The organism is Psychrobacter okhotskensis (assembly GCF_965638355.1).
Taxonomy (GTDB): domain Bacteria; phylum Pseudomonadota; class Gammaproteobacteria; order Pseudomonadales; family Moraxellaceae; genus Psychrobacter; species Psychrobacter okhotskensis.
The window spans coordinates 3,114,258-3,171,928 of sequence record NZ_OZ281822.1 but is presented as its reverse complement, the minus strand read 5'-3'; the positions used below and the strand labels follow the sequence as shown (position 1 = coordinate 3,171,928).

The 57,671-nt window shown below is 43.0% G+C and carries 54 protein-coding genes, 1 tRNA gene and 1 pseudogene (2 of these 56 cut by a window edge); 31 read left to right on the top strand and 25 right to left on the bottom strand.

What is annotated here, in order from left to right:
• The 4 genes from ACSUPM_RS13205 to ACSUPM_RS13190 form a co-directional block, all read right to left on the bottom strand.
• Positions 1 to 417, bottom strand: the 5' portion of a protein-coding gene (locus tag ACSUPM_RS13205; RefSeq protein ID WP_101211352.1) for a hypothetical protein. Its footprint begins 252 nt before the window's first position; the window shows 417 of its 669 coding nt (coding positions 1-417); it begins with the start codon at positions 415 to 417; its stop codon lies off the left edge, out of view.
• A 23-nt stretch (positions 418 to 440) separates the two neighbouring features.
• Positions 441 to 1,139, bottom strand: a complete 699-nt coding sequence (locus tag ACSUPM_RS13200) for a hypothetical protein (protein ID WP_101211351.1) — start codon at positions 1,137 to 1,139, stop codon at positions 441 to 443.
• Between the two features lie 108 nt (positions 1,140 to 1,247).
• Positions 1,248 to 1,949, bottom strand: a complete 702-nt coding sequence (locus ACSUPM_RS13195; RefSeq protein ID WP_101211350.1) for a hypothetical protein — start codon at positions 1,947 to 1,949, stop codon at positions 1,248 to 1,250.
• Between the two features lie 14 nt (positions 1,950 to 1,963).
• Positions 1,964 to 3,094 carry a tetratricopeptide repeat protein gene (locus ACSUPM_RS13190; RefSeq protein ID WP_201582782.1) on the bottom strand — a complete coding sequence of 377 codons (1,131 nt, stop codon included), beginning with the start codon at positions 3,092 to 3,094 and terminating at the stop codon, positions 1,964 to 1,966.
• 126 nt (positions 3,095 to 3,220) lie between these two features.
• Between ACSUPM_RS13190 and ACSUPM_RS13185 the strand changes: the two genes are divergently transcribed.
• From ACSUPM_RS13185 to ACSUPM_RS13165, 5 genes are read left to right on the top strand one after another with little or no spacing between them, the layout of a single operon-like run.
• On the top strand, positions 3,221 to 4,756 hold the full coding sequence (locus tag ACSUPM_RS13185) for a type I restriction-modification system subunit M (RefSeq protein WP_436880012.1): 1,536 nt from the start codon (positions 3,221 to 3,223) through the stop codon (positions 4,754 to 4,756).
• Positions 4,746 to 5,984, top strand: a complete 1,239-nt coding sequence (locus ACSUPM_RS13180; RefSeq protein WP_436880011.1) for a restriction endonuclease subunit S — start codon at positions 4,746 to 4,748, stop codon at positions 5,982 to 5,984. Before ACSUPM_RS13185 ends, ACSUPM_RS13180 begins: the two co-directional genes overlap by 11 nt.
• Positions 5,981 to 7,897: an ATP-dependent nuclease gene (locus ACSUPM_RS13175; RefSeq protein ID WP_436880010.1), complete on the top strand. Its 1,917-nt coding sequence runs from the start codon at positions 5,981 to 5,983 to the stop codon at positions 7,895 to 7,897. Before ACSUPM_RS13180 ends, ACSUPM_RS13175 begins: the two co-directional genes overlap by 4 nt.
• Positions 7,898 to 7,911: 14 nt before the next feature.
• Positions 7,912 to 11,238 (top strand): type I restriction endonuclease subunit R, encoded by a 3,327-nt coding sequence (locus ACSUPM_RS13170; RefSeq protein WP_436880009.1) that lies wholly within the window; start codon positions 7,912 to 7,914, stop codon positions 11,236 to 11,238.
• A gap of 28 nt (positions 11,239 to 11,266) precedes the next feature.
• Positions 11,267 to 12,115, top strand: a complete 849-nt coding sequence (locus ACSUPM_RS13165; RefSeq protein WP_436880008.1) for a M48 family metallopeptidase — start codon at positions 11,267 to 11,269, stop codon at positions 12,113 to 12,115.
• A 114-nt stretch (positions 12,116 to 12,229) separates the two neighbouring features.
• Here the strand turns inward: ACSUPM_RS13165 and ACSUPM_RS13160 are convergent, their stop codons facing one another.
• The 5 genes from ACSUPM_RS13160 to ACSUPM_RS13140 all read right to left on the bottom strand — a co-directional run bounded on the left by ACSUPM_RS13160 (position 12,230) and on the right by ACSUPM_RS13140 (position 15,796).
• The gene (locus tag ACSUPM_RS13160) at positions 12,230 to 12,613 is read right to left on the bottom strand and encodes a cytochrome b (RefSeq protein WP_227692073.1); all 384 of its coding nucleotides are present in this window, start codon (positions 12,611 to 12,613) and stop codon (positions 12,230 to 12,232) included.
• Positions 12,614 to 12,785: 172 nt separating this feature from the next.
• Entirely contained in the window at positions 12,786 to 13,058 is a 273-nt protein-coding gene (locus ACSUPM_RS13155) for a DUF2218 domain-containing protein (RefSeq protein ID WP_101210643.1), read from the bottom strand.
• A gap of 49 nt (positions 13,059 to 13,107) precedes the next feature.
• A complete protein-coding gene (locus ACSUPM_RS13150; RefSeq protein WP_101210644.1) occupies positions 13,108 to 13,911 on the bottom strand; it encodes an SDR family NAD(P)-dependent oxidoreductase in 804 nt (267 codons plus the stop codon).
• Between the two features lie 97 nt (positions 13,912 to 14,008).
• Positions 14,009 to 14,827, bottom strand: a complete 819-nt coding sequence (locus ACSUPM_RS13145; protein WP_201578558.1) for a DODA-type extradiol aromatic ring-opening family dioxygenase — start codon at positions 14,825 to 14,827, stop codon at positions 14,009 to 14,011.
• A gap of 21 nt (positions 14,828 to 14,848) precedes the next feature.
• Positions 14,849 to 15,796 carry a glutathione S-transferase family protein gene (locus ACSUPM_RS13140; protein ID WP_436880006.1) on the bottom strand — a complete coding sequence of 316 codons (948 nt, stop codon included), beginning with the start codon at positions 15,794 to 15,796 and terminating at the stop codon, positions 14,849 to 14,851.
• Between the two features lie 162 nt (positions 15,797 to 15,958).
• On the opposite strand from ACSUPM_RS13140, the gene ACSUPM_RS13135 reads away from it, so the two are divergent.
• Complete coding sequence (locus ACSUPM_RS13135) at positions 15,959 to 16,894, top strand: LysR family transcriptional regulator (protein ID WP_045452403.1); 936 nt, start codon at positions 15,959 to 15,961, stop codon at positions 16,892 to 16,894.
• A 135-nt stretch (positions 16,895 to 17,029) separates the two neighbouring features.
• Entirely contained in the window at positions 17,030 to 17,458 is a 429-nt protein-coding gene (locus ACSUPM_RS13130) for a hypothetical protein (protein WP_201578559.1), read from the top strand.
• A gap of 79 nt (positions 17,459 to 17,537) precedes the next feature.
• On the opposite strand, the gene ACSUPM_RS13125 is transcribed toward ACSUPM_RS13130, so the two are convergent.
• The 3 genes from ACSUPM_RS13125 to ACSUPM_RS13115 all read right to left on the bottom strand — a co-directional run bounded on the left by ACSUPM_RS13125 (position 17,538) and on the right by ACSUPM_RS13115 (position 19,619).
• The gene (locus tag ACSUPM_RS13125; protein ID WP_227692074.1) at positions 17,538 to 17,798 is read right to left on the bottom strand and encodes a helix-turn-helix transcriptional regulator; all 261 of its coding nucleotides are present in this window, start codon (positions 17,796 to 17,798) and stop codon (positions 17,538 to 17,540) included.
• Positions 17,799 to 17,966: 168 nt separating this feature from the next.
• On the bottom strand, positions 17,967 to 18,878 hold the full coding sequence (locus tag ACSUPM_RS13120) for a recombination directionality factor (RefSeq protein WP_436880005.1): 912 nt from the start codon (positions 18,876 to 18,878) through the stop codon (positions 17,967 to 17,969).
• Positions 18,879 to 19,001: 123 nt separating this feature from the next.
• Positions 19,002 to 19,619, bottom strand: coding sequence for a YqaJ viral recombinase family protein (locus ACSUPM_RS13115; protein WP_436880004.1), 618 nt, complete (start codon positions 19,617 to 19,619; stop codon positions 19,002 to 19,004).
• Between the two features lie 74 nt (positions 19,620 to 19,693).
• On the opposite strand from ACSUPM_RS13115, the pseudogene ACSUPM_RS13110 reads away from it, so the two are divergent.
• Positions 19,694 to 20,923: pseudogene (locus ACSUPM_RS13110) on the top strand (transposase); the annotation flags it as partial.
• An 87-nt stretch (positions 20,924 to 21,010) separates the two neighbouring features.
• Here ACSUPM_RS13110 and ACSUPM_RS13105 read toward each other — a convergent pair.
• Positions 21,011 to 21,101: transfer RNA gene (locus ACSUPM_RS13105), tRNA-Ser, on the bottom strand.
• Positions 21,102 to 21,350: 249 nt separating this feature from the next.
• Between ACSUPM_RS13105 and ACSUPM_RS13100 the strand changes: the two genes are divergently transcribed.
• The 3 genes from ACSUPM_RS13100 (at position 21,351) to ACSUPM_RS13090 (ending at position 23,169) form a co-directional block, all read left to right on the top strand.
• The gene (locus ACSUPM_RS13100) at positions 21,351 to 22,187 is read left to right on the top strand and encodes a DNA/RNA non-specific endonuclease (RefSeq protein WP_227502404.1); all 837 of its coding nucleotides are present in this window, start codon (positions 21,351 to 21,353) and stop codon (positions 22,185 to 22,187) included.
• A gap of 74 nt (positions 22,188 to 22,261) precedes the next feature.
• On the top strand, positions 22,262 to 22,525 hold the full coding sequence (locus ACSUPM_RS13095; RefSeq protein ID WP_025651455.1) for a hypothetical protein: 264 nt from the start codon (positions 22,262 to 22,264) through the stop codon (positions 22,523 to 22,525).
• Positions 22,526 to 22,785: 260 nt separating this feature from the next.
• Complete coding sequence (locus ACSUPM_RS13090; protein WP_025651454.1) at positions 22,786 to 23,169, top strand: DUF2147 domain-containing protein; 384 nt, start codon at positions 22,786 to 22,788, stop codon at positions 23,167 to 23,169.
• Between the two features lie 149 nt (positions 23,170 to 23,318).
• On the opposite strand, the gene ACSUPM_RS13085 is transcribed toward ACSUPM_RS13090, so the two are convergent.
• The 4 genes from ACSUPM_RS13085 to ACSUPM_RS13070 form a co-directional block, all read right to left on the bottom strand.
• Positions 23,319 to 24,581 (bottom strand): ammonium transporter, encoded by a 1,263-nt coding sequence (locus tag ACSUPM_RS13085; RefSeq protein ID WP_025651453.1) that lies wholly within the window; start codon positions 24,579 to 24,581, stop codon positions 23,319 to 23,321.
• Positions 24,582 to 24,658: 77 nt separating this feature from the next.
• Positions 24,659 to 24,997 carry a P-II family nitrogen regulator gene (locus ACSUPM_RS13080; RefSeq protein WP_010197981.1) on the bottom strand — a complete coding sequence of 113 codons (339 nt, stop codon included), beginning with the start codon at positions 24,995 to 24,997 and terminating at the stop codon, positions 24,659 to 24,661.
• A gap of 399 nt (positions 24,998 to 25,396) precedes the next feature.
• On the bottom strand, positions 25,397 to 26,251 hold the full coding sequence (locus ACSUPM_RS13075) for a universal stress protein (protein WP_025651452.1): 855 nt from the start codon (positions 26,249 to 26,251) through the stop codon (positions 25,397 to 25,399).
• Positions 26,252 to 26,413: 162 nt separating this feature from the next.
• Positions 26,414 to 27,913, bottom strand: coding sequence for a SulP family inorganic anion transporter (locus ACSUPM_RS13070; RefSeq protein WP_101211251.1), 1,500 nt, complete (start codon positions 27,911 to 27,913; stop codon positions 26,414 to 26,416).
• Between the two features lie 642 nt (positions 27,914 to 28,555).
• Here ACSUPM_RS13070 and murD point away from each other — a divergent pair.
• Together murD and ftsW are read left to right on the top strand one after the other, a co-directional pair.
• Positions 28,556 to 29,971, top strand: coding sequence for a UDP-N-acetylmuramoyl-L-alanine--D-glutamate ligase (gene murD, locus ACSUPM_RS13065; RefSeq protein ID WP_201566428.1), 1,416 nt, complete (start codon positions 28,556 to 28,558; stop codon positions 29,969 to 29,971).
• A 370-nt stretch (positions 29,972 to 30,341) separates the two neighbouring features.
• Complete coding sequence (gene ftsW / locus ACSUPM_RS13060; RefSeq protein WP_198551964.1) at positions 30,342 to 31,538, top strand: putative lipid II flippase FtsW; 1,197 nt, start codon at positions 30,342 to 30,344, stop codon at positions 31,536 to 31,538.
• A 98-nt stretch (positions 31,539 to 31,636) separates the two neighbouring features.
• On the opposite strand, the gene gluQRS is transcribed toward ftsW, so the two are convergent.
• From gluQRS to ACSUPM_RS13030, 6 genes are all read right to left on the bottom strand, one after another.
• On the bottom strand, positions 31,637 to 32,620 hold the full coding sequence (gluQRS, locus tag ACSUPM_RS13055; RefSeq protein WP_201566427.1) for a tRNA glutamyl-Q(34) synthetase GluQRS: 984 nt from the start codon (positions 32,618 to 32,620) through the stop codon (positions 31,637 to 31,639).
• Between the two features lie 388 nt (positions 32,621 to 33,008).
• Positions 33,009 to 33,449: an RNA polymerase-binding protein DksA gene (dksA, locus tag ACSUPM_RS13050; protein ID WP_173240364.1), complete on the bottom strand. Its 441-nt coding sequence runs from the start codon at positions 33,447 to 33,449 to the stop codon at positions 33,009 to 33,011.
• Between the two features lie 466 nt (positions 33,450 to 33,915).
• Positions 33,916 to 34,764 (bottom strand): metallophosphoesterase, encoded by an 849-nt coding sequence (locus tag ACSUPM_RS13045; RefSeq protein WP_201566425.1) that lies wholly within the window; start codon positions 34,762 to 34,764, stop codon positions 33,916 to 33,918.
• A 276-nt stretch (positions 34,765 to 35,040) separates the two neighbouring features.
• Complete coding sequence (locus tag ACSUPM_RS13040; protein WP_025651444.1) at positions 35,041 to 35,859, bottom strand: metal ABC transporter permease; 819 nt, start codon at positions 35,857 to 35,859, stop codon at positions 35,041 to 35,043.
• 76 nt (positions 35,860 to 35,935) lie between these two features.
• Positions 35,936 to 36,733 carry a metal ABC transporter ATP-binding protein gene (locus ACSUPM_RS13035; RefSeq protein ID WP_025651443.1) on the bottom strand — a complete coding sequence of 266 codons (798 nt, stop codon included), beginning with the start codon at positions 36,731 to 36,733 and terminating at the stop codon, positions 35,936 to 35,938.
• 107 nt (positions 36,734 to 36,840) lie between these two features.
• The gene (locus ACSUPM_RS13030; RefSeq protein ID WP_025651442.1) at positions 36,841 to 37,377 is read right to left on the bottom strand and encodes a Fur family transcriptional regulator; all 537 of its coding nucleotides are present in this window, start codon (positions 37,375 to 37,377) and stop codon (positions 36,841 to 36,843) included.
• Positions 37,378 to 37,495: 118 nt separating this feature from the next.
• Here ACSUPM_RS13030 and ACSUPM_RS13025 point away from each other — a divergent pair, with 118 nt between their 5' ends.
• The 13 genes from ACSUPM_RS13025 to ACSUPM_RS12965 all read left to right on the top strand — a co-directional run bounded on the left by ACSUPM_RS13025 (position 37,496) and on the right by ACSUPM_RS12965 (position 50,787).
• A complete protein-coding gene (locus ACSUPM_RS13025; protein WP_352287720.1) occupies positions 37,496 to 38,380 on the top strand; it encodes a metal ABC transporter solute-binding protein, Zn/Mn family in 885 nt (294 codons plus the stop codon).
• A gap of 291 nt (positions 38,381 to 38,671) precedes the next feature.
• The gene (locus ACSUPM_RS13020) at positions 38,672 to 39,070 is read left to right on the top strand and encodes an ATP synthase subunit I (RefSeq protein ID WP_436880003.1); all 399 of its coding nucleotides are present in this window, start codon (positions 38,672 to 38,674) and stop codon (positions 39,068 to 39,070) included.
• 726 nt (positions 39,071 to 39,796) lie between these two features.
• Entirely contained in the window at positions 39,797 to 40,663 is an 867-nt protein-coding gene (gene atpB, locus ACSUPM_RS13015; RefSeq protein ID WP_025651438.1) for a F0F1 ATP synthase subunit A, read from the top strand.
• A 35-nt stretch (positions 40,664 to 40,698) separates the two neighbouring features.
• Positions 40,699 to 40,947 (top strand): F0F1 ATP synthase subunit C, encoded by a 249-nt coding sequence (gene atpE / locus ACSUPM_RS13010; protein ID WP_025651437.1) that lies wholly within the window; start codon positions 40,699 to 40,701, stop codon positions 40,945 to 40,947.
• Between the two features lie 117 nt (positions 40,948 to 41,064).
• A complete protein-coding gene (locus ACSUPM_RS13005; RefSeq protein ID WP_025651436.1) occupies positions 41,065 to 41,535 on the top strand; it encodes a F0F1 ATP synthase subunit B in 471 nt (156 codons plus the stop codon).
• A gap of 13 nt (positions 41,536 to 41,548) precedes the next feature.
• Complete coding sequence (locus tag ACSUPM_RS13000; RefSeq protein ID WP_201582810.1) at positions 41,549 to 42,172, top strand: F0F1 ATP synthase subunit delta; 624 nt, start codon at positions 41,549 to 41,551, stop codon at positions 42,170 to 42,172.
• Between the two features lie 91 nt (positions 42,173 to 42,263).
• Positions 42,264 to 43,808 (top strand): F0F1 ATP synthase subunit alpha, encoded by a 1,545-nt coding sequence (gene atpA, locus ACSUPM_RS12995; RefSeq protein ID WP_201566423.1) that lies wholly within the window; start codon positions 42,264 to 42,266, stop codon positions 43,806 to 43,808.
• Positions 43,809 to 44,034: 226 nt separating this feature from the next.
• Entirely contained in the window at positions 44,035 to 44,916 is an 882-nt protein-coding gene (gene atpG, locus ACSUPM_RS12990) for a F0F1 ATP synthase subunit gamma (RefSeq protein ID WP_101211242.1), read from the top strand.
• A 38-nt stretch (positions 44,917 to 44,954) separates the two neighbouring features.
• The gene (gene atpD / locus ACSUPM_RS12985; protein ID WP_201617077.1) at positions 44,955 to 46,388 is read left to right on the top strand and encodes a F0F1 ATP synthase subunit beta; all 1,434 of its coding nucleotides are present in this window, start codon (positions 44,955 to 44,957) and stop codon (positions 46,386 to 46,388) included.
• A 93-nt stretch (positions 46,389 to 46,481) separates the two neighbouring features.
• Positions 46,482 to 46,898 (top strand): F0F1 ATP synthase subunit epsilon, encoded by a 417-nt coding sequence (locus tag ACSUPM_RS12980; RefSeq protein ID WP_021812807.1) that lies wholly within the window; start codon positions 46,482 to 46,484, stop codon positions 46,896 to 46,898.
• A 776-nt stretch (positions 46,899 to 47,674) separates the two neighbouring features.
• Positions 47,675 to 48,391, top strand: coding sequence for a response regulator (locus ACSUPM_RS12975; protein WP_021812806.1), 717 nt, complete (start codon positions 47,675 to 47,677; stop codon positions 48,389 to 48,391).
• Between the two features lie 367 nt (positions 48,392 to 48,758).
• Positions 48,759 to 50,447 carry an ATP-binding protein gene (locus ACSUPM_RS12970; RefSeq protein WP_436880002.1) on the top strand — a complete coding sequence of 563 codons (1,689 nt, stop codon included), beginning with the start codon at positions 48,759 to 48,761 and terminating at the stop codon, positions 50,445 to 50,447.
• 160 nt (positions 50,448 to 50,607) lie between these two features.
• A complete protein-coding gene (locus tag ACSUPM_RS12965; protein ID WP_025651493.1) occupies positions 50,608 to 50,787 on the top strand; it encodes a hypothetical protein in 180 nt (59 codons plus the stop codon).
• A gap of 45 nt (positions 50,788 to 50,832) precedes the next feature.
• Here ACSUPM_RS12965 and ACSUPM_RS12960 read toward each other — a convergent pair whose 3' ends face one another.
• Positions 50,833 to 52,350 carry an ATP-binding protein gene (locus ACSUPM_RS12960; protein ID WP_227674894.1) on the bottom strand — a complete coding sequence of 506 codons (1,518 nt, stop codon included), beginning with the start codon at positions 52,348 to 52,350 and terminating at the stop codon, positions 50,833 to 50,835.
• Between the two features lie 478 nt (positions 52,351 to 52,828).
• Between ACSUPM_RS12960 and rpsP the strand changes: the two genes are divergently transcribed.
• The 4 genes from rpsP (at position 52,829) to rplS (ending at position 55,351) form a co-directional block, all read left to right on the top strand.
• Entirely contained in the window at positions 52,829 to 53,098 is a 270-nt protein-coding gene (rpsP, locus tag ACSUPM_RS12955) for a 30S ribosomal protein S16 (RefSeq protein WP_021812802.1), read from the top strand.
• Between the two features lie 173 nt (positions 53,099 to 53,271).
• Positions 53,272 to 53,805: a ribosome maturation factor RimM gene (rimM, locus tag ACSUPM_RS12950; protein ID WP_101211238.1), complete on the top strand. Its 534-nt coding sequence runs from the start codon at positions 53,272 to 53,274 to the stop codon at positions 53,803 to 53,805.
• Positions 53,806 to 53,952: 147 nt separating this feature from the next.
• Entirely contained in the window at positions 53,953 to 54,723 is a 771-nt protein-coding gene (trmD, locus tag ACSUPM_RS12945; RefSeq protein ID WP_173240354.1) for a tRNA (guanosine(37)-N1)-methyltransferase TrmD, read from the top strand.
• Between the two features lie 199 nt (positions 54,724 to 54,922).
• Positions 54,923 to 55,351 (top strand): 50S ribosomal protein L19, encoded by a 429-nt coding sequence (gene rplS / locus ACSUPM_RS12940; protein WP_025651498.1) that lies wholly within the window; start codon positions 54,923 to 54,925, stop codon positions 55,349 to 55,351.
• Positions 55,352 to 55,629: 278 nt separating this feature from the next.
• Here rplS and ACSUPM_RS12935 read toward each other — a convergent pair whose 3' ends face one another.
• On the bottom strand, positions 55,630 to 56,187 hold the full coding sequence (locus ACSUPM_RS12935; RefSeq protein ID WP_101211236.1) for a DUF4442 domain-containing protein: 558 nt from the start codon (positions 56,185 to 56,187) through the stop codon (positions 55,630 to 55,632).
• Between the two features lie 553 nt (positions 56,188 to 56,740).
• On the opposite strand from ACSUPM_RS12935, the gene ACSUPM_RS12930 reads away from it, so the two are divergent.
• Positions 56,741 to 57,671 carry the 5' portion of a DUF3360 family protein gene (locus ACSUPM_RS12930; protein ID WP_173240041.1) on the top strand. 596 nt of this gene lie beyond the right edge of the window, so 931 of the gene's 1,527 nt are visible here — the first part of the coding sequence; it begins with the start codon at positions 56,741 to 56,743; the stop codon falls past the right edge of the window.

Sequence of the window (57,671 nt, the reverse complement as noted above, 5' to 3'; positions counted from 1 at the left end):
AAATTCACCCGAGTCACCGATAGCGGCTGTTGTAGGTAAGGCACTGAACGTTATGTCAATGTCTAGCGCTTCTTGATCAGGTGAGCCATGACTGGTCAGCGGATCTAAGCTGTAGTAGCGTGTGAGTGTTGCAGAAGTTAGAGGCTTGCTGTTGAGGGTCATTACGTTATCGTTCACCACAGTGAACGCTGTCTTATTATCGACCTTAACTTGGCCTTTTCGAGTTTGGGTGGTCGTTATTTTTGAGATCATACCTTCATTAGACAGTGCTATTATTTTAACGAAATTGCCAGTAATTAACTGAGATAATGGCGCAGAGATAGGATATTGCACGCTATCATTGAGTGGTTTTGTATGACCTTGTATAGTCGTGCCAGCAAGCAAAACAACCGCACAGCATAGTCTTAAGATTCTCATATATTCATCCTTATTTATACCTATCACAGACTGTTATAAATTATTCTCTTAACACCGTCTTCTAATGGGCTTGAATCTACTACTTTAGTACTTAATAAATCACCTTTAGCGTTGATGTTATAGCATTCAGACATAGTGCCATTGGCGTCATTCAATAGCAGATTTTCTGAAGCGTTTATACAAAACCAAGCGGTATCATTAGTAGCGCGTTTCAGCGACCAACTCTGAGTATATTTGCTGATTAACTTATCTTGACTGCTGTCGCTATAGACACTCTCAGTGATAAACTCGCTTGAGTCGCCTATAGTTGCCATTTTGGGCATATCAGAGGTTTGATTAGCTACCGAGTACTCCCCTAGATTGTTGGTAAAGCCATAGAACTTTACAGGGTTTAGGGTATAGTAATTGATTGATATTAGCTGCTGATCGATGATGCCATCTGATTTTATGGTATAAGCAGTTTCGGCACCTTGTGCCTGCTGGTTGTTGAATGTCATTTTCCCTTTGGGAACGACTTTTATCTCAAGCACTGTGTTTTGATTGTCATTGGCTTGTATCAGGGTATCAGTACGCGCTTTGGTATAGATATTGAGTAGGGCGGTCTCTACAGGATATTGCGTGACTATTTGGTTTGATTTATTTGGGGTTATCACATCGTTATTCATAGTAGTACAAGCACTTAGGCCTAGAGCTACCACTGCTATTAATGCTAATACTTTCATAAATTAACTCGCTAATAAGTTATAGGTTTTTATAATATTTATTTAGCTATGACGTATTTTTTTAATGCAAATACATTGTAGCTTGGTTAGTAGTAGAACCTTTTATCTTCATAATCTACTTATTACTTCTATAGTTTTAACACCAACTTCTGTTTTATAAGTTTCTATTATTTTACTATCTAAAATATCGCCATGTTCGTCAATTTCAAAACATTGAATTTTCTTTTTCTTAAAAGCTAAATTACCGTGTGCCAGTTCTTCCATACAAAACCATGCTGTATTCTGACTGGCTTTTGATAACGACCACTTTTCTGTATAAGATCTTATTTGGTTACTTTTGCTACTATCTGAATACACTATTGCAGCTACAGACTTACCAGAGCTACCTACATTCGCTACTCTAGGTAGGATAGCGCTTTGCGTAGCTACGCTATATTCTCCTGAGCTACTCGTATAGCCTTTAAATAGGAAAGGATTGAGAGTAAAGTAACTCATTCTGATATTTCTAGTTATCACTTCGTTATCTATGCTAGTACTAGAGATTGATTGTACGCTTTGAACCTGTTGATTTTCAAAATTAGACGCTGCTTTGGGTATTATTTTATAGTCAAATTCTAAAGATTTTTTATCAGAAAGTAGGCTGTATAGCGAGTCGCTATATTCTTTGGTAAAAATGTTTATCACAGCCGTCTCAACGGGGAACTGAGTTACATCTGAGTCGGGATTATTGATGGTCGAGCTACTTTTTATACCCGTTGTACAAGCGCTTAGAGCTAGGCTAGCTAGTAGACAGAATGCAATTGTTTTCATATGGTTTATTTCTATTATTGGGTTAATTCTAGATATTGCTTACAGCTGTAGCGATTGCCATTTTGACAGGCTTTACCGTACCATTTGATTGCTTCATCATCACTTTGAGCGACACCATCACCATTGAGGTATAACGACGCAAGCATTGCTTGAATTGAGTGGTCGTCCTTACCGCTCTCTACTATCTTGTTCAACCACTTAAAAGCTTGCGTATAATCCTGTTCGACATCGTTACCATGGTAGTACATCCATGCTAGACCTGTTTGTGCCAAGATATTTCTTTGATTTGCTGCTTTTGTATACCATTTTAGGGCTTCTTCATGATTTTTTTGTACGCCTTCACCTCTAGAGTACATTCTTCCCAGTTCCAGTTGAGCAGTATCATGACCTTGTTCAGCAGCTTTTTGATACCAGTATACCGACTGGTGATAATTCCTTTCAGTACCATAGCCATCATAGTACATAAAGCCTAGTGCATAGTAAGAGCGAACAGCATACTCATCGTTCGGATCTTCTCCATTAGCCATTTTCTGAAATAGTTTGAGCGCTTTTATCTGGCTTTCATGCTCGTTGTAGTGACTATGATAGTCATACGCAAGACTAAACAAAGCGGGAGGATAGTTTTGTTCTGCTGCTTTTGTAAGCCAGTATTTTGATTTTTCTAAATCCTCGGTGATTTTATCACTATGAGCGTATATTAACGCTAAGCCAAACTGCGCTTCGGCCACATCCTCTTTAATCGCTTTTTGATACCATTCAAAAGCTTTGGCATGATCTAGCGGGACATGTATACCATCATGATAAAAAAGGGCAACCTTAGACTGAGCGACAGCATTACCTTGGTTAGCTGCTTTTAAATACCAACTTAAAGCTTTTTTAGCATTTTTATCTACGTCTTTACCTTCATAATAGAAGTCGATAGGTTCATTATTAAAAATACGATAGTCTGGTTTTACGAGCGTCTGATAGTGCTTAGCAAGCTCAAGCTGAGACTGAACATCGCCTGATTCAGCTAATGCTTTAATAGACTCAAAATTTGCCGCTAATACTGACCAGCTGATACTCAGTGCTAGTATTGCTATTGCCATTTTTTGGATAAAATGTCGTATTAAAACCATGCTTTGCCTCAAAGTAAAAATAAACAAATGTTACACGAATTTGAAATAATCTCATAGTTAAATACCCATCAGTTTAAGATATCCATATCAGACCCTGCTATCATTACCGCACTATAAAAATTCATAACTTTCCAAAGTATTCAGGAACCATAAATGCCAACCAGCGCACCTAATAGTATTAACCAAATCAATCAAGACGACATCAATAAAGCCGTATGGAACGCCTGTGACACGTTTCGAGGGGTCATCAGCGCCGATACGTATAAAGACTTTATCCTGACCATGTTGTTCCTCAAGTATTTATCAGACGTCTACCGCGATGAGTACATCAAGCTGGTCGAACAGTTTGGCGACAACCCAGAGCTGATCCACGCCATGATGTCCAAGCAGCGCTTTGTCTTGCCTGAAGGCGCAAGCTTTTGGGACTTGTATGAGCAGCGTCATCAGCCGGGCAACGGTCAACGTATTGATGAGGCGCTACACGCTATCGAAGAAGCCAACGGCACTAAGCTCAAAAATGTCTTCCAAGACATCAGCTTTAACACTGATAAACTTGGTCAAGAAAAGCAAAAAAACGAGCTACTACGCCATTTGTTAGAAGACTTTGGCAAAGACATTCTCAATCTAAGTGCTGAGCGTGTCGGTAGCCTCGATGTGATTGGTAATGCGTATGAGTATTTAATCAAGCACTTTGCCGCCAGTAGTGGCGCGACGGCTGGTGAGTTCTATACACCGCCTGAAGTATCGAATTTACTAGCGACTATCCTTGAGCCTGTCGAAGGTGATGAGATATGTGATCCTGCCTGTGGTTCAGGCTCGCTACTCATTAAGTGCGGGGCGATGGTACGCAAAAACTCAAACTCTAAGAAGTATGCGCTATACGGTCAAGAAGCCATTGGCTCGACATGGGCACTGGCAAAAATGAATATGTTCCTACACGGTGAGGACAACCACCGTATTGAGTGGGGCGATACCATCCGCAATCCGCTGCTATTAGGTAGCGACGGCAAGAACTTATTACAGTTCGATGTGGTGACCGCCAACCCGCCGTTTTCACTAGATAAATGGGGTCATGACGATGCCAGTAGCGATCCCTATGGTCGCTTCCATCGAGGTGTACCGCCTAAGACTAAGGGCGACTATGCCTTTATCAGTCATATGATCGAAACGCTAAAGCCTGCGACTGGCAGAATGGGTGTAGTCGTGCCGCATGGGGTGCTGTTTCGTGCGTCAAGTGAAGGCAAAATCCGTCAGCAACTCATCGAAGAAAACCTGCTTGATACGGTGATTGGCTTACCCGAAAAGCTGTTCTTTGGCACGGGGATTCCAGCCGCTATTCTGCTGTTTAAAAAGAATAAGACCGATGACACGGTGTTATTTATCGATGCCAGCAATGAGTTCAAATCGGGTAAAAACCAAAACCAGCTGACTGAAGATAACATTGCTAAAATCATTGAAACCTATAAAGCACGGGAAAGCGTCGATAAATACGCCTATCTAGCCAGTTTTGATGAGATTAAAGAGAATGACTTTAACCTAAATATCCCGCGCTATGTCGATACCTTTGAAGAAGAGGCGGAGATTGATCTGGATGCGGTGCGTGCTGAGCGTCTTGAGTTAAAAGCTGAATTGGAAAGTTTAGAGATTGAGATGGCAGGGTTTCTAAAGGAGTTGGGTTATGGTGCATAGTGAAATTTCTAAACTTGAGCTTATACAAGCTAGAATCAGTTTTATTCCTAAAGGATGGCAACTCGATAAAGTTGGTGAAGCTTTAAATATAAAGAACAATTTCCGTAAGCCTATAAGCCAAGAAGTGCGCTCACTTATTCCTGGTCCTTATCCATACTACGGACCGACTAAAATTCAAGATCATATTGCTGATTATGAACAAGATGGTACATATGCGTTGATTGGTGAGGATGGAGATCACTTCCTTAAATATGAATCAATGCGTCAAACACAGTTTATTAGTGGGAAATGTACCGTTAATAACCATGCACATATTATTGAAAGTTCAAATACGTGCGATTCCGAATGGTTCTATTTATATTTTCAACACCGTAACATTACTAACTTTCTGTCAAGACAAGGCGCAGGACGCTTTAAATTAAATAAAGTTACTTTAGAAAAGTTACCTCTGTTGGTTCCACCTCTCCTAGAACAACGAAAAATTGTCAAAATCCTATCCACTTGGGATAAAGCGATTAGCACGACTGAGCGTTTGATTGACAATAGTACCCAGCAGAAAAAAGCGTTGATGCAGCAATTGCTGATAGGTAAAAAGCGGTTGCTTGATGGGTTGGGTCAGCGGTTTGAGGGTGAGTGGGAAGAGGTTAGTATAGGTTCTACTTCAAAATGTTTTTCAGGTGGAACACCTTCTAGAACAAAGGATGAGTATTACAACGGTAGCATTCCTTGGATTACTTCTGGAAAACTGAACGATAGATTTGTCGATTCTGTAAACGAATATATAACAGAACTAGGGCTTCAAAATTCTTCTGCAAAAATAGTTAAAAATGGAAGTATTCTTGTTGCTATGTATGGCGCGACAGCAGGTAAAGTAGCTTTGAATACGTTAGATAGTGCAACTGTAAATCAAGCAGTTTTAGCATTAGAGCCAAAAGAAAAATTCCATAACTTATTCTTGTTTTATTTACTTGAAGTTGAAATGTTGAAAGCATTGCTACTAGTTCAAGGTGGACAACCCAATTTAAGTGCCACTATTATTAAAGCTATAAAAATTAAAGTTCCAGCTCTCCTTGAACAACAAAAAATCGCTACGGTATTAACCAATGCCGATAAAGAAATTGAATTGCTTGAGCAGCAATTGGCTGATTTGCAGCAAGAGAAAAAGGCGTTGATGCAGGTATTGTTGACGGGTAAGGTTAGGGTGAGGGTTGATGGGGAAGATGTATGAAGTTAAGAATATGTAAAATTAGCCTGAAGAACTTTAAAACATTTGAAGATATTACGATACATCCAAATGCTAATTTCAATATTATTATTGGTGAAAATAGTGCTGGAAAATCTACTATTTTTGAAGCAATTCATCTTTGGGAAAAATGTTACCAAACCTATATTTTGAGTTCAAGAAAAGGATTTTATAAAGTTAAAAGGTCTACGAACCGATACGTGAACTACCAAGATTTAGATTTTCTACGCATAACTAAGGATGAAGATTTATTTTACGATCCAAGACATCCTGAACTTGGAAAATGTTCAGAGATTACTATTTCATTAACTAATAGTGATAATGAAGCACAGGTTTGGAATTTAGGCTTCAAAATAACTTGTCCAAGCTCTATAGAAAATGCTTTTTTTCGTGTCCAGCCTGTAGAAGAAAGGGAGTTCACTAGTTTTGCCAACGATTTCTGTGGCACTGGAAGATATTTAGATGAAGCTATATTTATTTATCAAACTAGACCTGTGTCGGGCGTACATCAATTTGAACCTTATTATAACGAGGCTCAAATTAAGAAAAAAATACAGAAAGGCTCTTCTCATGAAGTATTAAGAAATAAAATTATATCTAAAAGAAGATCTATTACTGGTTTAGAAGAAAGTATTTCTGAGATCACTGAGAAAATTGTTAAGTTTTCCCTACCTTCACCTACTAGAAGGGAAAAAGATGAATACGTTTGCTTAGATGTTTCTGTTGATGGCTCTAAACCTTATGACCTGCATTTGCAAGGTAGCGGCTTCTTACAAATAGTAGAGATATTAGCTACTGTCGAATTTATCGACGCTCCTCTAAAATTGCTACTAGTTGATGAGCCAGACTCGCACATTCATTCCAAGCTTCAAAAGAACCTTTTAGCTCATCTAAGATGTATTGATCATAATCAATTTTTCATAATTAGCCATAATGATCAGTTTGTTACAAACGCTGGTGAAAATGAAGTTTTCTTTTTAAGTGAAGACAATAAAAGTATAGGTGATTTGAGACCAATTAATAAAAGTAGCTTTGATATCATTAAGAAGTCTTTGGGTGGTGTAATACTATCACTTGAAAATTTAAACCAAGCTAAACACATAGCGTTTGTAGAGGGAGCTGATGATGAGGAATATCTTAAAGCTCTAAATAGCAAGCTTAGACAGATTAATCATGAAATAAACTGCTTATCAGAAGTTGCTTTTTTCCCGTTAAGAGGCAAAGATAACATCCTACAAAAAATAGAGTATAACAAGCGTACTCTATCTTCATTATTAAAAGGCAAAGAGTGGCATGTTATATTCGATAGAGATTTTTCTACTTTAGAGATTGATTCAAGACTCAAACAACTTATCCGTGGGAAAAATTGTAAACCGTATAGTCATGAAGGATATTGTATTGAGTCTGTTTTATTTTCAGATATAAATATATTCAAAAAACTAATATGTAAACTAGTCGAAAATTTTAAAGCAAAGGATGAAGTTGAAACTATTATAGATTACGTATTTGACAAGCTATCTGAAGAAAGCTGTAGCCTCAATTCTGATCTCAACAAAGAGATAGAAGTGAGTTTTAATGGACAAAAAAATAATAGACCTGAATTTAACAGTTTACAGTTTACCGATGTAATTCGTTCTTGGAATATCTCGGGTGGTAATTTTAAGCCGGAGATGGTTATGTCAAAATCTCTAATTAGTAAATTTGTGCGCGCCCTTGAAGACCAGATAGGTTTGTCATTTCTATGGAGACAATCTAATGATGCTGAAGAGATATCTTCAGCTCTATTATTTGAATATATAGATTTCATCCAAGATCTAGATGACTTATACCCTTCATTTGCACAATTATTCCTACAACTTGGTGTGATGAATAATATTGGTAGCTTAGAGAATTCATAAAAGAGACTTATAGAATGTTCAAAAACGATTCTAGCATCAATTTCGCCGAAGAGTTCAGCTCAAAAATCCCTGCCTTAACCTTGCTCACCGCGCTGGGTTATCAGTTTATCCCGCCTAGCCAATGTAACGCCATGCGTAGCAGTAAGCTGCTAGCTAATCAGGCGAATACAAATAAAGTTACCAACCAAGTAGTGTTATTGCCTATCATGCGTGCGTTTTTGGCGCAGCAAACCTTTATGTTTGAAGGCAAACCGCATCATCTATCAGACAGCGCCACTGATAAGATCATGCATGAGCTAAACCCAGCTATGAACTTAGGCTTGCAGCTCGCCAATGAAAAGCTCTATAACGCCATGCTGTACGGCGTAACGGTGACGGAGTTTATCGACGGTAAAAGAACCTCGCAAACCATTAGTTTGATAGATTGGAAACATATCGACAATAATGCTTTTCACTTTACCGAAGAGCTGGTGGTACAAAATAGTGAAGGTACGAACAGTCGTAAACCTGATATCGTCTGCTTTGTAAATGGTTTACCGCTGGCAGTGATTGAAGCCAAACGCCCTGATTCGAGTAGAGAGTGGCAATCGACTAACGCTCAAGCTGTCTCCCAGCATATCCGTAACCAAGGTCAAAAACAAATCCCGCATCTATTCGCCTATAGTCAGTTATTGCTAGCGGTGAATGGGCATGATGGACTGTATGCTACTTGCGGTACGCCTGAGAAGTTTTGGGCAAAATGGGTCGAAGAAGACATCCAAGAGCCTGAGTTTAATCGTCTAAAAAACCAAAAGCTCAGTGATGAGCAGATTAATAGTCTATTTGATCATCGTCCTTCCTCTGCTAAGAAAGAATACCTATCGCTGATTAATGCAGGTGATTTGTTGGTTACTAATCAAGACCGCTTAATCATCAGTCTGTTGCAGCCTGAGCGTCTGCTTGAGATGACGCGCATGTTCACCTTGTTTGACAAAAAGGCGGGCAAAATTGTTGCCCGTTATCAGCAAGTCTTTGGCATCAAAGCCCTGATTGAGCGTATCAGCAGTTTCGATGAAAAGGGCAGTCGTGAAGGCGGTGTCATTTGGCATACCACAGGTAGTGGTAAATCTTTCACGATGGTTTTCTTCTCTAAAGCTTTGATTTGGTTAGAGGAGCTCGCGAAGTGTCGAATTATTGTTGTCACCGACCGTGTTGATCTTGAAACCCAGTTGAGTAATACCTTTAAGTCGGGTGGTGTAATAACCAGTAAACGCGATAGTCGCGACGCTATGGCTACTTCTGGTCGCCGTCTTGCGCAGCAAATCGGTCATGGTAACGAACGCGTTATTTTCTCTATTATTAATAAGTTTGGTTCAGCCGTTAAGTATGACGAATGTTATAACGACAGCCCAAACATCATCGTCATGGTCGATGAAGGTCACCGTAGCCAAAATGGTGAGAACAATATCCGTATGGCGCAAGCCTTGCCAAACGCTGCCTTTATTGCCTTTACGGGTACGCCATTACTAAAAGATGATAAGACTGAAAACAAATTCGGCAGCATCATTCACTCCTACACCATGCAGCAAGCGGTTAAAGACAAAACCGTCACGCCATTACTATATGAAGAGCGTATCCCTGAGCTTAATACCAATGATCAAGCCATAGATAGCTGGTTTGACCGTATTACCCAAAAGCTCACTCATGATCAAAAGAGTGACCTCAAACGTAAGTTCTCCCAAAAAGGTCAAATCTATCAGGTTGAGGGACGTATCGAGCTGATCGCTCATGACATCTCTGATCACTTCCAAAACTTTAAACAGCAGCATCTAAAAGGTCAGTTGGCTTGTGACTCTAAAGCCTCAGCTATTCGCTATAAAATGGCATTAGATAAGATTGGCAAAGTGACCTCAGTGGTCGCTATGTCACCACCTGATACCCGTGAAGGGCATGACACTGTCGATGGCGAATCAAAAGACATCGTACAAAGATGGTGGCAAGATAATGTCGCCGCAGACTTCGGCGGTGATGAAAAAGCGTATACCAAAGCCATCATAGAAGCCTTTAGTCAGGACGATGGTCCTGACATTATGATCGTCGTTGATAAGCTATTAACGGGCTTTGATGAGCCAAAGAACACCGTTTTATATATTGATAAGCCTTTAAAGCAGCATAACCTCATTCAAGCCATTGCACGGGTGAACCGCTTGCATGAGAAGAAACGTTTTGGTTATCTGATTGATTATCGTGGCATCCTAAAAGAGCTGGATATCACCATTGAGAAATATCAAGACTTAGCGGAACGTACGCAAGGTGGCTTTGATATCGAAGACCTCAAAGGTCTGTATAACGCCATGGATACTGAGTACAAGCAGCTGCCAAGACTACATAGCGAGCTGTGGGCTATCTTTTCATCGGTAAAAAACAAACAGGATGGGCAAGCGCTAAGGCAAGTGCTAGCACCTAAGATGCAGGATATCGATGGCAGAGTAGTCGATACCAAGCTTAAAGAACGTGATGACTTTTATGCGGCTTTGACTGCATTTTCTAACGTCATGAAAATTGCGCTGCAATCAGCGTCTTTCTTTGAAGACAAATCATTTGATAGCAAGCGTGATCGCTACAAAGCCGATCTAAAAGCCTTTATCAATCTACGCAAGCAAGTACGCGAAGATGCTGATGAAACCGTCGATTATGATGAGTATGAAGCAGATATTCGTAGCTTACTCGATAAGCATATCGCAGGGCTTGAAGTTCGTGAGGCAAAAGGCGTTTACCTAGTCGATAACTTAGGTAAGAATGTGAAGCCTGAAGAGTTAAGCGATGATGAAGCCCGTAACCAAACCGATAAAATTACAGGTCGTGTTACTAAGATGATTGAGCAAGATTTGGCTGATGATCCTTATGCGCAAGAGTACTTCTCTAAACTACTTAAGCAAGCGATTGCTGATGCCAAGGCGATGTTTGATGCACCTGTAAAGCAGTACATGATGTTTGCTGACTTTGAGCAAGCCGTCAAAGACCGTGTTGTTGCTGATGTGCCGAATGCGTTTATCGATGATAATGGTAAATTAAATAAGCATGCTCAGGCTTATTTTGGTTTGTTTAAGCATTTATTTGACGCGGACTTTTTAGTGGATAAAGAGTTAGATAATGACAAGCTAGTCGCTTACGCCTTTGAGATTGATAAGATCGTTAAGACAGCAGTGGCTGAGTATTCTATCAATCCAGCAGAGATCGAAAATGCTATTAGTGTCAAATTGCTACCGATGTTATTTATGGATTTGGGTATCGATAAAGCGCAACAGCTCATCGAAGAAGTGCTAAAGATTACCCGACTTGGGCTTTCAAGAGACAAGTAGGCTAAGAGCAGTAAGAGGGTAGTAGGTAATGACTGAGAATGGCGTATTTTATTATGGTCAAGATAAGATTGATTATGAAGTCGTGCGTAAAGAAGCAACTTATGTCGTGCGTAAAGAAGCAACTTATAAAGAAAAGATAAATAAGCCTGAAAGCGACAAGCTGATTGCTAAAAAGGCTAAGCCTCGAAAAGTGATCATTAAAGTACATCCTGATCAGCGTGTGGTCGCCACCGCACCTAACGATGCTACCGATGAGATGATACACGATGCGATGATGCAGCGTGCGCGCTGGATATGGCAAAGCCTACAAGACTTTGCCAAGCAACAAGAACATGTATTGCCTAAGCGTTATATCAGCGGTGAGACTCAGTTTTATCTGGGTCGTCGTTATGTCTTAAAAGTGATAACCGATACAGAAACTAGCGATGTGATAAACAGCACTGTGAAGCTCAGTCACGGTAAGCTGAATGTACAATTGTCTCAAAGTGATTCTGAGTTGGACACTGAAGAACGAGCTGCGCTTGTAAAAAGTCTTATTGATAAATGGTATAAAGATAAATTTAGGTTGATCTCTAGAGAGAGGCTTGAATCCTTGATTTATAAGGCTTCGTGGGTTAAAAATAGTCCTTCGATAAAATTAATGACCATGAAAAAGCAGTGGGGAAGCTGCTCAATTAAAGGTAATTTAATACTCAATCCGCATTTAGTAAAAGCCCCAAAGGAGTGCATTGATTACGTGATATTGCATGAGCTGTGTCATATCGCTGAGCATAATCATAGCGAGCATTTCTGGCGCTTATTAACGCAGGTAATGCCGAACTGGAAAGAGGTAAAAGCGAGGCTTGATGAGATGGCTGAGCTTTATTTGAATGAGTAAAATTTGGAGCTAGATAGTTTAAGATGGTTTTTTGGAAAAATATCAGCCTCCGATATACTCGAGGCGCTTCACTATGCTACTCAATAGAGTTATTCTGTAGTAATTTTAAAGGCACTACAGCATCCGCTTTAAGGTGTTATCCTTTTTAATGTAATGATGATACAAAGCCATAGCAGTGTGGACAATGATTAGTGCTGTCAGCATCCAAGCCAGTGGTGCATGCAGTTGACCCAGCGTTGCCGCCCAAGCAACCTTTTCACCTTCAGCAAAGATATCAAAGCCGAATGCGGTTAGGCCATAGCCTCCACCAATCATTATCATGATTCCAGCTAGCGGCAGCAGTAACATACACGCGTAAAGCAAACCATGACCAGCGATAACCAGCTTGGCAGTGGTTGGCTCGTGTACTGGACGTTGATGGCGTTGCGAAGCGACCCACATCAGTCTCAGGACAACTAATACGAGCAATAGAACACCAATAGAAACATGCCAAGGCACTAACGTCTGACCGATCCAATGCTCGCCGTCGCTGATACGGTCAGTGAACTTAAGTAACTACCAGAAGATTAATACTGTCATACTCCAGTGAAAAAATTTGCTAATGCGACCATAGCGCTCTTTCGAATCAATATTCATAACCTTTTCTTCTTGTATTGGCTGTGATGCTCAATTAAGCCCATTCGATAACAAGCGTCTCTTTGCCAGCCATACGTAGCAAATGATCACTGACAACTTGCTGTAATTTTGGCAACTGCTCGGTATCACTTTTGAGTGTTACTATCAGTAAGTCAGTACAATACATCTGACAGACACCCATGGGCAGCTCAATCTCACCTTTATCTGAGCTTAGGGTAACGGGCAGCTTATGTGCCCAGTGCTTGCACAGTCGATTCATTATTTGCTGCGGATTTTGTGTTTGTATCGTTGCGCTAGATGTTAGCATAATTAAATACCCTTATTATTAATGATAGAAACTTACCGTCTAAAACTCGTTAAGCAATACTTTCTACAATACCACCTTCAACCCGTAGTGCTGAACCCGTGGTTGCGCTCGCTTGTGTTGAGGCAATATAGACACTCATGTTGGCAATTTCTTCAGGGGTTGCAAAACGCTTAAGTAGCGTTGATGGACGGTTCTCATCTAAGAATACGCCTTCCATCTCCTCCGCTGAGACGCCGCGCTCATCCGCCAGTTCTTGCATCATGGCTTTTGCGCCCTCGGTTCGAGTCGGTCCTGGCAAAATACTATTCACTGTCACACCGCTGCCCGCTAACACTTTGGCAAGACCACGTGATACGCCTTGAATAGCTGCTTTAGTCACGCCGTAGTGCACCATTTCAGCTGGGATATTCAATGCCGATTCACTAGAGATAAACTGAATACGACCCCAACCTTTTTCCTTCATTGCTTTTGCATAATGCCGCGACAGACGGACACCGCTCATGACATTAATTTGGAACATCTCCTCCCAAGCATTGTCATCAATATCAAAGAAAGGGGTGGCGCCATAAATCCCTAGATTGTTCACTAAGATATCTACTTCTGGCAAGGTGTTGATAATTGTCTGACAGCCACCAGCCGTCCCCGCATCAGCAACAATGCCTTTTATATTATTGGCATCATTAACAGCATCAGCTTGTTGAAGCTGTTTGATCGCCTCATCAACGCCAGCTTGATCGCGACCAACGATAGTGACTTGTGCGCCAGCTTTGGCAAGACCTGTTGCAATAGCGAGGCCAATACCCGCAGTTGAACCTGTGACGAGTGCTGTTTTTCCATTAAGGTCGATGTTCATAATATTTCTCCGTTTATAAATAATTTTTGTCTATGTATGTTTGCTGCTTTGTGAGTATCAGTTTATAAAGAATTAAATGAATATCAGATTAATAAATTTAGCCAAACTGAAAGGCTGAAATCTGAGTTTTCATGACTTGCTGAGAATATGTTTTCTTACCTCTATCTGTTCCTGCTGCCCCTACGGCAACCATTAAAGGTAGCAAATGCTCCTCCGCACCTAATAGATGAGAATCCAATGCATGAGGTGCCTCTGTCCAATTAGCAAGCGCTGCAAAGCGCTCATCTGCATTAGCTGCAACTGCTGTCGTTAGCCACTCGTCAAATATTACTGACGGTGCGGTAAAACTTGAATCACCATAGCCGCGCATATTATGAAAGCTCATACCACTGCCTACGATCAACACGCCTTCATCACGTAGTGAGGCAAGCGCTTGGCCCGCTCTTAGATGTACTTTTGGGTCTAAATCATGACGCAGAGATAGCTGTACTACTGGAATATCGGCGTCAGGGAACATCAGTTTCAGTGGAATAAACACCCCATGATCAAAACCTCTGGAACTGTCCTGCTTATTGCTTAAACCAGCATCGATGAGCAAATGACCAATCCGCTCAGCCAGTACTGGCGCACCAGCTGCTGGATAAGTCAGCTGATACGTATGCTCAGGGAAGCCAGAGTAATCATAAATCAGCTCAGGCTGCTTGCTGGCAGTAATACTAAACTCCCGCGTTTGCCAATGGGCACTGACTATTAAAATAGCTTTGGGACGCTCTGGCAAACCATTTGAGCTATTAGTTAAAAAGTCAGCCATCTGATCCCAAGTGTCTGCTGGTTGCCAATCCATAAAAAAACAAGGCCCGGCACCATGAGGTATAAACAATACAGGTTGCTTGACTGTGGTTGATTCATTATTCATGAACTTTACTCCTTTATCTTGCTAAATATGTTCAGGCCCTGTGGGCACGATTCCATTGGGATTTAACGCTTTGATAGAGTAATAGCCTGCTTTGATGTGCTTGATACTCACCGTCTCTGAAATGCCATCAAGCGCTAAGATTCGTAGCATATAAGCATGTAGAGAACTCATATCTTTGATCAAGTTACGGTTGCATTTAAATAGACCGTGATAAGCGGCATCAAAACGTACTAAAGTCACAAACAGTCGAATATCTGTTTCCGTCAGCTGCTCACCAAATAGATAATGACGACCATCACTCAGGCGCGCCTCAAGCATATCTAAGGTGTCAAATACTTGCTGATAAGCTTCTTCATAAGCCCCTTGTGTCGTCGCAAATCCTGCTTTGTATACGCCGTTGTTTAAATTCTCATAGATAACTAAGTTTAGGGCTTCGATATCATCAGCAAGCTCTTTTGGAAACAAGTCAACGTAATTTGGCACGAGTTCTGTAAAAGCGGTATTTAGCATACGTAAGATATCAGCAGACTCATTATTAACGATAGTATTGGTTTTTTTGTCCCAAAGCACAGGTACAGTCGCGCGTCCGGTAAATTGAGGGTCTGCTTTGGTATAAAGTTGATGAGCAAATTGGGCATGATTAATAGGATCACTTTCAGCGCCGTCAAAGCCACCAAACTGCCAGCCTTGATTGCCAAGCTGCGGATTGACCACGGTAATATCGATTATATCTTGCAGACCTTTTAACTGACGTGCCATCAAGGTACGTGAGGCCCAAGGGCAAATCAGCGCTACGTATAGATGATAGCGGTCTTTTTCTGCTTTAAAGCCCCCAGTACCCGTTGGTCCTGCTTGTCCATCAGCAGTAATCCAATGACGGAACGATGAGGTTTGACGAATAAAACGCCCTTGTTCGTCTTCTGCTTGTACCGGTTGCCAGTCTTCAGTCCAATTGCCATTGATTAACATAATACTTACTCCTAGTCAGATGATTGCTTTTAAAAAGCATGACCCTACTTTACCATCAACATAAAAAAAGAGTAAGATAGGTGATATTGATTAATTAACAACATATCGTTGATAATGGCTTTATTGTTCAATTTCGATAGTTAAAGAAAAACAGGGCAAAATATGGATAGAATCGATGCGATGCGTGCCTTTGTAGCGGTGGTGACCGAAGGCAGCTTCACTAATGCGGCAAATACTCTGCAACTGTCACCTCAATTGGTGAGCAAATATGTCTCTAAGTTGGAGGAGCAGCTAAATAATCGTCTGCTGAATCGTACCACCCGTAAAGTAAGCCTCACCGAAGCTGGTAGTCATTACTTTGGTCATGCGCAGCAGATTTTATTGAGTATGGATGATATGGAGTCGCAACTAAGTGGTTTGCAGCAAAACCCTAAAGGTGTGTTGCGCATAAGTGCGCCAGTATCTTTTGCTTTAAAACATATGGCTAAATTAGTCACTGACTTTCAGATCCGTTATCCATTGGTCACAGTCGATCTACAATTGACTGATCGTAAAGTCGATATTGTTGAAGAAGGGTTTGATATTGCACTGCGTATAGGTCAACTGAAAAGCTCATCACTTATTGCGAAGGAAGTGGCACCTATTCGTGTGGTTCTGTGTGCGTCGCCTGAATATTTGAAAAAGCATGACACACTCGATAAGCCTGAAGATTTAGAGAATCATCGCTATTTACATTATAGCTATATGAACATGGACGCGAAGGAAGAGGTCTACCAATTATTAAAGGCGAAGATTCTCAAGCAAGGTAGTGAGTTTCTTAGTAATAACGGTGATGTGTTGGTAGAAGGAGCTATTGAAGGTGCAGGATTGGTATTACAGCCGACATTTATTGTCAGTGAAGCAGTTAGCAGTGGCAAGCTGGTGATAGTATTGCCTGAACTTGAACCTAAACGCTTAGGTTTATATGCCGTCTACGCCCATAGAAAGCTACTACCGCACAAAGTCAGGTGTTTTATCGATTTTATGGAAGGCTATTATGGAGCGCCGCCTTATTGGGATGAGTCTATAGCCAAAAGCCAGTCGCTCAGTAATACGTGAGGCACTGGATAACTAGCTTCTCCTAAGATAGATGCGGCTTGCTATTTTTTATGCTACTACACTTTACAGCGGTTGAGATATTGCTGTTAGTATCCGCTTGTAACTATCCCCTAAACTAACACAGCGATTATTTTATTGGGACGTTATGAATCCACGTATTTTTTAAGTCCAGCGCAAGCACATATCACTTGGATTCTAAAGGGCGTTGATGGTATTGAAAAAGACTATGAGCATTTTTCGCCACCATTTTTGTTAGCCTTGGACGAGGTGTATAACAAAATTCGCAATCTAAATTACCGCTACATGCCTGCTGGTACGTTGTTCCCTGAAGAGGTGCAGCAGTACGACCTCTATATCATCCGTGAAGCATTAAGTAATGCCATTGGTCATCAAGACTATCGTCTGGGTAGACTAGCTGACTTTGATAAGATGCTGACTAATAAATTACCGCAAGTACTAAATGATAAACAGCGTAAAAACAAGGTGCGTAATCTATTACAGAAAATGCGCCGTGATAGCCTAGTGGCTTCTAAAGATCAAACTTGGTATCTTGCAGATAGCTAGAAGTGGCTAAACGTAGCTAGATGCGGTTAAGGACAGCAAAAAAATAAGCCGCGTAGTGCGGCTTATTTTCTATCCTTGATCAGTGAATCCGATCAGCCATCTTACTCTCAATCCAAGCAGCCACTTCGCTTTCTACCCATGCTACGCGTCCTTTGGTCATCTTTACTTGAACAGGAAAAGTAGGGTCATAACGTTTAGATCTCTTATTAAGCATATCATAAATTGTGGAACTACTAAGTCCTATACAGTCTTCGACTTGCTGTATCGAAATCATACGAGGTATTTGTGGCATGCTTGGCATTGATGTGTTTGGTTGAGTGTTTGCGTTTAAATTATCCATGATTATCTCCTTTGTAAATTAATGAGAATCTTTCTTCTCATACAGTTACGGAGTCCCATATTTTTTTACGGCATCCCATGTAGTCCAGTAACTGGCCTTGTATGAAACAATAAAAAAAGAGCTGAATAAATCAGCTCTTTATTATGTCGCATCTCTAGCCCGATGGTTTTAGCTCACTACTGTCACGCTTTTTCGTAAGCCTTGCTCAATGCTGCTCACGTTATGAGTCGCTAACCCATTCTGATAATTCCCTTGCTGAGTACTGCTCACATCCTCCGTCTCGATTGGATAAAACTCTTCGACCACATCAAGTAGACCATCGCTATCAACCTCAAAGCAGGAGTTCACATAACCTTGTTTAGCCGCTTCTTCTAACGCCGCTTGATCAAAGCCATGTTCGCTAAGCTCACGATCAATCGCTCCAGCATGTTGTACCGCATCTTTAAGCGTCACCCCATCACGCAATGTCAGATCCACAAAGTAAATTGGCGTACGATAACTTTGCGTGGTGCTTTTACCCCTTAGCGTGAGTTGTAGTGGCAGACAAGATAGCTTATTGCCTGATACTGCAGCAAAATAGCTTAAGCGTGCGGCAAGCGTTCTAATACTATTAAAGCCAGTCGTGCGGAAGATGAATGTGCCCAGCTCATCGTCTTCAGACAGATTGACATAAAGCCGTCCATACGGTTTACAAGCACCGCCTTGCGCTAGTGGACAACGATCAGGGGATGGGCAAGGTAATTGCTCCACACCCTTGCTTGTGCGCCGCTGACACTGCTCACCGTCGCCCACACATAGCGGTCTGCCCGTTTGCCGATCAAACAGTGTGTACTCAGCTCGCAGATTTAGTGTCGGATCATTAAACAGCATACGCACGGGTATTTGCCTGAGCTTGCCTTCATTAGTTGCGCGTAGCTTTTCATCGAGTGGATGATTGATCCAGCCGTCTTTATTCTGTACTTGGCTAGTAATCGTGAATTGATCGTCCTTAGCAGGTAAGCGCTTGCCATCTTTTTGAATGACACGTCCGATGCTGATGCGACCTAATACTGGCGGAGTAATGGTTAGACCTTTAATCATGGTGATATTCCTTATGTGTTTTAGTTAGCCATAAAAAAGCCCACCTATGACGGGTGGGCTGTTATGCGCTTATGTGAGTGAGTGGCGTAATTTCTTGATTATGATTGATGACTGAGCACTGGCTTAGTTATCGTTAAGAATGACAAAGCGACGACTGCCAGGGCGTGTCTTACCAAACTGCTCAAGCAATTCAGGGTGCGCTTTGGTGAGCGCTTTGCTATCAAGACTAACACTGTCTTTCGACCGCTTCCATGAAATCGCGCCCATCGAGAATACCGCAATCTCATTGTCGGCAATTAGGCTTTGCAGCTGATGCTTTACCTGATCATGACGCTGCTCCAACTCTTGCATGTCGTTACGGTAGCTCAGTAGTTGCTCAAATAGCTTGTTAGCGCCAGCATCATTTTTAAAGTCAATTTTGCTGTTAGGCTCAGGTTTGGGATAAAGCTGTTTTAGTGCACGCGCTGCCGACTCACTATGATCAGGGGTTGGTGGTGTGTCTGTTTGCACGTACTGCCAGAATAACCTTTCATGCTCCATGATGGACTCAATCAAGCGCTCGTCACGCTCAACTTTATAAATCTTAGCCTCATGTCCACAGAGTAGTACGCAGATGTGCGCCGCCGTTTTGCCTGTGACCGCTAGCTGATGCTGTACTTGGCAAGTGACATATAAGGGTACGCCATGCTTCCACAGCTTGGCTCCATGTTCTCCTGCGGTTTTACACTCTAATATCTGCACCTCATCACTTGAGCTATGCTGAAGAAACCGTACAACTAAACTTGGTAAACTAAGCGTATTAATCGGAGTTTATCATGACCAAGAAAATAAGAACCTACAGTGACGAATTTAAAGCAGAAGCTGTCAAGAAGATATCAGACAATAATGGCAATATCTCGGCTACCGCAAAGCAGCTTGGCATTGCCATGCAAACGCTCTCAAATTGGCATAACAAAGCCAATCAAGGCAAGCTTGTCGGCACAGATCAATATGATCCTGATCTTATGAGTGCTCTTCAAGAAATAAAGCAGCTCAAGCGGCAGCTTAAAGTGGCTGAAGAGGAGCGCGAGATCTTAAAAAAGGCGACGGCGTACTTTGCCAATGAGGAACGTTAAGAAACAGTCTAGTAGACTGTTTTAGTGACGCAAGACGTAGGGCTATGCCCGCAGTGACAGCTAGTGAAGTACGCCTTTATTGAAGATAATCAGCAGCTTTTTAGTATCACTCGCATGTGCCGTGTGTTACATGTAAAGCCATCAAGCTACTATGACTGGCTAAGCCGTGGTCTCAGCGACCAGCAGATACATAGAAACCAGTCTGAGCTACTGGTTAGAGCCGCTCACAGTGAAACTCGTGAGCGTTACGGCGTCGAGCGTCTACATGCGCATCTGAGTGAGCAAGGGCATGATATCAGCACTTATATGGTGAGACGCATCAAAGAAGAGCACGGCATCAAATGCCTGCGTCATAAGCGCTTCAAAGTGACAACCGACTCTGATCACAACAAACTTGTCTATGACAATGTGCTCAATCAGCAGTTTGATGCCAAGCGTCCTAATGAATCTTGGGTCAGTGACATTACTTATATCTGGACAAATGAGGGCTGGCTGTACTTAGCTGGAGTGAAAGATTTATACACCAAAGAGTTAGTCGGTTATGCTATCAATAAACGCATGACAGCAGATTTAGTATGCCGTGCGCTCAACATGGCCATTAAGAACAAAAGACCAAGCCAAGGACTGATTGTTCATTCTGATAGAGGCAGTCAGTACTGTAGCCACGCGTATCACAAGATTATCAAGCAACAGCAGTTTAAAGGGTCAATGAGTGCTAAAGGTAATTGCTTCGACAACGCGCCAATAGAAAGCTTCTGGGGCACATTAAAGAATGAGCTGGTATATCACCAAGACTATAAAACAAGGTTTGCAGCCATCAGTGATATCATTGGATATATCGAGCTGTACTACAACCAAACAAGGATTCAAAAGGGCTTGGGCTATAAATCGCCAAGACAGGTGTGGTTTGACTTCTATCGTCAGGCTGCGTAATTAAAATCTCCCAAGTTTGGTTCTACGGATTTGACGACAGTGGTCAGACTGGGGCAAGTTGGGAAAACTAGCATTTAATAAGATTGGCGGTGACGGAGAGATTCGAACTCTCGATACGCTATGAACGTATACACACTTTCCAGGCGTGCGGTTTCAGCCACTCACCCACGTCACCGTTTTGATATAGCAGACAGTTTTGCTTGATTATTATTAAAACGAAAAATAATCAGTTGTCCGTACATTTTAGACCGCCTAGTATAGCGGATAGCATTTAAAATGTCACGGTTTACGCCTTATCTTTCTTTATTGTTGGCTGCCTGCTAGGATAGCGCATACGTAATAACAAGCACAGATGGTTGAAAGTTGAATGATAAGTTTTGCTAGGCTTAAATGCAGCCTTAAAAGTAGCGCAATAGTGACAGTAATGGCTGTCGTGGTCGGTATTACTTCAGCGCAGGCCGATGACTTTACCCAGTGTAGCCAATCTTTTTATGGTGGTATTTATCCCGAATTTACCAATACCAAGCTCAGCAATAACACCCAAGCATTATGCATGGACGGTTTTGCCACTATGTATTCGGGCGTTTCGCGTACACCGCTGTGGTCAGCTGAGCATCTGACGCGCAAGCGCTTAAATCAAGCCAAAGAAATCGATCGTGAAGACAGCTTTCATGAAGAGAGTCGACTACCAAAATCCGCACGTGCCTCGCTGTCTGATTATTCAGGCTCTGGCTATGATCGTGGCCATATCGCCCCTAATGCCAATATGGCCACGCGCAGCCAACAGTATGATAGTTTTAGTCTCGCTAATATTGCCCCGCAATCTCCACGCAATAACCGCTATATTTGGCGTAATATAGAGTCGGCGACCCGCTATTTGACCCAGCAATATGGTGAGGTTTATACCGTTACTGGTGTGGCGTTCACGAATAAAAAAACCAAACAGCTTGCTGACCGTGTACTCGTACCCAGTCATTTTTTTAAAGCGGTTTATATTCCCGCAACCAATCAAGCAGGGGTGTACTATGCGCCAAATGATGAATCAGAGCGTATAGAGATTATAAGTATTGACCAATTAACTGCCAAAACAGGCATCGATGTCCTACCAGTGCTCGATTCTCAAACCAAAGCAGAGGCGTTTGATCTGCCACTAAAGGCTGGTGAAAGTTCGGATTTGCCCGATGTATCTGCTGAAGAACCTGCTTGGATGCTATTTGTCTGGGCAATTCTCGAATGGTTAATTGCCCAATTACAGGCATAACTCCTTTAAATGTAACTAAAAGTGTACGCTATTGAAAAATCACGTAAGATGCTGTTAATAGAAAGGAGACTCAAATGATTGAACCATTTGCTAATAATCACCAAAGTATGCAAATCGGTGAGCTAGTCATCGAAAATCAAAAAGATAAAATTATTATCTATGGTGATATTGATTTGACGCCTGATAGCGCTGGATATGAGCAAGCACAACGCTTACACGAGCTGACGACTACGATTCTGCAAGCTTTTGAAAGTAATGTCGAATACAACAATAATGACGGCAAGTCAAAAGAAAAAGATGACCAATTGGACAAAAATATAGACAATCCTTTCTTGTAACTGTTTGATATAGTTCTTTTTTTATAGAAATAATAAACTATAAAAAAATTACTAGGCAAAAGCTTAAAATTGCTTATAATGGGTCAAGACATCGCTTATGTCGTTTAAGTTTTTAATGAACAGCTTATTTACCATTACATTCGACCACTATCAAATAGTAGTTAACTGTAAAGCTCGGAATAAAGATTTTAGCGAAGGATAAGCATAGGAGATCAGAAACATAACGTTTCGAGTAATCATTGTATGAAGGGAGTCAGTCTATGAAATTATTTACAAAAACCACTTTAGCAGTTGCAGGTATCGGTATAGCAAGCATGGCATTCGCCGCTGATCCTTTAGCCAATACCACTTGGCAGACTTATGATGAAGGCAAGCCAAAAGGCACAGTAAAAATCACTGAGTCAAATGGCGTGTTGACAGGTAAGCTCATTGCTACCAACTCAGCCAAAGGTCAAAAACACGTTGGTACAACTATCATCAAAGGCCTCAAAGCTGACGGTGGTGGTAAGTATAGTGGCGGTACGATTACAGATCCTGAAAAAGGTAAAGATTATCGTATGACTGCACAACTGAGTGGCAGTACATTGAAGCTAAAAGGTTATATCGGTCCATTCTCACGAAGTCAAGAATGGAAAAAGAAATAAGCTAGGGTGAATCAAACTAGGTTATTACTTGCTTTATAAAAAGTTAACTTATAAATAGAAAACCCATTTATAAAGCACAAAAAAATCCCGCATTACCGAAAGGTGTTGCGGGATTTTTTATGCTTTAATTTTATGCAAATACTAACTGATTATCTGACGAACTCTGGATATGCTTCCATACCGCATTCAGCGATATCGCCACCTTCATATTCATCTTCTTCCGAGATACGCAGACCCATCACTACTTTAATGATTGACCAAACGATCAGGCTGGCAATAAATACCCAAGCAAAGATAGTAGCTGCACCCGCAACTTGACCAACGAAAGTAGTCGCTGGATTGGTAATAGGAACAATCAGTAGACCGAATAGCCCAACCACGCCGTGCACCGAAATAGCACCGACTGGATCATCAATTTTCATTTTATCTAAAGCAAGAATGGCTAAGACAACGATGACGCCTGCAATTAGACCAAACAGTGTTGCTTGTAGCGCAGAGGGTGTAGAGGGTTCTGCAGTAATGGCAACCAAACCTGCCAATGCACCATTGAGGAGCATGGTCAAGTCAGCCTTGCCAAAGATAAGTCGCGCTACTAATAAGGCACCTATCGCTCCGCCTGCTGCGGCAGCATTGGTATTCAAGAACACCATGGCGACAGAGTTGGCACTGGCGATATCGCCGAGCTTGAGGACAGAACCACCGTTAAAGCCGAACCAGCCCATCCATAAGATAAGGGTTCCAAGTGCTGCTAATGGCAGATTGGCACCAGGAATAGCACGTATTTCACCTTTAGGACCGTATTTGCCTTTACGAGCGCCCAATAGCAAGACACCAGCCAGCGCCGCCGCAGCGCCTGCTAAATGTACGATACCAGAGCCTGCAAAATCAGAAAAGCCTAAATCACCTAAGCTAAATAGACCAAAGACGTCTTTGCCACCCCATGTCCAACTGCCTTCAACAGGGTAGATCACACCTGTCATGACCACCGCGAATAGCAGAAAAGCCCATAGCTTCATACGCTCAGCGACCGCGCCTGAGACGATAGACATACAGGTTGCGACGAATACCACTTGAAAGAAAAAGTCAGAGGCTGCCGAATAGACGGAATCACCGCCAAAGCCATTTTCTGCTGAGGCTGCTAGAGCGTCTGCTACCAAGGTCTCACCGCCTGCAATACCGCTCAAAAACAGATTGCCATCATACATAATGGCATAGCCGCAGATCATATACATAGTACAAGCAGTGGCAAATAGCGCGATATTTTTGGTTAAAATCTCGACCGTGTTTTTTGAGCGCACCAGTCCAGCTTCCAGCATCGTGAAGCCCGCTGCCATCCACATGACCAGCGCCCCACACATTAAAAAGTAAAACGTATCAAGTGCGTACTGGAGCTCAAAGATTTGATTTTGCATGTTAATTCCCCCTTGAATATATGCAATATAGATATCGGTATGTCCTATAAATCTGTGTTTATAGGTGGATCTGCGCGTTAGATAGCGTCAGGACCCGTCTCTCCCGTACGAATACGAATGACTTGCTCAAGAGCGGTCACGAATATTTTACCGTCACCAATTTTGCCGGTGCTAGCGATGCGAGTGATGGCTTCGATAGCAGGTTCAACCATCTCATCGATAACGGCCACTTCAACTTTCACTTTAGGTAAAAAGTCCACCACGTATTCTGCGCCGCGATAGAGCTCAGTATGACCTTTTTGACGACCGAAACCTTTGACTTCGGTGACGGTGACACCTTTGACACCGATGTCAGAAAGCGCTTCACGTACATCATCGAGCTTAAACGGTTTTAAGATCGCAGTGATTAACTTCATAAAAAATTCCTTATATGGGTGATGTCGCAGGTTGATATAGACATTGCGGTGCATCGTATGACTGTCGTGCTTACCTTAAGTCATTCAAGAACTGTGCCAAACCTACTCAAGGGGGTAGGTAGGATTCGGCTGATAGGTTCAAAAGTGGCTTAGATATTGACAATAAATACGGCTTATAGGACAACGATAACGAGCATCATTATCAGCATAAGCAGAGTAGATCAACCTTTAACGTTGCAGTAACGAAAACTTTATTATAACCAACTTTTTAAGCGCTTGGGGAGGCTATCACTTTATTTCATGTGATGATTTGATAAAAGTGTATCGCGAATAAGTAGAGAGTAAAAGTAGGTGGGAGGGGCAGAGACGGATACTCTGCCCGCAAATGGCACGTTGGGGTTATGCTTTAGGGAAGAGTAGGTATGGGGTCTTAGTGCTGCCTAGTAGCTTTTTGGTGTCACTGCCTTTAAGCAGTTCATGCAAACGAGATTGACCAAAAGCACCTGTCATTAGCAGACCAATATTATGCTCATTTTGATAATAATTTAAGGCGGCTGTCACATCACGGCAGTCTAGCAATGCCTTTTTAGACTTAATACCGGCTTGCTTCAGACGGGCATAAGCTTCACGTAGTGCATCGCAGTTTTCTGAGTTGTCTTTACCGACCATGACGATATGAATGGTTAGTGCGCGAACGAGTGGCGTTTTACATAGCCAATTAAGCAGCTTATGAGAAGTGGCTGAGTTGTCGAAAGCAAATAAAGCGGTCGTAGGGGGCAAAAATGGTGCATGAGTCACCAAAATGGGGCAGTGGCTTAAGCGAATAAGCTGACTCAACGTTGCTTTGCAGGTCACATGATGACCAATAACAATCAATTGCGCCTTGTTATCGACATAATCGATACTCTCATTGAGATTTTCGTGGCGATGCAGCGTATAAGTCTTTAGTTTTTGGCGCTGCTGCTCGCAATAGGTAGTGGCTTGATGCAGCAACAGCTTGCCTTGGGCTTTTAGCTCACAGTTACTCAAATGCTCTTTGGTGGTAAATTGATCCAATAAAGCGCTTTCGTCATCGATATTGAGGCAGCCAGAATAATCGACTGCTGCTTTTTGCTGCAAGCTTGGTACTGAATGCAACAGACCGATAGGAGCCTGCAAACGAGGGGCTGCCCACATGCTCGCCTCTAATACGGCTTGTACATGATCCGGACAGTCTAAGCAGGCAATCACGCTATCTGGCTTTAAGTTACTCATAAGGCCACCACATCATCTTATAATTAAAATACCGTCAAGCGGGTCAATGTATTTGTGATGACCCTAACGCTTGAGCTGGTATGCCAATATAATAGTTTATTTACAAACCATGAATTAACGTCCGTTCAATAACGCAGACGCAGTGTTTGGTCATCTAATTCCTTAATCCAACAAGCCAATATCTCGGCGATCGTGGATAGAGAAGCGGTCAATCAAGGTACGGCTTGCACTGTTGAGTCCTACCACTTTGACATCAATCCCTTCACGTTGCAAGCGCATGACCAGCTTGTCCAAGGTGTCTACGGCACTGACGTCCCAAAAATGCGCTTGGCTGACATCGATATGGATGCTGTCCAAGGCTTCTTTGGTATCAAAGCTATGCAAGAACTGCGTCGTTGAGGCAAAGAATACTTGGCCTTGGACGTAGTAATAACGAGTATTGCTACTGTCGTCATACTCACTAAATATCGTTAAGAATTGTCCAATCTTATTGGCAAACGCTAGCGCCGATAACAGCACGCCGACACCCACGCCATACGCTAGATTATGCGTAAAGACCGTGGTCAAAACGGTCGCTAGCATGACAATGTTAAACGACATCGGATGGGTCTTAAACTCGCGAATAGATTGCCAATTAAAAGTACCGATAGAGACCATAATCATCACAGCGACCAGCGCTGCCATCGGTATCAGACTGACCCATTCACTTAAAAACACCACCATAATGAGCAGTACCACACCCGCCATCAAGGTAGACAGACGCGTACGTCCGCCTGATTTGATGTTAATCATTGACTGACCAATCATCGCACAACCTGCCATACCACCGAAGAATCCTGATACCACGTTGGCAATACCTTGACCACGACACTCGCGGTTTTTATCGCTCGGCGTATCGGTTAACTCATCCACAATCGTCGCCGTCATCATCGATTCTAATAACCCAACGATGGCCAGCGCGATAGAATAAGGCGCAATGATTAAGAGCGTCGTTAAATTTAGTGGAATATCTGGCAGCAAAAACACTGGTAGAGAATCGGGCAAATCACCCATACTCCCAACGTTACGAATATCGAGATTCATATACATCGCGACTGCGGTTAAGCCGACAATACAAATGAGTGGTGAAGGAATCACGCGACCGATTTTTGGAATGAGTGGAAACAGATAGATAATCGCCAAGCCCGCTGCGGTCATGATATAAACGGTCATCCCGACACGCTCAGTCATCGGGTTGAGCTCGGGGAGCTGCGCGGCAAAGATCAAAATCGCTAGCGCATTGACAAAGCCAATGACCACCGAGCGCGAGACAAAGCGCATCAGGTTGCCAAGCTTTAGAATACCCATAACGACCTGAATGGCCCCGCACAGTAAGGTGGCGGCCAGCAAGTACTGCAAGCCATGATCAGCCACCAAATCCACCATCACTAGCGCCATCGCTCCTGTCGCTGCCGAAATCATACCTGGACGACCGCCGACGAAACTAATCACCACGGCGATACAGAATGAGGCATACAAACCGACTTTTGGGTCGACGCCTGCGATAATAGAAAAAGCAATGGCTTCTGGAATCAGGGCCAGTGCGACCACCAAACCTGATAAAACGTCACCGCGAACATTGGAAAACCACTCGTCACGTAAGCTATCAAAAAAAGATGTCATAAGTAAACTGCATAGAGTTAAAGGCAAAAAAAGTAATCATTACTCAGTGATAAAATGATCGCGTTGTTATAAGTCGTTATAATCAGTGCTATTAAACGTTTTTGTATGCTGCGGTTGCGCCATTATCTGCGGATGATGGTGTAGCAACGCGCTCATCGATTTATTGACGGGTATCGCTAATACGCTCACCAATAGCCAATACGATGACAATGCCTAAAATATAGTGTATTAAAATACAGTGTCTAAAATAAAGTATAAGAGCCGCCATGGGGCAACGCGGTAGAAGGAGATAAATAATCTATCAGACAAAAGCGCATAAGTAGATCGCAGCTAGGGTCTGCCACCTCATGACCGCGATATGAATCGTTGCGGAAGAAGCGTGACAATAGCGCGATAAATGTGACAACATGCTAAACTAAAATACTTAGCTAAAACCCTCAGCCCAAATATCTGTTTAGACTGATATTATAGCATTAGCTAGTCAATATAAAAACAGCCGCATAATAGCACAAAGTCATAAAAAACCAGTACCGAAATCTGAACGATACCGTTATGATGATCTTCATTTTAATAGCATCATGCAGACGGCTAAACCACGCGCGTGCTTGATGCCATTTTGTTCGTCCAATAAGAGGAAGAGATATGACCACCCTTAACGCAACAGAAACCTTACTTCATAAGGGCAGTGGTCTACAAGTTGTGGTCGGTTTGGGACAGTCAGGGCTGTCAGTCGCGAACTATCTTACCAAGCAAGGCTACCGTGTGGCAGTCACTGATAATCAGTCGCAGCCTACCTTAGCCTACCAGTTGCCAGCAGCCGTTGATATTCGTCAATTTGGGGCTATAGATGCAGAATTGCTGCAGCAAGCGGCACGGATTATTATTAGCCCAGGCATTTCTTTGGATACCGATGCGGTTGCCGCTGCCCGTCGCGCCAATATTCCAGTGGTCAGCGATATTCAGCTGTTCTGCGAAGCCTGTACCGTACCGATCGTTGCTATTACTGGCTCTAATGCCAAAAGCACGGTGACGACTTTGGTCGGACAGATGGCGGCAGATGCCGGTGTCAATGTGGGCGTCGGTGGTAATATCGGCGTGCCAGCCCTTACTCTCCTTGCCAATCCTGGCATGCAATTGGCGGTGCTTGAACTATCCAGCTTCCAGTTAGAGACGGTGAGCAATTTGGGAGCGCAAGTGGCAACAGTTCTTAATATGTCGCCCGATCACCTAGATCGCCATGGGGATATGCTTGGTTACCATCAGGCCAAGCATCGTATCTTTCAAGGTGCCAAATCGGTGGTAATCAATCGAGAAGATGCGCTGACTCGTCCGTTAGTGGCTGACAATTTGCCACGGCTGAGCACGGGTATCCATGCTCCTGATAAAGGTCACTATGGCCTCATCACCGATCCAGAGGGACAGATTTATCTTGCACGCGGGACCGAGCGCTTACTATCAGCGGACAAACTGCCAATTAAAGGTCGTCATAATCTGTTGAATGCACAAGCGGCTTTGGCGCTGGGTGAGCTTGCTGGCTTACCGCTGGATAGCATGCTAAATACCTTGCAGCAGTTCACAGGTCTCGAGCATCGCTGCCAATATGTCGCTACTGCGGCGGGTATTGATTATTTTAACGATTCAAAAGGCACCAATATTGGCTCGACCATGGCCGCTATCGAAGGGTTAGGTGCGGTCTATGCACCAAAAGACGGCAAGCTGTTGTTAATCTTAGGTGGGCAGGGTAAAGGTCAACAATTTGGTGAATTGACGCCCTTTATCAATCAATATGTCAGCCAAGTGCTGTTTATTGGTGAGGATGCCAAGCAGATTGAGCAGCATCTACGCGCGGCTAAATTAAGCGATGAAGTGGCGCTGCATCAATGCCAGACCTTAGAAAATGCGTTTGCCACTATTCAGCAAGTCACTATAAGCAGCTTGTCACAAGTGCAAGCCGTGTTATTATCGCCAGCCTGTGCCAGCTTTGATCAATTTAGTGGTTACGCCGCTCGTGGTGAGCATTTTAGCCAGCTGGTCAGCCAGTTAGAGAAAGGCATTTAAATAGCATAAGCCAAATATTTGGCAACTACATAGCCCTACGGACACCGCAGCGAATAACCAATCGCATTTTGTTGATAAATGATTGTTTTGCTTATAGATTACTGCTACTGTCAATAATAATCAGTCAGGCAAGTTGTCGATTTTATTATTCAGTTGATAATAAGTCGATGATTCTAGGATAGACGGCAAGATAGGCGTCGTCTTTCTAGGGCGTGTTCTCTGAAGACACGCCCTAATAGTAATTTATGAATGAGCTGTTTTCTAGTATAAGTGGCTGTTATGGTCCGTGCGGTACGATCTACTTTATATTTTTTATACGGTGGCGTTGCATAAACGCCGTGTTTTTTCGTTTGTTAGTGTATATAAAATTATGGCCCTCTCCTCTCTTTTTCGTTCGTCTCCCTCATCGCAGCAAGCTTCTGGCTCAGATGGCATTCTTTCTATGCCATCAGCGCGAGCAATTTTAATATCGAGTGTCGGCTGTATGCTGGTGCTCAGTCTGCTGATGGTTGCTTCTGCCTCTATTCCCTTCGCGCTCAGTCGCGGCATGACAGAGCTGCATTTTTTTAGAAATCAACTGCTCTATATGGGAATTGGCCTAATCGCCGCTGCTTTTCCTTATTACTTGGTGTCCCTACGAACCTTATATAAGACAGAAACCCAGTTTATCCTGTTAGCGATTACCGGAGCCTTGCTGTTTTTAACTTTGTTTGGCACACCGATTAATGGCTCTAAGCGCTGGTTAAATTTAGGATTTTTGAACTTTCAGGTCGCAGAATTGGCCAAACTGGTCATGATTGTATTCGTATCTGACTTTGTCGTGCGCCGATCTTTTGAGGTTCGTAATGGCTGGGATGGCTTTTTACGGATATTTTTAGTGGTCGGCATGATTACGCTATTACTGTTATTGCAGCCAGACTTTGGCTCTTTGGTCGTCATTGTGGGTACTGTTTTTGCGATATTTTATATCGCTGGCGCACCTTACAAGCAGTTCTTGGCATTGGGCGGCTTGGTGGCTGGGTTAGCAGTACTGGCAGTGACGTTGGTACAGTATCGCTTGGTACGTGTGATGTCGTTTTTGGATCCCTTTGACGATGTGCAAGATACCGATTATCAGCTCGCGCGCAGTTTGATTGCCTTTGGTCGTGGTCAGTTTACTGGCGTTGGTTATGGTGAAAGCGTACAAAAACTGTCGCATTTACCTGAGGCGCATACGGATTTTTTATTAGCGATTACGGGTGAAGAGTTGGGTTTTGTGGGGGTCGCGATGGTGTTGCTGCTTGAGGCGCTCATTATCGGTAGCGCAATGCGGATCAGTTATAACGCGCTCAAGCGTCGTCAGATGCGTATGAGCTATACCGCCTTTGGTATCGGTGTGGTCTTTATCGCGCAAACAATTATTAACGCGGCGATGAATATGGGTGCGATTCCGACTAAGGGTTTGACCATGCCATTTTTCAGCTACGGTGGTTCATCCATGCTCATCAGCTTAGTGATGGTTGCCTTGCTGCTAAAGATTTACAAAGAAAGCCCTGAGATCGAAAAAAGCCAGTGCCGTTATTATTAGTCGCTTCGGTAATTAGCAAGTTAAAAGAATTTTCATGATTAATGTTTGATGACCACTATTTGACAAAAAGCGTCGCCAGCAGCGGCGCTTTTTGTTTTTTAATAATGAGGCAGATTAAGCACGCTTTTGCCCTGTAGCGGGGTATGATCCCATTGCGCAATTGCTTGCGCTAGCATACGGGTTGGTGTATCTCTATCGACCGCTGGCTGCTGTAATAACTCAAGAGCGGTCTTTAGCAATTGGCTTGGATCGCGAGTATCAATCGGTTGTGCAAGGTTCTGCTTGGAGAGCTTTTGTCCATCAGGATTGCATATCAAGGGCAGATGATACCAGTGATCGATAGCCGGTAAATTAGCTGCCTGCATGATACTAATCTGAGCCGTGGTCATGGGTAAAATGTCCAGTCCACGCATAATATGAGTGACTTGTTGTAGCCCGTCATCGAGGCTGGCGGCTAAGATATAATTGATCATGCCGTCGTTGCGGCGCACCACCATATCCCCTAAGGTCTGTTGTGGATTGTCCCACTGCAAGCCCTGAATAGCATCATTAAAGCCAATGCTATAGTCTGGCAGTTGTATGCGCAGCTTGTGTTGCTGACGATCGAGATTGGCATTGAGGCAGCAGCGTGGGTAGTGTTGTCTATTGGGTAGCAGTTGCTTAATATCCGTAGCATTCAAATCTGCTGGTAGAGGCTCTAGGTTTTGAGTCGTCGAAGATGGCTGTGCTTGCTGAGACCAGTAGCGCTCCAAGTCCTTACGTGAGCACTGACAGCCATAAGTTAGTGGTAGCAGGTCTGATGATAAATAGTCGTTATAGATATCAATACGCTCAGACTGATAAATGACATCTCCATCCCACTGTAGCCCGAGCACTTCTAGATCTATAAGAATCTGCTCAGTGAACTGTCTGTCACAGCGTTCCGTATCAGTATCTTCGATACGCAGCAGCCATCTACCACCGAGCGACTTGATATGGCAAAAGCTGGCAAGCGCAGTGGTCAAGGAGCCAAGATGCAGCTCACCCGTGGGTGAAGGCGCAAAGCGGCCGATAGGAGGGGGTAGTGGTTGCTGATGGGGCATATGAATACGAGTCGTTTGCAAAGTAGAAAGTAGGGGTTATCAAGGTAATTACTCATCAAAGCAGTAGAATGTAGCTATAGTCAGTGAAAAGTAATATCGAACCATCACGCACTGCTAATATTAATTCTTCTGGCTTGCTGTACTTTTGCAGACAGAGGCGATAAAAAATTGATATCAGCAATAGCGTCGCGTCTTTAGGATATTTTGACTATAGAATAAAGAAGAACAGAGTAAAAAGATATTTATTAAATGGGCTTATTTTGTCAGTAAACTAAAAAAGCTATCTATAGAACGGAATTTATAAAACGCAACGAGCGACCAATAAATGGTCGCTCGTTATTATAGAGCCTGTCAGCACGCATTTATCTGCACTGACATAAGGGCGTGTTTAGGTATGACCTTGGTTTTGACGCTCTTTGATCTCTGATAACGTCTTGCAGTCGATACATTGGGTTGCCGTTGGGCGAGCCTCAAGACGGCGCAAGCCAATCTCTACCCCGCAAGTTTCACAAAAACCATAGTCATCGTTTTCAATTTCTGCCATAGACTTATCGATTTTGCGAATGAGTTTACGCTCACGGTCACGCGTACGTAACGTCAAGGCAAACTCTTCTTCTTGAGTCGCGCGGTCGTTGATATCTGGCATGGCGCTAGACTCATCTTGGATATAAGTCTTGGTGCGATCTGCTTCGCCAATCAGTTGCTGCTTCCAATCCAACAAAATAGCCTTAAAATGCTCTAACTGCGCATCAGACATATACTCTTCGTCTTTGGCAGGCACATAAGGAGTAAACTTAACATCACTCGGATTCGTGGTCACGGTGCTCATATGGGTATCCTACTTTTTCAAATTAATTCAATAAAACGACATATCAAAAGACAAGACGTTATAAGTTTAACAAACGCTATAAGTTGTCCCTTTATAAAACGTTTTACCACTTGGTAACACAAGTAACACAGCTGAACTCATCGTACGGTTATATTGATATGTTTATATCAATGGTCAGGTATATTGTTATGCATATTTTTATTTAAATGGCTGGGTCTAAATAATGCGACAAATGACTGACTGTGAAAACTTAGCTTGTGGTCAATGTAGCCATCCTAGCTATTATAATTTTGCTGATGATTAATCGCGTTACCGTTCTAACGCGGTTTGGTTTTATCAGTATCGTTATTCACTTATCATAAAGCAAAGTTTGATTTTGCCAACCATATGGACGAAATTTTTTGTATTAAATCAAACATATGGACAAGGGCAATCATGGTGTTTTTGACGCCGATAAAACTGGGCATCAAGTATCCAACCTTTTAACCCAGCTTGCAACCTCTCCATTGTTGGCTAATTGCAACCAACGATAACCGGGGCGCGCGTTTTCATCGTAAGCAAAATCGTCTCTATAAGGCTTAAATTGATAGCAAGTCGACGGCGTGCTATAAACGCTGACCCCTTGACGATGGCGTACTTGCGCTTGATGGGTATGACCGCTAATGATTACTTTTAATTGGTCAAACGGAGCCATATGCTGCCAAAAAGCCTCGGTATTCTTTGCCATATGGATATCGATCCAGTCAGACTCTACTGGGATAACGTGATGGTGCAGGGCGATGAGCGCAGGCTTATTACATCCTTGCAGCTGCCTACACAACCAGTCGATATCGGTCGCGGTCACTTCTCCTGCCACCTTGCCAGAAATAGAAGAATCCAGTAATAGTAATTGCCAGTGCTCCGTCTCAATAACGTGTCGGCTGAGCAAACGCGCATCGGTCGGCTGGGCGACGAGTTCGCGCTGAAAAAACGGTAAATCGCTACCGATCTCATCAGTGACATCATGATTGCCCGCAATACAGGCAAAAGGGATGTTGGTCGCTTGCAATACCTCAAAAATATGATCGTAAATAGTGGGCTGTACTTGATTGACCAAGTCGCCAGTCACCACGATCAAGTCACAGCGGATATCTTCACTCAATGCTTGTTCGATGATTTTTTCAAAACTGTGCTGACAAACAAATATATCGGAACTATTGTCGATGTCTTCATCCGCCAGCGCAGAGGTGGGTGTTGACAGGTGCAAATCCGTGATTTGTAACACATTTAGCTGTTGATCTGGCGTACTGATGTTATTGGCAGGATAGCTTAGCATTGGGTCAGTCCCTTATCGAATCAAAACAAGTACTGCTGTTAAAACGAGTATGGATAAATCGGTCACTGTTATTGATGACACACTTTAGTATGTTTATAGCGTCTATTTATCATTAATAACAGCATTCTACTAACTATCGCGCTAATAGCATCAGGGAAAGTTTATATCATAAAGCGAATGAAAGCTCTAGCATATTGATGAAATAAAGTTGGATAAAGGGATAATGATTCGCTAAAGACTATAGAAGTCTCTACTACAAAGTTTTAAAGAGCCTCTCTACTGGCGCATCGTCCAAAATTTTGCCGTTAGCACCTTTGATAAAATCAGCGCTACAAAGAATAAAATAGCCAATATCAGTACGATAGACAGACCAGTTTGAATATCTAGCCAAATACTGCCCCAAACACCTAGCGTCACGCCAAGCTGAGCGATAAGCAGCGCGATAACCACCATTTGCTTTGGCGATGCTGACCATAAACGTGCCGTTAAAGCCGGTAGTACCAGCAAGCCACTGATTAATAAGCTACCCACCGCTTGCAGGGCAATGGCACAAAACCCTGCCAATAAACCCATAAAAAATAGCCGCTGGCGTGTTGGGTTGACGCCTTGAATCCGTGCTAACGCTTCGTGAGTAGCAAGCTTAATTTGTGCAGGCCAAATATAGGCGAGTAAACCTAATCCTACCAGTACACTACCGCCTATTAAGGGTAAGTCTGCCCAATCAAGCTCGAGCAAATTACCAAACAAAAACCCCAGCACGTTGGCTTGCTGATCGGTCAGTTGGGTCAGCGCTAACAGCCCCAAGCACAGCAGCGACACCGCAACCACCGCCAGTACGGAATCGACGGGCAAACGCTCATCATCTATGAGCACGAGTCCTAGTACCACTATCACGCTCACCAAAGCAATACCAATGCCCATGGGCAACTGCCACCACACGGCCAAGGCCACGCCTAGCAAAGTACCATGCGCCAAGGCATCGGCAAAAAATGCCATGCGTCGCCACAATACCAAACAACCGAGGGGCGCTGATAGCAGTGCTAAGATACTGCCAGCAATCCAAGCAGGCGCAATAATGGCTAACCAAGCACTCATAATGTGTATCCAATAAACGGTTTATAAAATAAAGATCGTAAAGCAGCTTTTTGCTTTGGTCGGTTGGTTTCGATGATTACAACTCGCTTGGCGCGTGATGTTCACAGGCGTGCGGCTGGTGGACATAAGGCTGCTCATAATGATGACCAAACAGCTTTTGAAACTCACTACTAATGGCAAGTTCGCTTGGTTGTCCCTCGCAGCAAATATGCTTATTTAGACAAATTACCCGTCGGCTGCCTTTCATTACCCAATGCAAATCGTGTGACACTACTAGCATGGCACAGCGTAAGAAATCTGGCAGCTCATCAATGAACTGATAAAGCCAAACTTCGGTATCAGGATCAAGTCCTTGCATCGGCTCATCTAGAATCAATAAATTGGGCTTATCTAGCAAGGCACGGGCCAATAGAACTCGCTGCGTTTCACCACCTGACAGGTGCAACATCTGCCGTGATAGCAAGTGCGTCAATGATAAATTATCAAAGATAAACTGGCGTTGCTCAGCCGTTAAGCGTTTCTTATCGGCCTGCGCCAATAAGTCGCAGACTCGTAATGGCAATATCGGCGGTACCGCAAAGCGCTGCGGCACATAGCCAAGCTGTAACTGATGATGGGGCGTCATTTGCCCTTTAGTTGGCTCAATCAACCCTAAAATAAGCTTAACCAACGTCGATTTACCAGCGCCATTTGGCCCAATAAGACTGACTGTCTCGTTAACGGCAATATCGATATTAATATGTGATAACAAGCGTTGCGAACCAATGTCATAGCTGATATCGCTTAAGCTCAGCAGCTGGTTAGTTTGGCTGGTCTTATTATCCAGACTAATAGAGGCAGACGATTGCTCTGATGATGAAGTGGGTAGGCTCATAGGCTAGTGACTAATATATTGGTAAATGATAAATGGCTGAATACTTAATGCTAAATACTGAATAATAAGTACCTAGATCAGTACTTAATAAAAAAATACAGCAAGCTTTACTGGCATGCTTGGCAACGACCACTGAGCTCAATGACGCTACGAGCGACGATAAAGCCCACATCTTGCTCCGCAAAGCTCATCATTTCTTGTACTGGTAAGCTGCTACATTCTTGAACCCGCTGGCACTGATCGCAGATTAAAAATGCGGCAGTATGCTGGGCGCGTGGGTGACAGCAGGGCACATAAGCATTGATGGAGGTCAGTTGATGTATCAAACCTTCGCTCAACAAAAACTCCAAACTACGATAAACCGTCGGCGGTGCGACGTTTTTTGGCGTCTGATTGGTGAGAGCCGAATCTTGTGTATCCGGTTCTGACAAGCGCATTTGCTGCAATTGCGTGATCAAGTCGTAAGCACCAACCGGCTTATTGGCAGCCAATACTAACTGATATATCTGCTGGCGCAGTAGCGTAAAGCGTACACCACTTATGCGGCATTGTTCTTTTGCCGCCGTCAAGCGCTCGGTTACATCATGCGCGGTGAAGTGTTGCACATCATGCAAATGTTCGCATGTCGATGAAGTAGTGGACATAGGACAAACTCCTAAAAAATATGACGCCTTTTTATGATGGCGTTTTTCATTGTTATAGTATAACATAATGAAATACAAAACAGGCAAGTCGCCTTCACTTAATAATAAAGACCCTACTATGAATGTATTTTTCAGCTATTTTTTACGCTCATTCATTATACTACAACGATTTCTCATTACTGGGATAGTCGCGTTAAGCTGCTTGACGTTAAGCGCTCAAGCAGCCACCGTTAGTGTGAGTAATTATCCATTATTCTTGTTGAGTCAAGCTGTGACTGATGGTGCGCCGCCTGCCAAGCAATTATTGCAAGCAAGGGAGGTGGGGCATCACGGCAGTATTAGTCCGGGCGACATAAAAGCCATTCAAGACAGCAAGTTTGTGGTATGGTTTGGCGAGCCACTAGAGAACAATCTGGCCGCCAGTCTCAATAGCGCGCCCAATGCCATTGCCTTATTCAAGTTTGACGCCTTTAACCGTCATCCACTGCGCGATATCAAAGGCAAGCCTATCGCTGGCACGCTAGATCCACATATTTGGCTCGATCCTCAAAATGCCAAAGCCATCACCCGTGCGCTGGCGGTGATTCATAGCCATGCCAATCCTGAGTATAAAAAGCTCTATCATGCCAATGCGCAAAAATTTGCCCAGCGACTGGATAAAGAAGTGCTTGCCACAAAGCAGAGCACAGCGTCAAAAATATTGCCTTATTGGGCATATCACGATGCTTATCAGTATATGGAGGACAGCTTAAAGCTACAGCTCATCGGCAGTCTTAGCACCGATCACCATTTAGCGCCAAAAGCCAGTCAGTTGCGCTGGCTAAATGAGCAGCGTCCTGCCAAACAAATGTGTTTGGTTAGTCCAAGTGCACCAGCTAAAGGGTTGCTCGCTAAGCTACAACCGGTAAAGAGTACCGTGCAAGCTGAAGACATGAGTAACAGTCAAGACTTTGTTAGCGGCTGGCAGACGATGGCGCAGCAAATCCGTCAATGTATCGCATAGCTATTTTTAGCCCACTTAGACTGTTGTTAGTTGAATTGAGGACATGCCATAGCTAGGCTTTACTAAGTTTTTAGAGGGAGCGTTAGCGCTAAACAATCAAATGCTTGATAAGACGCATATTTTACTTGCTAATCGCGCGTGCGCTCCCTATAATAAGTGGCGTTTTATTTTGGTTAAAAGGCAACGTCTGTATAGTGACTTTTCATGCATAAAGTGGTCATGGATAAACTGGTCACGGATAAAATCGTGGCAAATATGCGACATTATCCCAATACTATAGGATAGCTGCTGATGACCAAGCCTGCCAAACGCACGCAAAAAGATGAGATTGGCATCTACCTGAAACGCCAAGCATGGATTTTATTTATCCTGATTATTATTGGTTGGGTAGTAGATGTGACCTGGCTCGACAGTGGGCTGATAGTAGCAAAAAGTACCGCGATCGGTGCGCTACTCAGTTTTGCCACCCAAGCGGTCTTTGCTGGATTTATCTTTTGGTATACCGGATATCGCGCGCGTAGACACATTGTCAGCCAGCTATATCGTGGTCAAATGGTCAAATGGCTACTGACCGTATGTGGTTTTGCACTAATTTTTATTACCATACAACCTCTATCAGCGCCTGCGCTATTCGTCGGTTTTATGGTAATGCAGATTAGTCACAGTTGGATGTTGTGGCAGATACGCTAACTTTATAAGCTATTATAATTTTAATAGCTCAATAATACAGCACATACATTTGTCATCCTGCGGTCCAGCTTCTCTAAGATTACTGTTATAAAGTCATCAATCAATGATTAAGTGACTGAAAACTGTTTTTACAATAAAAGTATGAATAAAGACGCTTAATTAGAGCTAAGCGTAAAAATCGCGATAAGTAACCCTCTTTTTAAATAGGGTGTTCAAATACAATTGAATTATCGGCTTTGATGGATAGACGCAAAGCCATAGTAGCGAACGTTAACAGCGCTTAACGTATTCATACCGTAAATAAAAAAGTCATAATTGACTTTACACGATTACAACGCTGCATTAATATAGACAGCTAACTGTCTTGCTGCTGAGCACCGTATTGGGTGTGATGAAAATAAGATAAGTAAACACATACTTAAAGATTTGCGTAGATATGCAAGGGCCATTAATGAATAATCGTGCGCCCTTTTTTGATAGCTAAAATTTATCCATGACTATCAAATTGAGCCGCCGCAATAAAAAAATTGGTTATTCCGCTTAATTATTTAAGAATAACAGAGTAGTTATAGAGCTATGGGTTGGATGTTATTGGTTACATGAGGGCTGTAAGTGTTTTTCTGGATTTGCTTAATCGCAGATTGGTGATAACGCAAACGCCTCATCAGATGACAACCATATTTTTTGGTAGTTGATTAAATCGTTGATTAATAAGAAGCTTACATTATGGCATCCGAGCAAGCATCATCAGAATATATCTCTCACCACTTAACGAATTGGACGTACGGCTATCTGCCGGGCGAAGGTTGGAAAGTTGCCTATACTGCTGAAGAAGCAGGGTTAATGGGTTTTAAAGCTATCCATCTTGATTCCATGTTATGGTCAATCGGTCTGGGTATTTTATTTTGTGCCATCTTTTGGATGGTTGCCAAAAAAGTTACTTCAGGCGTTCCCGGCAAAACTCAAGCAGCGGTTGAGATGATCGTTGAGTTTGTTGATAACAACGTTCGCGATTCTTATAGTGGTACGTCAAAATTGATTGCGCCGCTAGCGTTGACCATTTTTGTGTGGATTTTCTTGATGAACTTGATGGATTTATTGCCTATCGACTTCATTCCAAGTCTAGCAGGTCAAGTTGGCGCTGCGATGGGTCATGATCCACATCACGTGTTCTTCAAGATTGTACCAACGACTGACCCTAATATCACCCTAGGCATGTCATTTTCTGTCTTTGCGTTGATTATTTACTACAGTATTAAAGAAAAAGGGTTGGGTGGTTTTATCGGTGAGTTAACACTGCATCCGTTTAGCGCCAAAAACCCAATCATGCAAATCATTTTAATCCCCATCAACTTTATCTTAGAGTTTGTTACTTTGATTGCCAAGCCCATCTCACTAGGTTTGCGTCTGTTCGGTAACATGTATGCTGGGGAGCTAATCTTCGTATTGATTGCCCTGATGCCGTTTTGGATTCAATGGGCGTTATCGGTGCCGTGGGCGATTTTCCACATCTTAATTATTACCCTTCAAGCGTTCGTATTTATGATGTTGACGATAGTTTATATGTCGCTTGCATCATCAACTGAACATTAATTATATACATTCAATAGGTAAATGAGGATACATCAATGGATCCAGTATTAGGTGGTTACACAGTTATCGCAGTAGCACTGCTTATCGGTCTTGGCGCACTTGGCACAGGCATTGGTTTTGCTATTCTAGGCGGCAAGTTCTTAGAAGGTGTTGCACGTCAACCAGAACTTGGTTCACAACTGCAAACTCGTATGTTCATCGTGGCAGGTCTACTTGATGCCGTACCGATGATTGGTGTTGGTATTGCGATGCTATTGTTGTTCGCTAACCCTCTAGCAGGTTAATCAGAAAGCTCAGTTGTAAATGTTTGGTGGTCAAAGTTTGTATATTAAACATAGCCAAAGTTTGGCTATCAAATATGATCAATGAAACTGATTTTTCATTAACAAAGAGGTGATCACGTGAATATCAATTCTACCCTCATCGGTCAAGCCATTGCTTTTGCAATATTTGTGATTTTTTGCATGAAATTCGTGTGGCCACCACTTATCGGTGCCATTAATGAGCGTCAGCGTAAAATCGCTGAAGGCTTAAACGCCGCAGAAAAAGCAAAAGCAGATTTAGCGACCGCGGAGCAAAATGTACAGCAGGAGCTTGATGTTGCAAAAACTAAAGCTGCTGCGCTAATTGAGCAAGCGAACAAGAGCGCCAATCAGCTTGTTGAAGATGCAAAATTGCAAGCCCAAGCGGAAGGCGAACGCATTCGTCAACAAGCGCAAGCCTCTATCGACCAAGAAATCAATCAAGCGCGCGAATCATTGCGTGCCCAAGTTGCTGAACTGGCTGTACTTGGTGCTGAAAAGATTTTGCAAGACAAAGTCGATGTGCAAAAACATGCCAGTATGTTAGACCAACTGGCGGCGAAGCTGTAATTGTGAGGATATCATGGCTGACTTATCAACCTTAGCACGACCGTACGCTAAAGCCGCGTTTGACTATGCCAATGAAAACGGGGTAGTAAATGAGTGGGAAAACTTCTTATTTATTGCCGCTACCGTTGTCAATGACAAGTCGTTCAGTACTTGGCTAGACAATCCAGCTGTTTCTGCTGAGCATAAGTCAGCTGCTTTGGTCGATCTTTATGATACGCAAGTAGCTAGCGCGAATGATTCTGCTTTTAAGCAGTTATTAGGTGAGACCCAAGGGGCTCGTCATGACCAAAACGCCAGCTATCCTAAAGTATCAGTAGCACTTAGTAACTTCGTTAAACAGTTATCAGAACAAGAGCGTCTGGCGCTGCTTCCTGAAGTTTATGAGCATTATCGCCGTCACAAGGCAATAAGCTTAAAGCAGCTTGACGCTTATGTGACCTCTGCTTATCCATTAACTGATGCTCAGCGTCAGACGCTGCAAACGCGTCTTGCTGACTCGCTCAATGCGAGCGTGGTGATTCACGAGTCGGTTGATCCAAGTCTATTGGCGGGCGCTATGATTAAAGTCGGTGACAAAGTTATCGATGATTCGATGCGTGGCAAGTTACAACAGTTAAAAACACAGCTAACGGCCTAATGCCAATCATCCGTGCAGCTTACTAAAGCTTGCGTGATATAAGAGCATTTAAGTCAGTGGCGGGTTATCATAAATTAAAGGAAACAAGGCAATGCAACAATTGAATCCAGCGGAAATCAGTAATCTGATTAAGCAGCGTATTCAAGACCTTGATGCGGGTGCAACTGCAAAGAATGAAGGCACGATTGTCAAAGTATCTGACGGTATCGTGCAGATTCATGGTCTTGAAGATGCCATGTACGGCGAAATGATTGAGTTTGAAGGTGAAATCTACGGAATGGCGCTTAACTTAGAGCGTGATTCTGTTGGTGCAGTAGTATTAGGCGACTTCCTAAAACTACAAGAAGGTCAAAAAGCCTATTGTACTGGTCGCATTTTGGAAGTACCCGTAGGTCCTGAGTTGCTAGGCCGTGTTGTTGATGCTTTGGGTAACCCTATTGATGGCAAAGGTCCTATCGATGCCAAGATGACTGATAAAGTCGAAAAAATCGCCCCAGGCGTTATCGACCGTCAATCAGTAGATCAGCCAGTAATGACTGGTTATAAAGCCGTTGATACCATGATTCCAATCGGTCGTGGTCAGCGTGAGCTTATCATTGGTGACCGTCAGACGGGTAAAACCGCAATGGCTATCGATGCGATCATCGCGCAGAAAGCTTCTGGCATTAAATGTGTATACGTCGCAATCGGTCAGAAACGTTCTACCATCGCGAACGTCGTACGTAAGCTTGAGCAGACTGGCGCATTAGAATATACCACGGTTGTGGTTGCATCAGCGTCAGAGCCTGCAGCACTTCAGTATATCGCACCGTACTCAGGTTGTACGATGGGCGAATACTTCCGTGACCGCGGCGAAGATGCACTGATTGTATTTGATGACTTATCAAAACAAGCGGTTGCTTATCGTCAAATCTCACTATTGCTACGTCGTCCGCCAGGTCGTGAAGCGTATCCTGGTGACGTATTCTATTTACACTCACGCCTACTTGAGCGTGCATCACGTGTAAACGCTGATTACGTAGAAAAGTTCACCAATGGTGAAGTGAAAGGTAAAACGGGTTCTTTAACTGCACTACCAATCATTGAAACACAAGCTGGTGATGTATCTGCATTCGTACCAACTAACGTGATTTCGATCACTGATGGTCAGATCTTCCTAGAGTCTAGTTTATTCGCCTCAGGTATCCGTCCAGCAGTAAACGCTGGTATCTCGGTATCTCGAGTTGGTGGTGCCGCTCAGACTAAGATTATCAAAAAGCTATCTGGTGGTATTCGTACCGCTCTAGCTCAGTATCGTGAACTAGCAGCATTCGCTCAGTTCGCATCAGATCTTGATGACGCAACTCGCGAGCAGCTAGATCATGGTGAGCGTGTGACTGAATTGATGAAGCAGAAGCAGTATCAGCCGATGTCAATCTCTGAGCAAGCAGCCGTTATCTATGCTTCAAACGAAGGCTTCTTAGCTGACGTACCTGTCGAAAAGATTGGTTCTTTCGAAGAAGCGTACCTACGTTATATGCATGATGAGCAAAGTGAATTGATGCGTGAGATTGATGACACTGCGAACTACAACGATGATATCGCAGGTCGTTTAAAGTCATCTTTAGAGACCTTTAAACAAAATCACAGTTATTAATTTAACGGGTTAAGCCGATTTGGTTACCGCTCTGATTCAGAGCGTATAAGGTGGCGCGTTGTCTGATAAGCATTTTGCTAAGACAGGCGCGCCATTGTGCTAACCATTGATGGTATTAGATCGCGTCATGCACAAGGTATAACGATTATTCTTTAAGATCGATGTTATATGTTAAATAATTGTCGCATGCGCCAATGCTTTTTAACCCTCTTATATTGGAATCATTATGGCAAGCTTAAAAGAGATACGTGCCAAAGTCACCAGTATTAAAAGCACCCAGAAAATTACTCGTGCTATGCAAATGGTAGCGGCAAGTAAAATGCGCCGTGCGCAAGAGCGCATGGAAGTGGGTCGCCCGTATGCTGATAGTATGCGCCGGGTTATTTCACATTTGGTGCATGCTTCATCAGACTACAAACATCCGTATATGGTATCGCGTCCAGTCAATAAGGTTGGCTATATTGTCATTACCTCTGACCGTGGCCTAGCGGGTGGTTTGAATGTAAACTTATTCAAAGCCTTATCTAAAAGTATCCAGCAATACCAAGACCAGTCTGTGCAAACTGAATTTGCAGCTATCGGCGCTAAAGGCGTAAGTTTTTTCAAAAACTTCGGCGGTAAAGTGACCTCAGCTGTGACCGATTATGGCGATAAACCAACGTTTGAGCAGTTGAATGCACCTGTGCAGGCGATGCTTGAGGATTATAGTAACGGTAATATCGACCGTATCTATGTGGTATATAACAAATTCGTTAATGCCATGACTCAAAAGCCAACGGTCAATCAGTTAGTACCGCTACCTGAGGGCTCATTTGGTGACGAAGAGAGCGGCATACAGACAGAACTTAGCTGGGATTATATATACGAGCCTGACATCAAGACGTTAATTGATGAATTGCTTGGTCGCTATATTGAGTCGATTGTTTATCAAGCGGTAATGGAAAACATTGCCTCTGAGCAGTCTTCACGTATGGTTGCGATGAAAGCGGCAACAGATAATGCTGGTGACCTTATTAACGATTTACAGTTGGTTTATAACAAGCTGCGTCAAGCGGCGATTACCCGAGAAATCTCGGAAATCGTTGGCGGTGCTGCTGCTGTTTCATAATTGACTACACCTATATATAGAAGTTCAAGGAGAACGCAATGAGTAGCGGTCGTATTGTACAGATTATTGGCGCGGTTCTTGACGTTGAGTTCAACCGTAATGAAGTTCCTCAAATTTTTGATGCCTTGCAAGTAGACGGTACCGAAACTACCCTAGAAGTACAGCAACAGCTGGGTGACGGTATTGTACGTACTATTGCAATGGGTTCAACCGAAGGTTTAAAGCGTAACCTACCTGTTACTAATACTGGTGCACCTATTTCTGTGCCTGTAGGTACTGGTACGCTAGGTCGCATCATGGATGTTCTTGGTCGTCCTATCGATGAAGAAGGTCCTGTTGTTGCTGACGAAAAATGGTCTATCCACCGTGAAGCGCCAAGCTACGCGGATCAGTCAAACAGCACTGAGCTACTAGAGACTGGTATTAAAGTTATCGATCTACTTTGCCCGTTTGCTAAAGGTGGTAAAGTTGGTCTGTTCGGCGGTGCCGGTGTTGGTAAAACCGTTAACATGATGGAGCTGATCAACAACATCGCTCTAAAACATGAAGGTTTGTCAGTATTTGCTGGTGTTGGTGAGCGTACTCGTGAAGGTAACGATTTCTATCACGAAATGCAGGAAGCTGGCGTCGTAAACACTGAAGACTTTAGTAAGTCTAAAGTAGCAATGGTATATGGCCAGATGAATGAGCCACCGGGTAACCGTTTACGTGTTGCACTGTCTGGTTTGACCATGGCTGAGTACTTCCGTGATACCAAAGATCCTGTTACTGGCAAAGGTCGTGATGTACTATTGTTTGTTGATAACATCTACCGTTATACACTAGCGGGTACAGAAGTATCAGCACTACTTGGTCGTATGCCATCAGCGGTTGGTTATCAGCCAACACTCGCTGAAGAGATGGGCTTACTACAAGAACGTATTACGTCAACTCAGTCAGGCTCTATTACTTCAGTTCAGGCGGTATACGTACCTGCGGATGATTTGACCGATCCATCACCTGCTACAACGTTTGCTCACTTGGATGCAACAGTTGTACTAAGCCGTGATATCGCATCACAAGGTATCTACCCTGCGGTTGATCCATTGGATTCAACATCACGTCAGCTAGATCCACAAGTAATCGGCGAAGAGCATTACAATGTTGCTCGTGGTGTTCAGGAAGTTCTACAGCGCTATAAAGAACTAAAAGACATCATCGCGATCTTGGGTATGGATGAGTTATCAGAAGAAGATAAACTGGTTGTTTATCGTGCTCGTAAGATTCAGCGCTTCTTGTCACAGCCATTCCACGTTGCTGAAGTCTTTACTGGTGCACCTGGTAAATATGTACCACTACGCGATACCATTGCCAGCTTTAAAGCAATCATTGCTGGTGAATACGACGATCTACCAGAGCAAGCATTCTACATGGCTGGTAGCATCGAAGAAGTAGTCGCCAAAGCAGAGAAAATGAAATCTACTGCAGCGTAAGTTGTGTTAGCAATCGCTAAACGGCAGGTAGGCTATAATAAGTCTATTTGCCAGTAGGTAACGCATCGCAGTTTTGATTGTAAGGAGTTAAGTATGGCAACGTTACAGTGTCGCGTCGTAAGTGCTCGTGAAGAGTTGTATTCAGGCGAAATTAGCATGTTAATAGCTACGGGTACCGAAGGCGAAATTGGTGTATTGCCAGGTCACACACCGCTTATTACTTTGCTAAAACCGGGTGCGATGCGAGTGCAAACACCAAACGGTGAAGAAGAAGTGATTTATGTCTCAGGCGGCGTGTTAGAAGTACAACCGAAGATGGTTACCGTGTTGGCTGATACTGCTATGCGTGCACATAACCTTGACGAAAGCAAAATCGTTGAAGCACGCAAAAAAGCTGAGCAAATGCTGGTCAATCAATCTGATACTGTACAAACCAATGCGGCATTAGCGTCATTGGCTGAATCAGTCGCCCAGCTGCAGACTATTCGTAAATATAAAAACCGCGCCTAGCACATTGTTACGCTTTAGTTTTTGTTATAAACATAAAAACAGTCCATGAGGGGCTGTTTTTTTATGCTTGTTCTTCTAATAGTTAGCTTTCTAGTAGTTAGCGTTTAATATTTGCCATAGCTCAGACATTTACTATAGTGAGTGAAAAGTAATATCAATACAGTACGCACTGCTGATATCAGTTTTTCTTGCTTGCTGTGCCTGCGCAGACAGAGGCTACAAAAAATTGATATCAGCAATACCGTCACGTTTTTAGGATATTTTGACTATATTTGAAAATCTCCTAAGTTATGCAATATTTATCAAAAACTAAATCGAAAACTAAACTGATTTTCATAAAATGATGGAAAAGTGACTAGCGGCAACGCTGATATATGGTTATATTAGAGAGTAGCAACCACATTTTTTATTTTAAAAGTCCAGCAGTTATTTGGCGTCATTCAATAACATTTAATGTTTGAGCTTTTAAAGCGTTGGTTCGATATAAGACCAGTAGAATGATTAAATAAATTTATCCTATGCCTTTTAAAGTTAGTAAAAGGTATAATTTTTGGACGCAAACTAACGTTTTAAATGACGTAGTTTATAGGTTTTGTTACTAACTATAAGCTATAGTATAGGAAGCTGTGTGTTTAATAGTATACTGTGCTACCAAGTTTGTAACCGTGTTACGGTCACTGCCTGTATTGGATTACAAATTGATTGAGTTACGATGCTATTAATTTACCGCTCTTATTTTCACCGCTTTTAAATAAGATGTATTAGAGGATATAACAATGACAACGAATGAAGAAGACAACACCCCCCGAATCTTGATTGTTGAGGATGACGAGCGCTTAGCCATGTTGACCCAAGATTACTTGGTTAAAAATGGTTTAGAAGTGGCAATTGAAACCGATGGTAATCGCGCCATTCGCCGTATTGTCAATGAACAACCAGATTTGGTCGTACTTGATGTCATGCTTCCTGGTAGCGATGGCTTGACGGTATGTCGTGAAGTACGTCCACACTATCAAAATCCTATTTTGATGCTGACCGCGCGCACAGAAGATATGGATCAGGTTTTGGGTCTTGAAATGGGCGCTGATGACTATGTCGCTAAGCCTGCACAGCCACGCGTATTGCTTGCCCGTATCCGTGCTTTACTACGCCGCTCAGAAAATGCGCCATCGGAAGATGTGCCGCAGCGTCTTGAGTTTGGTGAGTTGGTTATCGACAATGGCGGTCGCTCAGTGAACTTGGGTGACGAATTGGTTGATTTCACCAGTGCCGAATATGACTTATTATGGTTACTTGCGTCTAACGCTGGTCGTATCTTGTCACGCGAAGATATTTTTGAGCGTCTACGCGGTATCGAATATGACGGTCAAGATCGCTCAATCGACGTACGTATCTCACGTATTCGTCCAAAAATTGGTGATGATCCAGAAAATCCTAAACGCATCAAAACCGTGCGTAGTAAAGGTTATTTGTTCGTTAAAGAAGGCAATTAACAGCGAATTGTTAATGCAATTCTCTTTACTAAAATACTTTTTAATAAAAAACCAGCGTAAAGCTGGTTTTTTTATGGTCTAAATTTTAATTTTTAAACTTAAATGCTGCGTTATGTGGTTTAATTGAGCGATAATTATGGACGCTAGATTAATAGTATAGTGAGTGAAAAGTAATATCGATACATCACGCACTGCTAATATCAATTTTTCTTGCTTGCTGTGCCTGCGCAGACAGAGGCTACAAAAAATTGATATCAACAACACCGTAGCGTTTTTAGGATATTTTGATTATATGAGATAAATTGCGCAGCAAGAATTTCTCTTCTTCCTTTATCAATAATTTTTTATTAGGTTGGTCACGGCACGTATGTCATTAGTTTCTTCTCTTAAACACAGTATATTTGTTCGTATTTATGCTGGACTGCTCATTGTCTGTTTGTGTGTGGCATTATTTGCCCAGCTGTTGATGGATACGATCAATAAAGAACGCGTCCAATCTTACCGCGAAAACATGGCCACGGGTGCTTTTCATATCGTTGCTGAAGGCATTGCCCATCAAGAAAGCGAATCGCAGCGTGAATATTGGCTGTCTGATGCCAGTAGTTTATTTGGCGCAGAATTTAACATTGTGCCTATTAACGAGGTCGATTTTAATGCCAGTGAGCTGCGCCGTTTTGAAAAAGGCAACACCGTCGTTCGCTATGTTGCCCAGCCTATTTATGCCGATGTTTATTATCGCTTACCGGACAACGAGAGCGTTTTAACCGCACGTATCTCGCAAGTAACCGAGCAGCAAGTACGTGCCATCGCGGTATTTTTGCTTGATGATTTGTCCTATTACGCGACTTTATCCGATAAGCGTGCGCGTTTGGCTCAATTGGAAGAGAAGTTTTCTTTTCCATTAGAGTTTAGAGCGATCAATACTCTTAATTTAGACCCCGATCAAATGGCACGCTTGCGCCGCGATGAGGTCGTCATCTTATTACAAGATACCAATACCAGTAAAAGTAATTCGTCGATTAAAGTGGTCGTGCCGTCTGAAATCAATGATATGGCGATTTTAATCGGGCCGGTACCTTTGTTTAACTGGTTCCCGCTCAATCTGATTGTCAGTATGATTTTGATCAGTATGTTTTTGATCAGCTTGGGCGTCTATGCACTTATTTTCCCACTTGAGCGTAAACTGCAGTTGATTCAAGTCGGTGTCAATGAGGTGAGTCAAGGTAACCTTGATATTCAAGTACAGGTCATTGGACAAGATGAAATTGCTCGTTTGTCAGCGACTTTTAATGCGATGACCGCGCATATTAAGCGTTTGATTGAGTCGCAGCGCGAGCTGACGCGCGCAGTATCGCATGAGCTGCGCACGCCAGTGGCACGTATACGCTTTGCCGTCGATATGTTGGCTGATACCGATGATGAAGACTCGCGGTTTATGCAGCGTGATTATATCGATGAGGATATTGAGTCGCTTAACGGTCTCATTGACGAGATTTTGACTTACGCTAAGCTAGAAGAAGGGTCACCAAAACTCGATCTAGAACCGGTAAATCTCAAAGAGTTGCTCGAACAGATTGAGCGTGAAACCAATGCCTTGGGCAAACCTATCAAGATAGTGACCAACTTGCCCAACGCTAAAGTAACGGCGGTTGCCGATAGACGTTATCTACACCGTGTCATTCAAAACCTTGCGGGTAATGCTTTACGCTATGCAGAAACCACGATTATCATCAGTGCGGGCATCAGAAAAGGCAACGCTTTCGTCAGTGTAGAGGATGATGGCCACGGTATTCCAGAAGCCGATCGCGAAAAAGTTTTTATCCCATTCTCACGCTTGGATGATAGCCGTACACGGGCATCTGGTGGCTATGGCTTAGGGCTGTCGATTGTGTCGCGTATTGCTTTTTGGTTTAATGGTAGTATGAAGGTCGATGAAAGCCGTGAGCTTGGTGGTGCCAGATTTGTCATGACATGGCCTATCAAACCCTTGACTCAAGTACTTGCCGCTGACCAGTTAACCCAAGAAAAGAGCGATCGTGATTTTGGCACTGAATAAGGTAAAATGCTATTTCATGTCCGCAGCATGAAAAATACTTTCGCCAGTACAAAACAGATTAAGCGCTCAATATATAACGGATTAAGTTGAGAAACATTGGTTTGAACAGCCAATTTTTAATATTCAGTCTTATAAGTTGGAAACTAGAGGAGGGCAGAGGATGCCATATTTATTTGGCGGTTTGGTAGTACTGAATGCGTTGACGCTGGGTTATTATTTATTCTTGCAGCAGCCAACCATGACTCAAACGCTAAAAGCCGCGCAGGATGACATTACTCAGCCATTAGCGTTTACTAATAGCGCTGCGTACATTCCCCCCGTTATCGGTGCGCGTGAATAATTGTCATTGCTTAAATAATGAGACAGTTAAATAGTTACAGCGACTTTAAAGACGATTTTGCCATCGTCTTTTTTCAGCTTCTTTATTAGGTATATGATCTGCCATTTTTGCTTTGTCTGAATGAGCTGCTTCTATATTTTCTGTTAGTGTTTGCTCTCCTGCCACTTTGGATAACAGGGGAATACGCACACAGACTTGTAGGCCGCCATCAGGATGATTGATGGCCTCAACCGTACCATGATGCAAGCGGGCGATACGATCAACAATAGCCAGACCTAGACCACTACCTTGCGTGGTTCGCGCTGTTTCACCACGTTCAAAGGGCTGCATGATGCGCTCTAATTGATCTTCTTCTACTCCATCACCGCAGTCCCGTACACATATCATCAGCTGCTCTTGGGCTTGCTTATTAACTTCATTTTCAGACACCACGTCGCTGTCTTCTACGTCAGCTGTTTCTATGAAAGTCGGCACGACCGTTGCTGATAAATAAATAGGCGGCTTGCCATAACGATTGGCATTGTTGACCAGATTAATGACCAAGCGCTTAATGGATAAAGGACGCACTGGCACAACCTTGTGACAATCCGATTGATAAATAAATTCCATGGGCGCGAATTGCACCATAATTTCATTAAATATCGTGTCCAAATTGGTCAAGCGCACTGGCTCATCCGAGCCGTCTTTCATAAATGAGATAAACTGCTCCAAAATGGCATCCATATCCTCAATGTCATAAATCAACCCTTCACGAAAAAAATCGTCCGGTAGCATTTCAGCGGTCAAGCGCATACGAGTCAACGGTGTACGTAGGTCGTGTGAGATACCAGCCAGCATAATCGTACGCTCTTTTTGTGCCTGATTGAGCGTGGTAAACAGGCGATTAAACGCCATATTTACTTGGCGAATTTCTGTAGGACCGTTGCGCGTCGGTAAGGTAGTGGCGTGACCCAAGCGAATATAGTTGGTGGCCGCACGCTGTAAATACCTTAAAGGACGGTTTAATTGCCGTGCTAACAAAATAATGGTTAGCAGCGATAATATAGGTAATCCAATGAGGAATAGTACTAACAATCCTGGACTATATTGCGAATAATAAACCACGGGTTCGCGAATCCAAAAACTGGTGTCACGACTGTCTTGTACCCACAGCTGCGGGGTTGGTTTGAACTTGAAATACACTTCCACTGGTCGACCTAACTGTGCCCCTATTTCGCGTTGTAATACATCGGTAAAAACACCCACAAAGGCTTTATCTGCTACTTGCGGGAAGTCACTGGGGTTATCAACCACCACCACGTGCGAATGCTGATATATCCATTGCCGCACCTCGGGGCTATCCTGCCAGTCTTTATTGACGCTATTCATCAAACGTAGCTCGCTGGTCAGATAGCGCGCATGATTTTTGAGCTCTGGCAAATAAAGACTGCGCCAAAAGAACACAATCGATAAGCCGACACTGATAATGACAATAAAAGCCACCATTAAGGTAGTCAGCCAACTGTTGGAATAAGAGCGTGGCAACCAACCTTTACGAGGTATTTTAGGGTTTGGGGTGGTCATATGCATCCAAGGTATAGATAAATAATAGGGTGATAAAATAGTGCCACGTCACAAAAACTGTAGCTCGTTTAGATTATCAAGTAAGCAAGCACATTGCTGGCGTTACGGTCTATTGTATACTGTTTTTATTGGGCTGTTATGAGTAGAAATAGAGCAGCACAATCAAGTTACATGGATTTACTATGCACAATTTGAACACTTTGATTTGGCTAAGTCGTCCAAAATCACAACCTCACTAAGTACGATCTATAAAAGCTAGTTTTAATATTTTAGTTTTAATATTTTAGCGATTTGATACGGTCAGAAGCAGGGTATTAAGACTTTATAATCATGGGCAATTATTAATTTCAATTTACATACAAGCGTATTTAAGCTATTGTTAATAAATAATTAAATAAGCATAGTTTATGTTTTCAATAAAATAAGACTGTGCTATAATTATGCCCTTTTTGGTATACCTGCGAAAGAGAGAATTCACATGGTTGTTATTCGTTTAGCACGGGGCGGTGCCAAGAAACGCCCATTTTATCAAGTAGTTGTTGCTGATCAACGCCGCGCGCGTGACGGTCGCTACATTGAAAACATCGGCTTTTTTAACCCACTCGCTAAAGAGTCTGAAGAAGCAGTACGTCTGAACATGGAAGCGTACAATGCGTGGATCGCCAAAGGTGCACAACCTTCTGATCGCGTTGCTTCATTAGCAAAAGCTTACAACAAGTCTGCAGCTCAAACTGAAGCAACTGCTTAAGTTTTTCTTGCTGTTACTGAAATGCTGATAGTGTGATTATGGGCATAGCTCAGTAGACTTTAGAAAATATAGCGTAACTGGTCTGACCAGGGTGCGCGATTAACTGTTTATCGCTTTTGATTGCGTTTATCGCTTTTGATTGAAATGTTTTAATCATTGTTAGGTTAGCCGTTATGTCATCTGTTCCAAACGCTAGTGCTCTTATGAAAATCGGTCAGCTTAAGAAGCCTTATGGCATCAAAGGTTGGCTTTGGGTATTTAGCGACACAGATGATCGTACGGCGATATTCGCCATGCAGCCGTGGTGGATGAAAACCGCCACTGGCATGAAACCTCTGACTGTGAAAGCTTGGCGTGAACAAGGCACAGGAATCGTGGCTCAATTTGAGCAGGTTCCTGATCGCAATGTTGCGGAGACTATGAATGGGGTAACCCTTTGGGTCGAGCAAGACGTCTTGCCAGAAACAGCGGAAGATGAATATTATTGGTCGGATTTGGTCAGCTTGCGCGTGATGAACGAGCAAGATGAGTATCTAGGCAATATCGCTGAAATGTTTGAAACCGGTGCCCATGACATCATGCGCGTGGCGCCTAATTCAGACAGTTTAGATAAAGAAGAACGCCTGATTCCATGGCATAAGCAAACCGTGATGCAGGTCGATATGACTGCGAAAACGGTGCTTGTGGCATGGCCAAGTGATTATTAATAATAAGCAATAATTAATCAGTAATGGTTAATAAGGTCTTATTAAGACAAGCTTTGCTGATATAAGTTTCGGCTTTATCGCTGAGCATCGTTAATAGTTACACCGATTCATTTAGCTTTTATTAGCCATTGTGCAAGTAGACATCAGATGTATTTTGCCGTCATTAGTATTTTTCCTGAGATGTTTGCTACGATTCGTGAGTTTGGTATCACGGGTCGGGCAGTCACACAGGAGCAAGTGACGATTGAATGTATCAACCCGCGTGATTATACCACTGATAACTACCGCCGTATTGATGAACGCCCGTATGGTGGCGGTCCTGGGATGGTGATGATGGCTGAGCCATTATCAATAGCTATCGAGGATGCGCGCTTGCGAGCGGGTCAACATGGCTGCCGTGTCGACAGTGAGCATTGTCCGGTGATTTATATGTCGCCACAAGGACAGACGCTTAGCGAAAGTAGTGTGGTCAGTATGACTGAGTATGATGGCATGATTATATTATGTGGTCGTTACGAAGGTATTGACGAGCGCTTACTGGTGCAGTATGTCGACTTGGAAGTGTCGTTGGGTGATTACGTATTGACTGGTGGTGAGCTGCCAGCCATGGTGATGATGGATAGTGTGATACGTCGTCTGCCTGATATTATGGGTGATGATCAATCAGCTGAGCAAGACTCGTTCGTCGATGGCTTGCTTGATTGTCCACACTATACCAAGCCGCATGAGTTTGCGGGTATGGCGGTTCCTGAAGTATTACTTTCAGGACATCATGCCAATATCGCTAAGTGGCGCTTTAGTCAGCAAGTCAGTCGCACGCAAGCGCGTCGTCCCGACTTATGGCAAGCGTTCACCCCAACAGTAGAGCAAGCGAAATGGCTAAAAGCATTGGCAAAAGCAGATAAAAAGCCACGTTAATAACGGTCAAAAACATAAACAGTTAAGCAATAAAATTTTGAGCAATAATAAAACGAGTCATAGCATAATGGCCGTTGGTTATAATCCATTTACGTTGTAGTTGTTATTAATACAAGATGTTGATAATAGCTATGATTAATTATTACAAACAGGTGATATGCGTTAAGCCTCTATTATCTAATGTGAGGAGATAACTCTCATGAGCAACAAGCATCCATTGGTTCAGGTCATCGAAAATGCTCAATTGATTGAGCGCCCAAGCTTTGCACCCGGCGATACCGTTGTGGTTCAAGTTAAAGTACGTGAAGGTGAGCGTGAGCGTCTACAGGCTTTTGAAGGCATTGTAATTGCTAAGCGTAACCGCGGTCTAAACTCAGCGTTTACCGTACGTAAAATCTCAAGCGGTGTTGGTGTTGAGCGTGCATTCCAATTGCATTCACCAATTATTGACAGCATTGAAGTGAAACGCCGTGGTGCGGTTCGCCGTGCAAAACTGTACTACTTACGTGAGCGCTCTGGTAAATCAGCCCGTATCCGCGAAAAACTTGCTCCGCGTGCACCTAAAGTTGTCAAAGCAAAAACTGACGCTCGCGTTCCTGATGCAGTTGAAACTGCACCGGGTATTTAAGCAAAAGCTTGCCGTCTTTAGTTGGCTGTATAATTTACAGTTGATTAAAGTAAGGTAATAGTAGATACAAGCCCTTATTCATAGGTTTATCATATAAATAAGCGGGCCATACCAAAAAAGACAAAACCCCAATCTATGCGCATGCTAGATTGGGGTTTTTGTATGTAGGGTTCAAAAATGTATGTAAGGTTCACAAAAATGATCAGTAGCCGCTTAACGGTCAACTATTCTTCTAAGCAACCACTTCAGCTAATAAGCAACTAATAATTAACAACTGACTAAGTATCGAGCACATCCATACGGCTGCTTTGATTCTTTGATTTGCTGTGTTTGCGCAAGCGTATATAAATAGTCTTGGTGACAGTAGCGATCAACTTCTGCTGATCGTCAAAGATATCCGCCTGATATTCACGAAATACAGCGTCACCGTCTTTGGCCAGTTCTTGAATAGTGATGAGTTCGGTACTAGGAATTTTCATCCGAGTAATTACTTTACTGTTACCTGGCGCGACAAAGTCGATATGTGAGCTTTTGTCCCACACCACATAACTACTGCCCAACTGGTGCATTAGCATGAGCATATAAAAGGGATCTACCATCGAATATAAGCTGCCGCCGAACTGGGTACCGACGATATTCTTATTCAGAGCATTGAGCCCCATGCTTACCACGCACAACCCTTGATCGAGATTGATATGCTCAATTTTGATACCCGCGCCAACATAAGGCGCGTAAGTATTGATGCGCAGTTTAAGTAAATGCGGTGCCAGTAGCGGCATGATATTTTTTTTAGCCTTACGTTTTAGGGTCTCAAGATTTTTTGGTAATAAACTCATAGATATGTCCTGTTGCCTTTTTCAATCTTGTCTGCTGGGCTATTTTTAGTTTATGAATTATTTTATCAAAAGCGCACAAGCACCTGACGATGGTAGGTTTGCTATTGATTCATAGCCATGCAAAAGATATTTATCATAATAAAAAACGCCAACAGCCACCAGCGTTAAAGCGTAACTGATAGACGAATTTTCTGCTATATAAAAACCAGTTTTACCCAGCAAATTCTTAATTATAGTGCAGTAGATAAGTGACAGAGTTTTTAAAGCCAATTTTTCATCTTAAAATATATCATAAGTACTCGATTATTTTCTATTAGTACGTTCGTTACACAATATCATACTTCTTTATTTTATCTCTTCATCACATGGTTATGTTGATCATTATATGCCATTAATAATGATACAAATGGTCTCTTTTAAACCATAAAAACTCGCATTATGGCGGTCGATGACTTACAATACCCGCAAATTTGCTTTGACCGATTGGATTTATCAGGCACTAGCCAAATAAATCGGTAGGGCATAAACCCATCAGTCGACATAAGGAAGTGTGATGAGTGACCTCCAGATTCCCGTTTCAGGGTCCGATGCGCAACCGCCAAATTCGTCCGATAACCACAACGACCTATCAGGCAGCTATGTTGATTTGCATAAGCCAAGCTCAAGCTTTGATAGCCGTGATGATTATCTCAATCATGAACTACAGATTATGCAGCCAAAACGCTGGCGCATGAACTTGCCGTTCCGTGATTATCGTTTTGAGTATGAAGATACCATTCCGGCGATGGCAGCGACCATTGGTAAAGTGGTTATGGTGGGCGCTATTGCCGCCACTTTTGCAGGGCCACTTGGGTTAAGCGATGCTTTTGTCCTAGAAAACGTCCGTTATGAGCTATTGATTGTCTCGTTCTTCGTTATTTTATTCTCAGGATTTCTGCTACCGACCGCCAACCTTGCTGGTACGCATGGTCCACTGATTCCGCTCATCCCTATCGTGGTTGCCGCTGGTGGGCATCCGATGGCTTTTGGTCTGCTCATCGGTGCTTTTGGCTTATTACTGGCGATTAGCAAAGGGGGGAGTCTACTGGCAAACTTGACCAGTAAAGGTGTGTGCGGTGGTTTATTGCTTTATCTAGGCTTTATTGGTACTACCTCACAAGTCAAAAACCTCTTTGCTTGGGCAGAAGGCATCGGCATGGCGCATATTGCCTTCGTAGTGATTTTATTGACCATTATACTGTATGCGGTGTTAGAGAACTTCCAAAAGCGTTGGCTGGCAGTGCCACTTAGCTGCTTGTTAGGTGGTGGAGTAGCCTTTGCCATGGGCGCACCCTTTGCTTTTGAAACAGGGCCAGGCTTACCAAATATGAGCCCAATGTATTGGTGGGGTGAAGATACAGGTTGGATGCTTGGTCTGCCAACCGTTGAAAGCTTTATCGTGGTGCTACCGTTTGCAGTATTAGCAGTGGCGATGTGGTCGCCAG

Bases quoted from the DNA above. Each gene is read 5' to 3' on its own strand.
- atpB (WP_025651438.1), top strand. From the start codon at position 39,797: ATGGCATCCGAGCAAGCATCATCAGAATATATCTCTCACCACTTAACG.
- ftsW (WP_198551964.1), top strand. From the start codon at position 30,342: ATGGCCCTCTCCTCTCTTTTTCGTTCGTCTCCCTCATCGCAGCAAGCT.
- ACSUPM_RS12970 (WP_436880002.1), top strand. From the start codon at position 48,759: ATGTCATTAGTTTCTTCTCTTAAACACAGTATATTTGTTCGTATTTAT.
- ACSUPM_RS13020 (WP_436880003.1), top strand. From the start codon at position 38,672: ATGACCAAGCCTGCCAAACGCACGCAAAAAGATGAGATTGGCATCTAC.
- ACSUPM_RS13185 (WP_436880012.1), top strand. From the start codon at position 3,221: ATGCCAACCAGCGCACCTAATAGTATTAACCAAATCAATCAAGACGAC.
- ACSUPM_RS13180 (WP_436880011.1), top strand. From the start codon at position 4,746: ATGGTGCATAGTGAAATTTCTAAACTTGAGCTTATACAAGCTAGAATC.
- ACSUPM_RS13135 (WP_045452403.1), top strand. From the start codon at position 15,959: ATGGATAGAATCGATGCGATGCGTGCCTTTGTAGCGGTGGTGACCGAA.
- ACSUPM_RS13070 (WP_101211251.1), bottom strand. From the start codon at position 27,913: ATGACATCTTTTTTTGATAGCTTACGTGACGAGTGGTTTTCCAATGTT.
- ACSUPM_RS13155 (WP_101210643.1), bottom strand. From the start codon at position 13,058: ATGCTAACATCTAGCGCAACGATACAAACACAAAATCCGCAGCAAATA.
- ACSUPM_RS13150 (WP_101210644.1), bottom strand. From the start codon at position 13,911: ATGAACATCGACCTTAATGGAAAAACAGCACTCGTCACAGGTTCAACT.
- atpG (WP_101211242.1), top strand. From the start codon at position 44,035: ATGGCAAGCTTAAAAGAGATACGTGCCAAAGTCACCAGTATTAAAAGC.
- ACSUPM_RS13090 (WP_025651454.1), top strand. From the start codon at position 22,786: ATGAAATTATTTACAAAAACCACTTTAGCAGTTGCAGGTATCGGTATA.
- murD (WP_201566428.1), top strand. From the start codon at position 28,556: ATGACCACCCTTAACGCAACAGAAACCTTACTTCATAAGGGCAGTGGT.
- ACSUPM_RS13085 (WP_025651453.1), bottom strand. From the start codon at position 24,581: ATGCAAAATCAAATCTTTGAGCTCCAGTACGCACTTGATACGTTTTAC.
- trmD (WP_173240354.1), top strand. From the start codon at position 53,953: ATGTATTTTGCCGTCATTAGTATTTTTCCTGAGATGTTTGCTACGATT.
- ACSUPM_RS13075 (WP_025651452.1), bottom strand. From the start codon at position 26,251: ATGAGTAACTTAAAGCCAGATAGCGTGATTGCCTGCTTAGACTGTCCG.
- atpE (WP_025651437.1), top strand. From the start codon at position 40,699: ATGGATCCAGTATTAGGTGGTTACACAGTTATCGCAGTAGCACTGCTT.
- ACSUPM_RS12960 (WP_227674894.1), bottom strand. From the start codon at position 52,350: ATGACCACCCCAAACCCTAAAATACCTCGTAAAGGTTGGTTGCCACGC.
- ACSUPM_RS12980 (WP_021812807.1), top strand. From the start codon at position 46,482: ATGGCAACGTTACAGTGTCGCGTCGTAAGTGCTCGTGAAGAGTTGTAT.
- ACSUPM_RS13200 (WP_101211351.1), bottom strand. From the start codon at position 1,139: ATGAAAGTATTAGCATTAATAGCAGTGGTAGCTCTAGGCCTAAGTGCT.
- ACSUPM_RS12965 (WP_025651493.1), top strand. From the start codon at position 50,608: ATGCCATATTTATTTGGCGGTTTGGTAGTACTGAATGCGTTGACGCTG.
- atpA (WP_201566423.1), top strand. From the start codon at position 42,264: ATGCAACAATTGAATCCAGCGGAAATCAGTAATCTGATTAAGCAGCGT.
- ACSUPM_RS13100 (WP_227502404.1), top strand. From the start codon at position 21,351: ATGGCTGTCGTGGTCGGTATTACTTCAGCGCAGGCCGATGACTTTACC.
- ACSUPM_RS13175 (WP_436880010.1), top strand. From the start codon at position 5,981: ATGAAGTTAAGAATATGTAAAATTAGCCTGAAGAACTTTAAAACATTT.
- ACSUPM_RS13045 (WP_201566425.1), bottom strand. From the start codon at position 34,764: ATGCTAAGCTATCCTGCCAATAACATCAGTACGCCAGATCAACAGCTA.
- ACSUPM_RS13165 (WP_436880008.1), top strand. From the start codon at position 11,267: ATGACTGAGAATGGCGTATTTTATTATGGTCAAGATAAGATTGATTAT.
- rpsP (WP_021812802.1), top strand. From the start codon at position 52,829: ATGGTTGTTATTCGTTTAGCACGGGGCGGTGCCAAGAAACGCCCATTT.
- ACSUPM_RS13030 (WP_025651442.1), bottom strand. From the start codon at position 37,377: ATGTCCACTACTTCATCGACATGCGAACATTTGCATGATGTGCAACAC.
- rimM (WP_101211238.1), top strand. From the start codon at position 53,272: ATGTCATCTGTTCCAAACGCTAGTGCTCTTATGAAAATCGGTCAGCTT.
- ACSUPM_RS13025 (WP_352287720.1), top strand. From the start codon at position 37,496: ATGAATGTATTTTTCAGCTATTTTTTACGCTCATTCATTATACTACAA.
- atpD (WP_201617077.1), top strand. From the start codon at position 44,955: ATGAGTAGCGGTCGTATTGTACAGATTATTGGCGCGGTTCTTGACGTT.
- ACSUPM_RS13145 (WP_201578558.1), bottom strand. From the start codon at position 14,827: ATGAATAATGAATCAACCACAGTCAAGCAACCTGTATTGTTTATACCT.
- ACSUPM_RS13140 (WP_436880006.1), bottom strand. From the start codon at position 15,796: ATGTTAATCAATGGCAATTGGACTGAAGACTGGCAACCGGTACAAGCA.
- ACSUPM_RS13035 (WP_025651443.1), bottom strand. From the start codon at position 36,733: ATGAGCCTACCCACTTCATCATCAGAGCAATCGTCTGCCTCTATTAGT.
- ACSUPM_RS13080 (WP_010197981.1), bottom strand. From the start codon at position 24,997: ATGAAGTTAATCACTGCGATCTTAAAACCGTTTAAGCTCGATGATGTA.
- ACSUPM_RS13000 (WP_201582810.1), top strand. From the start codon at position 41,549: ATGGCTGACTTATCAACCTTAGCACGACCGTACGCTAAAGCCGCGTTT.
- dksA (WP_173240364.1), bottom strand. From the start codon at position 33,449: ATGAGCACCGTGACCACGAATCCGAGTGATGTTAAGTTTACTCCTTAT.
- rplS (WP_025651498.1), top strand. From the start codon at position 54,923: ATGAGCAACAAGCATCCATTGGTTCAGGTCATCGAAAATGCTCAATTG.
- ACSUPM_RS13095 (WP_025651455.1), top strand. From the start codon at position 22,262: ATGATTGAACCATTTGCTAATAATCACCAAAGTATGCAAATCGGTGAG.
- ACSUPM_RS13170 (WP_436880009.1), top strand. From the start codon at position 7,912: ATGTTCAAAAACGATTCTAGCATCAATTTCGCCGAAGAGTTCAGCTCA.
- gluQRS (WP_201566427.1), bottom strand. From the start codon at position 32,620: ATGCCCCATCAGCAACCACTACCCCCTCCTATCGGCCGCTTTGCGCCT.
- ACSUPM_RS13125 (WP_227692074.1), bottom strand. From the start codon at position 17,798: ATGGATAATTTAAACGCAAACACTCAACCAAACACATCAATGCCAAGC.
- ACSUPM_RS12975 (WP_021812806.1), top strand. From the start codon at position 47,675: ATGACAACGAATGAAGAAGACAACACCCCCCGAATCTTGATTGTTGAG.
- ACSUPM_RS13120 (WP_436880005.1), bottom strand. From the start codon at position 18,878: ATGATTAAAGGTCTAACCATTACTCCGCCAGTATTAGGTCGCATCAGC.
- ACSUPM_RS13195 (WP_101211350.1), bottom strand. From the start codon at position 1,949: ATGAAAACAATTGCATTCTGTCTACTAGCTAGCCTAGCTCTAAGCGCT.
- ACSUPM_RS12935 (WP_101211236.1), bottom strand. From the start codon at position 56,187: ATGAGTTTATTACCAAAAAATCTTGAGACCCTAAAACGTAAGGCTAAA.
- ACSUPM_RS13040 (WP_025651444.1), bottom strand. From the start codon at position 35,859: ATGAGTGCTTGGTTAGCCATTATTGCGCCTGCTTGGATTGCTGGCAGT.